Here is a 57,671-nt window from a genome sequence, read left to right as displayed (position 1 = left end):
ACCCCGTACTGCCGTGCCAGCATGCGTACGGACGGCAGCTTTTCTCCATATGCCAGCGTGCCTTGCCGTATGGCCTGGCTCAGCAGCCCGGCAATCTGCAGGTAGCGCGGTGTCGATGCATCGAATTCCATCACGCCATTCTGTACTGCCTGCATTCAAGCCATACAGCACAGATGGATCGCAGCACAACCAGTACAGAAGCGCCGCAACCCCCATCTGTACTCGTTCACATCCTGCCGCGCTGTGGCTGGTGAAATTGCCGCCTGTTTTGCACAGTCAGGGACATGCACTCAGCCCTTACCTCCCAACCCTGGAACACCTTGCCCCTGCCTGCCGCCGCACCGGTGCAGATGCTGCGTATCCGCTCCGGCCAGAGCCTCTGGCTGCAGGCGCAGAGCGGCATCGTTTGGCTGACCTGTGAAGGACAGCTGGCGGATAGCTTTCTGCACCCCGGCCAGTCGCTGCGCCTTACCGGGCCTGCCACGTTGTACCTGGGTGCCCAGGGATCGCAAAACTCTCAGGACGCCAGCCTGCGCTGGCGCGATGTCGCGTCGTCACCGGCCGTTGCGGCAGCTGCGGCATCGGCCTTGGCCTGAAAATCGCCCACAAAAAAGGCCCGGCTGCACCGGGCCTCTGACAGGAACGCCACGTGCCTCAGCGACGGTACTGGGGCGGCGGCGCGTACTGGCGGCCATCGGCCGGGAAAGCGCTGGGATCACCCTGCTCCACCTCCGGCGCACGACGGCGGGGCAAATCAGGGGTGTGCTCATCCACTCGCACCTCGAACAGGGCCGAACCGATCACACCCACATTGCGCGCATCGCCGGCCGGCGCGTTGGCCGCATAGGCACGTTCCTTGGCCGCAAAACGGAAGGCCGCGACCTCGCGCCGGCTCTTGCGGAAGCCGTCGATGCGCAGGGTCTGGCCGGGGCGCAGCAGATAGCCGGCGTTGCGCACGCTGCCGGCCTGGCCGGTGAGCACGTCCAGGCCATCCACCGTGGCCACGATCTCGTAGTGGCGCTGGCTGCGGTTGGTGTAGACCAGCTCGTAGCGCTCGCCGTTGCGGCCCGCCAGCTGATAGCTCCGGCCGCCGCGCGTGCTGAAGATGGGCAGCGGTCTGCCCTGGCCGTCCTCCACCGCCCATTCCACATCGCCCTCGGCCAGCAGCACATTGAGCTGCCGGTCGCCGTCGCTGCCCAGCGCACGGCGGATACTGGCTTCATCGGAATACTGCAGCTGCGAGACCGCCTGCGGGCGCTCGGGGCTCAGGCGCGTGGCTTCCACGGTCTGGACGGCCGACTCCCGCCCCTCCCCCCATTGCGTGCCCAGCGTGGATTCGGCCTTGGCCGCCATCGGGGCCGGGGCCGCTGCCTCCTGGGAGCGGGACGTTCCCTGAGGTGCTCCACAGCCGGTCAGGCCCGCAGCCAGCAACAGCCCCCACAGCATTTGCCAGCAACGCAGGCGCCGGAATGTCATGGCTTGATTCATCTTCATGCTCCCTTTTTTAGCTTTTGAACGATCGCTGCAGCGCAGCTGCCCGAGTGTCGCGGCAAATCCCGGTTTGGCGACGCCATGAAACACCTGGAGATGATTTGCCGCAAGCCATGCGCCACCGCCTTGCGGCCACAAAAAAGCCGTGGCCTGTCCACGGCTTTTTCGGAGCACCAGGGCGCTGCTTACTTCAGCCGCATCTCGGCGGCACGCGCATGGCCTTGCAGGCCTTCGCCATAGGCCAGCACGGCAGCGGTCTTGCCCAGGGTCTGGGCACCGGCTTCGCTGACTTCGATGATGGAGCTGCGCTTCTGGAAGTCATACACCCCCAGCGGCGAGCTGAAACGCGCCGTGCCGCTGGTGGGCAGCACATGGTTGGGGCCGGCGCAGTAGTCGCCCAGGCTTTCGCTGGTGTAGGCCCCCAGGAAGATGGCGCCCGCATGCCTGAGCAGGGGTTCCCACTTGTGCGGATCGCGGCTGGAGACCTCGAGGTGCTCGGGCGCGATGCGGTTGGAGATGGCGCAGGCCTCTTCCATGTCCTTGGTGAGGATCAGCGCGCCGCGGTCCGTCAGACTCTTGGCGATGATGGCCTGGCGCGGCATCTCGGGCAGCAGGCGGTCGATTTCGCGCTGCACGGCGGCGATGTAGTCCGCGTCGGGGCACAGCAGAATGGACTGGGCCAGTTCGTCATGTTCGGCCTGGCTGAACAGGTCCATGGCCACCCATTCGGGCGGGGTCGTGCCGTCGGCCAGCACCAGGATTTCGCTGGGGCCGGCAATCATGTCTATGCCCACGATGCCGAACACGCGCTTCTTGGCGCTGGCCACATAGGCATTACCGGGGCCCGTGATCTTGTCCACCTTGGGCACGGTGGCCGTGCCGTAGGCCAGGGCCGCCACGGCCTGGGCGCCACCGATGGTGAAGGCCCGGTGCACGCCGGCCACATAGGCAGCGGCCAGCACCAGGGCGTTCTTCTCGCCCTTGGGCGTGGGCACGACCATGATGATGTCCTGCACACCGGCCACATGGGCGGGAATGGCGTTCATCAGCACACTGGACGGATAGGCCGCCTTGCCGCCGGGCACGTAAATGCCCACGCGGTCCAGCGGCGTGACCTTCTGGCCCAGCAGTGTGCCGTCTTCGTCGCGGTAGCTCCAGCTCTCGCCGTTGGCCTTCTTCTGCGCCTCGTGGTAGCTGCGCACGCGGCGCGCGGCGGATTCCAGGGCCTCGCGCTGTTCGGCAGGCAGGCTGTCGAAGGCAGCCTTGAGTTCGTCCTGCTTGAGCTCCAGCGCCGCCATGTCGGCGGCCTGGAGGCTATCGAAGCGGGCCGTGTACTCGAGCACGGCCGCATCGCCGCGCTGCTGCACATCGGCCAGGATGTCGGCCACGCGCTGTTCGATGGCCGCGTCCGTGTCCGCCGACCAATGCAGACGCTGAGCAAAATCATGCTCGAATAAAGCATCAGCGGTTGACAGACGGGCGGGAGCAGCTACGAATTCCATAGTAATCACCAAGGGGCTAGGAAAAAGAAAACTCAGTTGTTCTTGGCAGCGACCGCTGCGGCAAACGCATCGATGATGTGGCGCAGCGGCTCCTGCTTGAGCTTGAGCGAGGCCTGGTTGACCACCAGACGCGAGCTGATGTCCATGATGGGCTCGACCTCGACCAGATCGTTGGCCTTGAGCGTGTTGCCGGTGGACACCAGGTCGACGATGGCATCGGCCATGCCGGTCAGCGGTGCCAGTTCCATGGAGCCGTAGAGTTTGACCATGTCCACGTGCACGCCCTTCTTGGCGAAGAAGTTGCGCGCGATCTCGGGGTACTTGGTGGCGATGCGCAGGCGCGCGCCCTGCTTGACCGCCAGCTGGTAGTCAAAGCCGTTGCGCACGGCCACGCTGACGCGGCACTTGGCGATCTGCAGGTCCAGCGGCTGGTACAGGCCCTGGCCGCCATGCTCGATCAGCGAGTCCAGGCCCGACACGCCCAGGTCCGCGCCGCCGTACTGCACGTACACCGGCACGTCCGAGGCGCGCACCAGCACCACGCGCACATCGCTCTGATTGGTTTCGAAAATCAGCTTGCGCGACTTTTCCACATCCTCCGTGACGGCAATGCCGGCCGCCGCCAGCAGGGGCACGGTCTCTTCGAAAATGCGGCCCTTGGACAGGGCAATGGTGATCGTCATTGCGAAACTCTTTCGATCTCGGCACCCAGGGCGCGCAGTTTGTCTTCCATGCGGTCGTAGCCACGGTCCAGGTGGTAGATGCGGTCGACCAGGGTCTCGCCCTCGGCCACCAGGCCCGCGATGACCAGGCTGGCCGAGGCGCGCAGGTCCGTCGCCATCACCGTGGCGCCGGTCAGGCGCTTGCCGCCTTCGATGGTCGCGACCCGGCCGTCGGTGATGATGGCGGCGCCCAGGCGCCGCATCTCGTTGACATGCATGAAGCGGTTTTCAAAAATCGTCTCGGTCACCACGCTGGCGCCTTCGGCAACCAGGTTCAACGCCATGAACTGGGCCTGCATATCGGTGGGAAAGCCCGGATATTCGGTGGTGCGGAAGCTCTGGGCCTTGAGCTTGCCGCTGGCGCTGACCTTGAGGCCGCCGTCCACGCACTCCACGTTCACGCCGGCTTCCTTGAGCTTGTCGATGACGGCGCCCAGATGGTCGGCGCGCGCATGGTGCAGCAGGGCTTCACCACCCGTGGCCGCCACGGCGCAGAGGAAGGTACCGGCCTCGATGCGGTCGGCCACCACCTGATGCGTGCAGCCATGCAGCCTGTCCACGCCCTGGATCACGATGCGGCTGGTGCCGTGGCCGGAAATCTTGGCGCCCATCTTGATGAGCATCTCGGCCAGATCGGGGATTTCGGGCTCCATGGCCGCGTTTTCGAGCACGGTCTCGCCCTCGGCCAGTGCCGCGGCCATGAGGAAGTTCTCGGTGCCCGTCACGGTGACCATGTCGGTGGTGATGCGCGCGCCCTTGAGGCGCTTCCAGCCCTCGGGCAGGCTGGCGTGCATATAGCCGTTTTCCACGGTAATGATGGCACCCATGGCCTGCAGGCCCTTGATGTGCTGGTCCACGGGGCGCGAGCCGATGGCGCAGCCGCCGGGCAGGGACACCTTGGCGCGGCCGAAGCGGGCCAGCAGCGGCCCCAGGGCCAGCACCGAGGCGCGCATGGTCTTGACCAGCTCGTAAGGCGCTTCGGGCATCAGGCTGTCGGGCGCCACAAAGCTCATGCCGCCGCGCTCGCCATGGGTCTCGGTCTGCACCCCCATGTTGTCCAGCAGGCGGCGCATGGTGGCCACATCGTGCAAGCGCGGCACATTGTGCAGATGCACGGGCTCGCTGGTGAGCAATGCCGCGCACATCTCGGGCAGCGCGGCGTTCTTGGCGCCGGAAATCATCACTTCGCCCTGGAGAGGACGACCACCGTGGATCTTGAGTTTGTCCATGGCTTCAAGCCTTGAATCTGTTATGGATAGAAAAATGACCGAAAACGCTTATCCATCAAGCGCTGACAGCTATCAAATAAGGGTTGCCGAGCCGTATCAGGCCTGGGCCGCCGCCCATTCTGCCGGGGTGAAGGTCTTCATGGACAGAGCATGGACTTCATCGGTCGCCATGCGGTTGCCCAGCGTGGCATAGACCATGCGCTGGCGCCCCAGCAGGCGCTGGCCGTCGAAGCGGGTGGAGACTATGGTGGCAAACCAGTGCCGGCCATCGCCCTCCAGCTCGATATGCTCGCAGGGCAGGCCGGCGGTGATCAGGTCTTTGAGTTGGTCTGCAGTCATGAATAGCCTTTTGGCGCAAAGCTTGCGAAACCGGTCATTGTCTCGCAAGCCGCAGCGCGTGAATCCGGAAATCAGTTACGAATCTTGTAGCCTATGCGCAGCAGGTGCACGGCCAGCGCGCTCACCGCCAGCCAGGCCGCACCCACGATGGCCAGGCTCAACCAGGGCGAGACATCGCTCTGGCCGAAGAAACCGTAGCGGAAGCCGTCGATCATGTAGAAGAAAGGGTTGACGCGGCTGACCGCCTGCCAGAAGCCCGGCAGCGAATGCACGGAATAGAACACGCCGGACAGAAAGGTCAGCGGCATGATCAGAAAGTTCTGGAAGGCCGCCATCTGGTCGAATTTCTCGGCCCACAGGCCCGCGATCAGGCCCAGCGTGCCCATCAGCGCGCAGCCCAGGACGCCGAAGACCAGAATCCACAGCGGCGCGGCAAAGTCGGGCACGGCGAAGAACAGGGTGACGATGAAGACGCCCAGCCCCACCAGCAGGCCGCGCAGGATGGAAGCCCCCACATAGGCGCTGAACCATGCCCAGTGCGACAGCGGGGTGAGCAGCACGAAGATCATATTGCCCATGATCTTGCTCTGCACCAGGCTGGACGAGCTGTTGGCGAAAGCGTTCTGCAGCATGCTCATCATCACCAGACCGGGGATGAGGAAGGCGGTATAGGGGATGCGGTCATAGACCATGACCCGGCCTTCAAGCACATGGCCGAACACCAGCAGATACAGCACGGCCGTGAGCACGGGCGCGGCAATGGTCTGAAAGCTCACCTTCCAGAAGCGCAGCACTTCCTTCTTGAGCAGGGTCTGCCAGCCGTTCATGCCACACCTCCTGCGCTTTTGGCTTCCTGGTTCATGATGTGGATGAACACGTCTTCCAGATCGGCGCGGCGGATCTCCACGTCCTCGGGCGTCACGCCGCCCTCGCGCAGCGCCGCCAGCAGCTGCTCCACGTCACCCGCATTGGCCGCGGGAATCTGCACGATGCGACCCGTGACACGCGCGCGATCGGCCACAGGCTTTGGCAGAGCGCTATCGGTCTTGAACTGCAGCACATTGCTGGAGGCCGATTTGAGCAGATCGCTCATGGCCGAGAGGCGCACGATCTCGCCATGCTTGAGCATGGCCACGCGGCTGCACAAGGCCTCGGCCTCTTCCAGGTAATGGGTGGTCAACAGCACCGTGTGGCCCTGCTTGTTGAGCTTGGCGATGAAGTGCCACAGCGTCTGGCGCAGCTCCACGTCCACGCCGGCCGTGGGCTCGTCGAGCACGATGATGGGCGGCTTGTGCACCAGGGCCTGGGCCACCAGCACCCGGCGCTTCATGCCGCCCGAGAGCTGGCGCATATTGTTGTGCGCCTTGTCGGCCAGACCCAGGCTGTCCAGCAGCTCGTCGATCCAGGCCTCGTTGTTCTTGACGCCGAAATAGCCGGACTGGAACTGCAGCGCCTCGCGCACCGTGAAGAACGGGTCGAACACCAGTTCCTGCGGCACGATGCCCAGCTTGCGGCGCGCGTCGGCGTAATTGGCCTGCACATCGCTGCCCTGCACCAGCACGCGCCCGCCGGAGGCCTTGGACAGGCCCGCCAGAATGCTGATCAGCGTGGTCTTGCCCGCGCCGTTGGGCCCGAGCAGACCGAAGAATTCGCCTTCCTCAATATCCAGGCTCACCGATTTGAGGGCCTGGAACTCCCCCTTGGGGGTGTGGTAGGTCTTGGAGACGGATTGGAATGAAACTGCGGACATGGAGCCCCTGATTCTAGGGCTTGGCCATAGCTTGCGCCGCAGCGGGGCTTAGGCGTCCCGGGAACGGTTCCCGCCGGCCTCGTCCTGACGCGCCGATGCACCCGCCTCGGACGCTGCCGCGGGCAGCAGCAGGCCATCCACCCCATACAGGGCGGCCATGGACTGCAGCCCCTTGGGCAGGCCGCTGACGACCAGCTGTTTGCCAGCCTCCTGCGCCGCACGGCGGCAGGCCAGCAGCACGGCCAGGGCCGAGGAGTCGAACACCTTGACCGCGCTGGCATCCACCGGCACCTGCTGGGCGCTGTGGCCTGCAACCAGGGGGCGCAGACGCAGCAGGCACTCGCGCGCCTGCCGGTAGGTCAACTCCCTGGGCAGCTGCAGAGGATTGGACTGGGATGGAGCCATGACTTGAAGCCGTAAGGAGTGAGTACTACTTGTTGGCTGCCGCGGCCGGCATGGAGCTGCGCGAAGCCAGGGTCTTGATCAGGCCGTCGATACCGTTGGCATTGATTTCCTGCGCGAACTGGTTGCGGTAGGTCTCGACCAGCCACACGCCCAGCACGTTGAAGTTGTAGAGCTTCCAGCCGCCATCGGACTGCTTTTCAAGGCGGAAATCCAGCTGCACCGGGTCGCCGCGGCCGTTGACCTGGGTGCGCACCAGCACATCGGTGTCACCCGCGGCCATGCGCAGGGGCTTGACGGTAATAGTCTGGTCCACCACCTGGGCCAGCGCGCCCGCATAGGTGCGCACCAGCAGGCCCTTGAACTCGTCCTGCAGACGCTGGCGCTGATCGGGCGTGGCCTGGCGCCAGGCCGGACCCACGGCCGCCGAGGTCATGCGGCGGAAGTCCACATAGGGCATGACTTTCTCATTGACCAGGGCATTGATCTTGGTGGTGTCGCCGCCGCGCAGCGAGGCGTCCTTCTTGATGGTTTCCAGCACGTCCGTCGAGACGCGCTTGACCAGGGCATCGGGTGCCTCTTCGGCGGCCTGCGCCGCGGGCAGACCCAGATTCAGGGCCAGCACCGCACCGACGGCCATGCCCCACATACGACGATTGATATTCATTGATTTCTCCATGGCCCGCCAGTGTCATTGACTCCGGCCGGGCCGTGCATATTCTTTGTAACCAGCTACTTTATTTGCCGCTCTCGGGCGGCAGCTTGCCTGCGTCGTCGTCATCATAGTTTTCCAGACGACCATCTCCGCCAGACACGGCGCCGCCGATGCGTGAGCGCAAATACACATCGCGGGTCAGGCTGTATTTGTCCAGGGCCACCTCATCCAGGGTTTCGCTGGCCTTCAGATAATTGGCCCGGATGTTGACGAAGCGCAACGCATACAGGCTGTTGCGCACGGAAACATCATCGACCTTGGTCACGGGATAGCCATAGGCATCCACCACTAGGCCTGCCGTGTCACGCACCGTGGACGGCCCCCAGAAGGGCACAACCAGGTAAGGGCCGGTAGGCACACCCCAGCGGCCCAGGGTCTGGCCGAAGTCCTGCTTGCGGCGCTCGATGCCGGCCTCGCTGGCCACGTCGAACAGGCCGCCGATGCCGAACACCGAGTTGACCGTGAAGCGCACCATGGAGTTGTAAGCGCCTTCGCCCTGGCCTTGCAGCAGATTGTTCACGAACGACCAGGCATCGCCCAGGTTGTCGAAGAAGTTGGTCACGCCTTCACGGGCCACGCGCGGCGTCACGGTCTGGTAGGCCGTGGCCACGGGCTTGAAGACCGCCTTGTCCACGCCCTCATTGAAGGAATAGATGCTGCGGTTGAAGGACTCGTAGGGGTCGGCCGGATTGGCGGCGCCGGCAGAGCCGCCTGCCGTCGTGGCGCAGCCCGAAAGCAGGGCCGCTGCCGCAACGCCGGCAAGCAGCGCGCCGCCGCGCAGCAGCCGCGTCTTGGCGCCGGCCTGCGCTGCCGGCTGTTGTGTGTATGGGCGTGTTGTCATGATCATTCTTTGCCTCCAGCATCAGGAGCTGCACCGCTGCCGCCCTGCTCGGCCTTGCCGTACAGGAACTGGCCAATCAGATTTTCCAACACTACGGCCGATTGTGTCGCGGTCACGCGATCGCCGGCCTTGAGATTTTGCTCGCTGGCGCCGGCTTCGATGCCTATGTACTGGTCGCCCAGCAGGCCGCTGGTCAGAATCTTGAGCGAGCTGTCTTTGGGGAAGGCATAGCGGGTTTCCATGTTCAGCACCACATCGGCCTGAAAGGTCTGGTCGTTGAAATTGATGGATTCCACGCGCCCCACGACCACGCCCGCGCTCTTGACCGCGGCCTTGGGCTTCAGACCGCCGATATTGTCGAAACGTGCCGTCACCGTATAGGTCTTCTGGAAGCTCAGGCTCAGCAGATTTGCCGACTGCAAGGCCAGGAACACCAGGGCCAGCACACCGATCAGCACAAACATGCCGACCCACACATCACTTTTGTTTTGCTGCATTTTTTACCTCTTGTCTGCTGTGCAGCCTCAAATGCTGAACATGGTTGCGGTGAGCAAAAAGTCCAGGCCCAGCACCGTGAGCGACGCCACCACCACCGTGCGCGTCGTCGCGCGGGAAACCCCTTCGGGCGTGGGCTTGGCCGTGTAGCCTTCGAGCAGGGCCACGAAGGTGACGGCCAGGCCGAACACAAAGCTCTTGATCACGCCATTGCCCAGGTCACTCCACCAGTCCACGCCCTGCTGCATCTGCCCCCAGAAGGCGCCGCTGTCGACGCCGATCATCACCACGCCGACCAGCCAGCCGCCCAGCACGCCCACGGCGCTGAACACCGCGGCCAGCAGCGGCATGGTGATCAGGCCGGCCCAGAAACGCGGCGCCAGAATCCGCTTGACGGGATCGACGGCCATCATTTCCATGGCGGACAGCTGCTCGCCGGCCTTCATCAGGCCGATTTCGGCGGTCAGCGCCGTACCCGCGCGCCCCGCGAACAGCAAGGCCGTGACCACGGGCCCGAGCTCGCGCAGCAGGCTCAGTGCCACCATCATGCCCAGCGACTCGGCCGAGCCGTAGCGCTGCAGGATGTAATAGCCCTGCAGGCCCAGCACAAAGCCCACGAACAGGCCCGAGACGCCGATGATGGCCAGCGAGTAATTGCCGAGAAAATGGATCTGGTCGCCGATCAGGCGCGGGCGCCTGAGCGCCGGCCCCATCAGCTTGAGCAACTGCCACAGCAGGCGCGCGCCCAGGCCCATGCCCATGAGCTGCTTGCGCACGACAGCGCCTATATATGCGGGATGCAAGGGATTCATGCGCGCCTCCGGCTTTCGGCCGCGACGCCAAAATCCTCTGCGGCGCTGGGGCCGGGATAGTGGAAAGGCACGGGCCCCGTGGGACGGGCATTGATGAATTGCTGCACCAGCGGATCGCTGCTGGCGCGCACTTCCGCGGGCGAGCCCTGGGCCGCGACCGTGCCGCCGCCCAGAATCACCACATGGTCGGCCACATGGAAAGTCTCTTCCACATCGTGCGAGACCAGGATGGAAGTCAGGCCCATGGCGTCGTTGAGCTGGCGGATCAGCTGGGCCGCCGTTCCCAGGGAAATCGGGTCCAGGCCCGCGAACGGCTCGTCATACATGATGAGTTCGGGATCCAGCGCCACCGCGCGCGCCAGGGCCACGCGCCGTGCCATGCCTCCCGAGACCTCGGCCGGCATGAGCTGGCGCGCACCGCGCAGGCCCACGGCATGCAGCTTCATGAGCACGATGTCGCGGATCAGCTCTTCGGGAAGATCGGTGTGCTCGCGCAGCGGAAAAGCCACGTTGTCGAACACATTCATGTCGGTGAACAGGGCGCCGAACTGGAACAGCATGCCCATGCGCCGACGGGCCGCATACAGCTGCTGCGCATCCAGATGGGTGACGTCCTGGCCGTCGAACAGCACCTCGCCCTTCTGGGCGCGGTTCTGGCCGCCGATCAGGCGCAGCACCGTGGTCTTGCCACCACCCGAGGCTCCCATGAGCGCCGTGACCTTGCCGCGCGGCACCTGCAGCGAGAGGTCATGCAAGATGACACGGTCACCATAGCCGAAGGTGACGTTGCGCAACTCCACAAAGGAAGCGTTGGAAGACATGCGATTGAGGACGAGACGGATTGAGGATCGAGCGCGTATTGTGCCGAGTCGTCGGCCGAATTGCCGGGGCTAGCCCGAAAAGAAACATACATTCATGAATGTTTCTTCAAAATGTAACATTGTACGCAATTCCCGCAATCTCGATTCAGGAGCGCAAAGCCCGCTCCGATGGCGGGCTTTGACGGGATTTCGAGGGCGTCGCACCAGACAGAATGCAGCGCTTGGCTACAACATATTCTGCAAGAATGCCTTGGTCCGTTCCTGTTGCGGCGCCGCAAAAAACGACTCGGCAGGCCCCTGCTCCACGATATGGCCGCCGTCCATGAAGACCACCCGGTTGGCCACTTCACGCGCAAAGCCCATTTCATGGGTCACGACCAGCATGGTCATATGTTCCTCGGCCAGCTCCCGCATGGTGCGCAGCACCTCGCCGGTGAGTTCGGGGTCCAGCGCCGAGGTCGGCTCGTCGAACAGCAGGATGTCGGGCTCCATGGCCAGGGCCCGCGCAATGGCCACGCGCTGCTTCTGCCCGCCCGAGAGATGGTTGGGATAGGCATCACGCTTGGCGGCCAGGCCGACCTTGGCCAGCAGGGCCTCGGCCTTGGGGATGATGGCTTCGCGCTTCAGCCCCTTGACGATGACCGGGGCCTCAATGATGTTTTCCAGCACCGTCAGATGCGGAAACAGATTGAAGGACTGGAACACCATGCCCATCTTGCGGCCGATCTTGCGGATTTCCGCATCGCCCACATACTGGGCCTTGGCCTCGCCTTCGGAGCTGGCCAGCACCTCGCCCTCGATGGTGATGTTGCCGCGGTCAATGGTTTCGAGGTGATTGAGGCAGCGCAGAAACGTGCTCTTGCCCGAACCCGAGGGACCGATGATGGCCACCACCTCGCCGCGCGCGAGCTCGAGCGAGACGCCGCGCAGCACCGAAACATGGCCGAAGCTCTTGTGAATGCCTTGTGCGGAAATCATGACCTCGGCGGAAGTCGGCACGGAATCAGGCTTCGTATTTGGCATGGCGTTTTTCGAGAGATTGGAAGACCCAGGTCAGCAGCAGCGTCATCAGCAGATAGAAGCCACCGGCCACGATGAACGGGGTGAAGGTGAAGTCACGCTGAACCACGCCGCGCGCCACGCGCAGCAGATCGTTCAGAGCCAGCACGTAGATCAGCGAAGTGTCCTTGACCAGGGTGATGGTCTCGTTGCTCACCGGCGGCAGAATCCGGGCCCACATCTGGGGCAGGACGATGCGGCGCATGGTCTGGGCATAGCTCATGCCCAGCACCTTGGCGCCCTCGTACTGGCCGCGGTCTATGGACTTGATGCCGGCGCGGAAGATCTCGGCGAAATAGGCCGCGTAATTGAGCGCGAAGGCCACCACGGCGGCCGGGAAGTCCGGCAGGCGCACGCCGATCACCGGCACGAACGGCAAGGCGTAGTAGACAAACAGCAGCTGCAGCATCAGCGGCGTGCCGCGCATCAGCCAGATATAGGCACCCACGGCCGAACTCAGCGGCTTGATGCGCGAGATGCGCATAAGCGCCAGCGCCAGTCCCAGGGGAATGGAGAGCGCCAGCGTGATGACGAACAGCTTGAGGGTGACCAGGGCCCCGCCCATCATGGGCCCCAAGAGCGAGATTACATATTCCATCGGATGGCCTTCGGTGTGGCGCCTCGGCTTTCAAAGCCCGCCACAGGCACGGGCGCGCGGCAGAAACAAAGTGGCTGCCCGCACGCATTTTCGTTGCAAAGCAAAAAAAACCGGCAATGCATGGCATTGCCGGTGCTGCACCAGCTCAAAAAGCTCAGTGCTTGATCACGTCGGCGCCGAACCACTTCTGAGCGATCTCGGCAGCCTTGCCGTCCTTCTTCATGGCGGTCAGCACATCGTTGATCTTGTTGCGCGTGGCTTCATCGTCCTTGCGGAAGCCCACGCCATAGTCCTCGGTGCCGAAGTCATCGGCCAGCACCACATAGTTCTCGGGCTTCTTGTTGACGTAGTAGCGGCCCACGACTTCGTCCACCACCACCACATCCAGGCGGCCGGCCTCCAGATCCATCAGGGCCGCGATGTTGTCACCATAGAGCTTGGTTTCCTTGAACTTCGAGGACAGTTCCTTGTCCTTGGTCAGGGCGGTCACGGCGCTGGAGCCTTCCTGGGCGCCCACGACCTTGCCCACCATGTCGGCCTTGCCCTTGATGGGAGAGCCGGCCTTCACGATGATGATCTGCTTGTTCACCATATAGGGATCGGAGAACAGAATCTTTTCCTTACGCTCTTCCAGAATGGTCAGGCCGTTCCACAGAGCGTCCACGCGCTTGCCCAGCAGCTCGGCTTCCTTGGCATTCCAGTCGATGGGCTTGAATTCCACTTCGATATTGGCGCGCTTGGCGGCCTCGCGGGCCATGTCGATGTCGAAGCCGATCAGTTCGTTCTTCTCGTCACGGAAACCCATGGGCGGGAAGTTGTCGTCCAGACCCACCACCAGCTTGGTGGCGGCTGCCGGGGCGGGAGCCGGTGCAGACGCTGCAGCCGTGCTGGATGCGGGCTCGTTCTTGCCGCAGGCAGCCAAAATTGCAGTCAGGGCCACCGTGGCCAGCAGGGTACGTTTTTTCATGGCGTCAGAATTTGAAGTGGAAAAAGCGGGCGGCCGGGACGGGAAACCCGTCTTGCCCGGCAGACGTAGACCCCATGGAACGGGGCGGCTGCCAGTGCCGAATCCTCTATTGTCGCGCAGACAGCCACTGGCGTCACCAAGCTGTATGCAAAACCATGAACTTGTTCGGAGCATGGGCCGTGCTGAAGCAAGCCATTCCGGCCGGGCCTGGCGTGGCTACTGCAGCATGAAGGTCTTGTATTCCAGCCGATCCAGCTCGCGCGTCAGCAAGAACAGCCCCGTACACAGGGTTGCCAGCATCGCCAGACAGAAGCCATAGCCGTAGAAGGCCGCCCCCAGCGCCAGGGAAACACCGGTAAAGACGATGTTCAGCACCACCATCAGCGCACAGAGCAGGAGCACGATGCGCCGCTCGTCGAGATAGAAGAACACATTGAGCACGGCCATCACGCCCACCTGCAGGCCGGCGCCGACCACCTGCACATGCAGCAGCGGCAGGTATAGCTGCGATATGCCCAGCAGCTGCAGCACGGCCGGACCGGTGACAAAGGTCACGAGAACCGCCAGGGTCTGCACCTTGGCGATCTCGCCCAGGCCGGCCTGTATCGCATACGCCATCTCGTTGCGCATGGACTGTATGTAGTTCAGGGAGCCGCCGCCGCGCACCGCATCGAAGAACTTGTCGTAGTACTCGACGAAATCGGTCTCTATGCGCACCAGGAACACCGCCATGCCCGGAATGATGGACAGATAGGACAGGAAGACCGGCAGGTCGTAGATCAGCGAAGCCCTGAGTCCGCCGATGATCTGCTGCGAGGTCGGCGGGAAGTACCAGAACATGAACTTGTCGACCCAGATGCCCAGGTTGTAGAGCAGGCCGACGGCGATCAGCACCGGAAAGATCAGCGAGCGCTGCATGAAATCGAAGGCGATCCAGCGCCTTCTGATCGGGAAGGCGCGCAGCACGATGCCCCACATGCCTGCTACCAGCACGATATTGCCGAACACAAAGCTGCTCAACAGTCCTTCCAGCCCCCAGCGGCGCAGAGGCAGCGACAGCAGGACGATGAGCGCATAGCTGACCCCGAACAGCGCGGTGATGGCCTTGTAATGCTTGAGGCCGGACAGCAGAACGGTCAGCATCCAGACCACGCACATCAGCGTGAAGCCGGCCAGCATCAGCATCCGGTACAACAGGCTCTGGCCCGGCAGCACCAGAAACAGGGCCAGCGTACCCATGAAGCTGGCGGCGGCCACGATCAGCAGCAGCAGCCCGTGCAGATTGGGCAATACGGTTTCATCCTGCTTGAGAAACAGCCGATCCGAAATAAAGCGCGTGAACATCAGCTGCGCCGCGCCGGTCAGTATCAGGCTGCAGGCCACCAGATAGGTCACCGAGGTCTGGAACTGGGTCACCAGCAGCGGCGGAGCCACGACGCTGAGGCTGAACACCCCGACCAGCAAAATGCCGATGATGGAGAACACCCAGGGACCCGAGCCGATCACGCCCGCATAGGCATAGGCCTGGAGCATGCTGGTCAGCGTGTTTTTGCGCAGCAGGTGGCGCAGTTCAAAGCCAATGCCGGCCATCAGTGATGTTCCTCGGAATGTTGCAGGGCCCGGTCATAGACCTGGCGGTAGCGGTCGAACAGCAGGTGATCGGAGTAATAGCGCTCCACGCGTGCAATCCCCGCGGCGCTCGCGGCCTGCCAGGCCTCGGGCGATTTCAGCAGTTCCAGGGCCGCATCGGCCAGGGCCGCAGGGTCGGCGATGCCGACGACGCGGCCGCAGGTGCCCAGCGCCCGGTCCTCGGGCTCCAGCCCCTCGATGAGCTGGCGGCAGGACCCTACGTCGGTGCTGACCACGGGCACGCCTGCGGCCTGCGCCTCCAGCACCACCAGTGGCAGGGCCTCGCTGATGGACGAGAGCACCACCAGGCCGACGCGCGGCAGCAGCTCGTCGATCTTCTGCATGCCCAGAAAGTGCACCTGGGCCTGCAGACCCAGGCTGTCCACGAGGTTGCGGCACTCCTGGACATAGACCGGGTCCTCGGCCGTGGGGCCGGCAATCAAGGCCTGGGCTTCGGGCAGATGGTTGACCACGCGGCGCATGGCACGGATGAAGGTCTTGATGTCCTTGATCGGTACCACGCGGCCTATGAGGCACAGCACGGGCGGCGTCACGGCCGGACGCAGGGCGCGCAGCGGCGCGAAGCGCTCCACGCTGATGCCGTTGGGGATATTGCCGGTGCGCGCCGGCAGAGCGCCGTCGGTCACCTGACGCAGGCGGTTGGCCTCGAACAGCGCGATGATGGGATCGGCGGCCTCGTAGCAAAAACGCCCCATCAGCTCGAAGAACTGGATCCACATCTGCCGGAAAAAGGAGACCTCCATGGGATCGCGCTGGAAGACGTTGCGGTTGTCGCGTATCCACCGGCTCTGGAGCAGATCGATCTGCCGCTCCTTGGTATAGATGCCGTGTTCGGACAGCACCAGCGGCAGTCCGCGCAGATGGTGCAGCATGCCGCCCAGAAAGCCCGCATAGCCCGTGGAGACCGTGTGCAGCACACGCACCGGGATCAGCTCCCGGGCGATGCGTGCCAGCAGCCACAGCGGCTGCAGCATGATGCGCACCGTCCAGAAGAAATCGACGAAGGACGGGTCGGTGCAGTGGCGCCGGTAGCTGTCCTGTATCAGCTCCCACACATATTCGCTGTGCAGAAAATCCTCCTGCGGCAACTGCCCGCCCGGCAGCAGCTCCATGGCGACGGCGCGCATGGTGGCCAGCACCTCCGCCCTGCCGGCGGGACTGCCATCCTGCCGCTCGAGCGCCTGCAGCAATTGCCGCAGCTTGGACATGGCTTCGGGCTGGCCCCGGCGCGGCGCGGGCCGCGATCTGCCCGCCTTGTGGCCATAGAGGAAATGCTCTTCGAAATGCACCACATTGGGCGGCAGCTCGTAGCGGAAATCGCCGTAGTCCTCGCGCCGGCTGCCGATGAAGACGATGGCAAAAGTATGCTGCGGGTAGGCTTTGAGGATCTGGTTGACCCAGCTCGACACACCGCCGCTGACATAGGGGAAAGTGCCCTCGAGCAGCAAGGCGATATCGGCCCGCGCGGCCTTGGGAAGAGAACTCATGGGGCACTCCAGTACTGGATGCAGGGACGCAGGCGGGGCAGGACCTGCTGGTCCTCGAGCCTGCGCATCAGCTCCTGCACCTTGGCGAACTCACGCTGCTCGAACAGCAGTTCGGCCTGATAGGGAATGACGCGCGCCGCCGGCAGGCCCAGATCCAGCGCCTGCCGATAGCAAGACTGAGCGCCGTCGCCGTCGGCCAGCAGATGCAGCAAGCGCCCTTTGCGCAGCAGCAGCAGCGCGGAATCCGGGCGCTGGGTCAGCACCTGGTTGCAGTAGTGCAGCGACTGCTTGATGGCGTGGTCGCGCACATCGCCCTGGGCCGAGCCCTGGTAAATCAGCTCCCAGTAGAGATCGGAAAGCGCCCAGGCGGCCTGCAGACCGCGGGGGCCGGCTTCATTCCCCTCGAGCGCCCGCGCGCGTTCCAGCGCCTGCAGCTCCTGGTGAATGGACTGGCTGAGCTGGCGCTCCTGGGCATCCAGCATGCTGTAGGCCAGCAATCGCAAATCATCGCTGGAGTCGCTCAGCGCCATGCGCAGCATGGGCGAGGCAATACGCCCGGGCACATGACCCAGGGCCGCCAGGGAGCGCATGCGCAAAGGCACGGGGACCGCCTGATTGGCCAGAAAGGACTGCAGGCCCACCTGCCGCCGCCCGCCGCTCGCCTGCTGGTGTGGATCGAACTCCGGCAGCGGCAGCGAAGAGAATTTCTTGCGGGCCGCGGAACCGCGCCGCCGGTGCAGCACAACCGTGGCAATCACCGAGCCGACAAAGCCGACCACCGGCACGGCATAGGAAAGCAGGGCCATCAGCGCAGTCAGCGGCAGGCGCTGCTGCCGGGAACTGGCCGCGGCCATCAGGAACGGGGACAGGCACAGCGCCAGCAGCACGCTGGCCAGCGCATGCGCGGCCAGGTAGCTGAGCAGCGCCGCATCCGAGTGATTGTGCAGCAGCCACAGACTGCTCCAGGAGGCGATCTCCGCCAGCAGAGCGGACAGTGCCAGCTTGACATTAATCATGGGTCATCCTGTCGAGCTGCTCCAGCACGCTCAGGGCCGAGCAGCGATCCAACAAGACGGTGTGCGGAAAAATGCCGGCCGCCCCCAGAGAATCCATGCCGCGCTGGCCCAGCCAGTCCTCGATGCGGTTCAGATACCCCTCGGCCGTGGCGCTGGTCCCGAGCGGCATGAGGATGGCCAGCCACTGCCTGCTCCGGCCTTCGATCAGCCAGGAGCGGTCCAGCATGCGCTCCAGACGCATCAGTTGCTGAGCCATCCGCTTCTGCACCGCCTGCGGCGAAAGCTCGAGCACCACGACCACGCTGCTCAGGCGGGCGCTGCGGTTCACATGCTCCATGCGCTGCAGCTCGGACGCGAACGGCCGCGGGCACTGGGGATAGGCCTGCAGCAGCGGCTGGGCCAGGCGATTGGCCGCCACGCTGTCCGTGTAATAGCCCAGCAGCAGATTGATGGTCTGCAGCGTTTCCTCCTGCAGCGCGAAGAACGGCATTTCCTCCACCAGCAGCAGGCCATAGATCTCGCCACCCAGATCCAGCATCGGCGCCACCACCAGGTAGCGGCTCTGCTGCGCATCCCTCAGGCCCTGGGAGACATGGGTCAGCACACGGGCTTCCAGCGCCTGGCGCAGCAACGGATCCTGGGGCCTGATCTCGTGGGCACCGCCCAGCTGCGCAATCGGCTGGGGCTCGAGCAGGTCGTCGCGCACCGCTACCAGGCTGGCCACGCTGATCTGGCAGAACTGCGCCAGCATATTGAGCAGGCTTTGCGCATCGCCGGGCGCGCCGCTGAGCCCGCTGAGCACGCTGATCGCATCGCGCATCGACACCGGGCGACCGATCAATTCCTGCTCCAGCTGGTCATGCGACAGGCGCAGCAGATAGTGCTGGCGTATGAGCTGTTCGGTGCGCTGGTCCATGTAGTACTGCGCGGTGCGCGCCCGCCGGATGCGGGCCCGCCACAGACTGGAAATCTCGCCCACGATCATCACGACCATCAAGCCGCCCAGAAAGTACTGCTGGGGAAAGCCGCTCAGGTCCTCGCGGTTGAATCCCAGCCAGCCCAGCAGCAGCACGCCGGCCGCCGACAGGCCCGCGACAGGCCCGTAGCGCAGGGCCACGATCATGGGCGCCAGCCAGGACCAGGGAAACTCGGCATACACCCACAGCGGATCGCTGCGGCTGAAAACATGGCCTATCAGCAATGCCAGCAGGGGCAGCAGCAAGGTCTCGGCCACCACTACCCCGGGGCGCTCGCTGGTTTGCACAAGCAGTCCCAGGGGCGAGCTTCTGAATTCCGCGGCGATGCCTGTACGGCGCACGGAGTCCGGCATGGCTGTGGGGGTCGTGGCGTGATCTTGCATGGCTGGAAATCCTGTTCAGTGCTTATCGGGTGCCGGCCAGACCCGTGCCCAGCAGTTTGCGAATCAGCTTCTGCCCGACGGCCGACAGGGCCTCGCGGCTCCATCCGCTTTGGCCGCCGGCACCGCTCCAGACGGTCGCGCCGCTGTCCACATCGACGATTTCCAGCGCCACGCCGACGGCAGGTTCGCCGTCCACGCCGACCTTGTAGCGCCATTCGTCGACCGCCCCCAGCAAGGCATAGCGCACGCCCTCGCTTCGTGCCCAGGCCAGCGCATCTTCGCGACGCTTGGCGTCGCGGCCGTCGAAGAGCGTCTCCTGCTGGGCCTCGCCCGTATAGCGCTTGACGGAACCTATGCCGCGGCTGCTCAACAAGGCCGTGGCAATGCTTTCGGCCCGGCTGCCGGCCATGGGCGTTTCCGTGTGGTTCTCGAACGGCAGCACCGCCCAGCTGGCGTTCTTCTCCAGGGCCGGGGACTGGCCCTGGTCCAGCGTGGAACATGCTGCGAGCAGCGCCAGCAGGGCTGCGCCCGCGAGCAGGCGGATGCGGGAGGCGGAAAAAATGCGGTGAGTCATGGGAGTGCTCCTTGAAGTCATCAGTAATGGAGGCGGTAGGCGAGTTGCAACTCACGGGTGGTGCCGGTGGTGTTAACCCCCGATTTGGAGAAATTCAGGCCCAGCAGCAGGTGATCCGCCCCCAGCACACTGGTGGCCAGACCAAAGCTCAGGTCGTAACCCGCGCCGTTGATGCTGTGGTGGGTCAGCGCCAGGCTGGCGAACGGCCGCAGCGCGCGCGAGTACTCCTGCGCATAAGGCATATTGGTCGAGACCTGCACCCCCGAGAAACGGAAATTGCCGGGCAGCAGATAGTCGATGCCGGCGTCATTGCCCGGCGGCAGATAGCGCAGCACCGCGGCATCCCGGCCGTTCAGCCCCTCGGGGTTGTTGCGGCTGTAGCGGTGCCAGGAGGTGAAGGCACCGAACTGGAGCATGGGCGCTTCGCTGCGATAGCTATGGGTGTATTGCAGCGTGGTCTGGTTGCCCAGGCCCACGCGCGCACCGGTCTGCACGTGGAAGCGCTCATGGGCGTACTCCAGGCTGAGCTCGTCCAGCCGCGACAGCCTATAGGTCGCCCCCAGGGCCGCGCGATCCTTCATCCCGCCCATGCGCATGGGCAGCGTTTCCTGCGTCGGCAGATTACGGCCCAGCGAGGCCTGCAGGCTCAGGCGGCTGTCCAGGGTCTGGGTGTGCGAGATCTGCATGGGCATATAGCTGTCCAGGCTCTGGCGCTGCCCCAGCATGAACTCGCTGCTCGACCCCTGAGTCTTGCGCGTCAGGCGCAGGCCCACGCCATGCTCGGACGAGGGAGCCGCCACGAAACCGCGGCCGTTCAAGCTGCGGCGCGTGTGATCGGCATCGATGTCCAGAGCCCAGCGCGGGTTCAGCGCCAGATGCCAGCTCAGGCGCTGCGCCCTCTCGTCTATGCCGTCCAGCCGCCGGCTGTGCAGCTGCAGGCCTGCATGGTCGCTGAAGGCCAGCAGCTGCTCGGTGAGAGCGAGATGCAGGCTGTCGTCGTCGGGCTGGTCGTGCTGCGTCTCGAAGGCCGCCGACTGCGCCAGCCGGCCGTCGCCCGTCAGGGCTGCGGCATTGATGCGGTCGTAGCGTGACAGGCTGGCATCGTATTGCTCCAGCAGCTGGCCGACCTGGGCATGATCCTTTTCGGCCAGGGCCACGGTGATTTCGGCCCACAGCGGCCGATTCGCGCGCTTGCTGCGGCCGAGCGCGTACTGCTGCCACAGATAGCCCCGCTCGGTCGAGTACTCGCCCTTGTCCTGCAGCCAGGCAATGGCCAGCTCCACGGCCGCCGCAGAGAGCTCGCGGCCCGCCTCGTGATCCATGCGCATGAGCTCGCGCAGCAGGGCCAGCTCGTCATCGCCATGCGCTTGCGAAAGCATCAGCCGGTTGCGGGCCTGGCGCTGCACCGCGTCCAGGTCCTCGGGACTCAGCCAGCGACGCAGCTTGCCGCCTCGGGCGCTGCCTGCCCCTGCATCCAGCGTCTGGCGGGCTTGCTTGAGCCACAGCTCGCGCCGCAGCCGCCAGGCCAGATCGACCTGCTGGTTCTGCTCCAGCGCATCGGCATAGCTCATCATCCACAGGAAATCGTCACCGTTCTCCTGCAGATGGGGACGCAAATAGCGCTGCAGGGCCACGGCCGGGCGGGACAGCGCCATATAGGCGGCCGCCAGCGCATCGTGCATCTCCGGGTCCTGGGCCCAGGTCGGCTCGGCCTGGGCCAGCAAGGGTGCGAGCAACGCGGCATTTTGCGTGTCTATCAGCAGCCACAGCAGCGACTGGCGCATCAGGGTCGAGCCGCTGTCCAGAGCCAGGCCTTTTTGCAGCAGCTCCAGGGCTTTCTTCCCCTGGCCCACATGCTGGTAGTAAAGCGCTGCAGCATGTAGAAAGGCCGGCTGCTGCAGCAGCAAACCTGCCGTCTTGGGATCGGCCAGGGCCGGATCGATCTGCCGACCCGCATGGCTCCACTCGCCCAGGTCTTCCAGCATATAGAGCGCCTGGGACAGGTGGCGCGGATCGTGGAACTGCTGCCAGGCGCGCAGCGACACCTGAGCCGCCTCGCCGCGATTGCTGCGCATCAGCAGGTTGATGACCTCGTCGAAATCGCGCCCCGTGGCATCCGGCATCTCCAGCAAACGCCTGAAGGCCCCCAGTGCCAGGGCTTCATGCTGCTGTTTCTGCGCCATGTCGCCCAGCAGGCGCCAGTATTCGGCCTCGGCTTCGCCCCCCATACCGGCCGGCACCCGCGCCTGGGCATCGTCCAGCCAGCCCAGGCCAAGCTCCCGCTCACCTTGCAGAAATGCCAGCACCGCTGCCGGCATGACATTGGCCGGAGCGCGCTGCGCCGGATCGCTGAGCAGACGTTTCCAGGCCTTGAGCGCCACCGCGGGCTGGCCTGCGCGCTCGGCCAGCTGCGCCAGCAGAATCTGCGCCTGCGGCGTGCTCCCATGGGCTTGCAAATAGTCGATCGCCGGCTGCGGTTCGGCCTGGCGCTCGTAGGCCTGCACCAGCGCCAGCTGCAGCGCCGCATCGCCGGGGCGACGGCCCAGCTCATGCTTGATGCCTGCCACCAACGCGCGGTCGTCGAACAGGCCAGGCGCCAGCCGCATCACGGACTGCCAGGCGGCCTCGCGCTGCGTGGCCTGGGCAATGGCCAGCCAGTTGTCGAGGGCCATCTGCTGGCGCCCGCTCCACTCGGCCACCTGGGCCAGACGCTCGCGCCACACCATATTGCCCGGGGCCTGGTGCACGGCGGCCGCGGCCACGCGCCAGGCATCCTCGAGATTGCGGTTCTCGAGGAATACCTGGTAGCCCAGCTCATAAGTCTTGTCGTCGAACGGCAGTCCGGGCGCCTGGCTCTTGGCCGGGGCGGCCGTGTGCACCAGCGTCCAGCCCGGCGCATTCCAGAGCACGGGGCGCAGCGCCCAGGCGCCATCGTCGGCCCCACTGCCCATATCGGCCACGGCCGTGGCCTGCCATTGCTGCAGCAGCGACAGCTTGAGCAGCTGCTTGGCATAGCGCTCGGCCTCGGCCGTATCGCCGGCCGCGCGCGCCAGGCCGATCAGCCGGCGCAGCGTCTCGGGATCGCCGCCCAGCAGCTCCTGCTGCTCGCGCGCCAGAGCCAGCGCATCCTTGCTGCGGTTGCCGGCCTGCAGCACCTGCAAAGCCTGCCACATATAGTCGCGCGATTGCTGCACCTCCTGCGCCGCGGCGCTGGCCTCGCGCCACAACCGGGAGGACTGCTGGTACATGGACAGCCCCAGCGTCTGGCGTGCCGCGGCCTCGTACACCCGCGCCTTCCGGGCGGGAGAAACCTGTTTGCGGACCAGCTCCTCGTAGATTTCGAGGGCCTGCGGCTCATCGTTCAGCACCAGCGCCGAAGAGGCCAGATAAAGGGATTGCTCCTGGCTCAGTTCGTTGCGCGGCACGGCCTTGAGCGCCTGGATCGCTGCGGGCGCCAGCTGCTTGGCCTGGCCGGCTGATCCATGGCCCTGCTGTTTGGCCTCCAGATAGCGCTGATACAGCGTCTGCCAACGATCCCAGGCCTGGGCCGCGGCGCTGGGCAAGGCCTGCTTGCGCGCCTCCTCCGCGGTCTGTCGCATGGCTTCCAGCCGCTGCTGCTTGGCTTTGAGCAAGCCCTGCAGGCGTTCGTTGCCCGGGTCGCTCTTGAGCAGATTGCTCAGATAGTTGAGCGACAGCTCGGAGTCGTCCGCCGTATCGGCGAGCCGGCGCTCCAGCGCCTGCTTGGGGAACAGCATCCACAAGGCTCCGCCGATCAGCACTGCCAGCAGTGCGATCAGCCAGGGAGGAACCGTGGTCGGGCGCTCAGAGCGCACGGCATTGCGCTTGGAGTTGGGCACTGTGGTTAGCACTTCTGAAGGAACGGATGGCAGAGCGGTCCGCAGCGGAAACCGCGCTGATGGAGGAGCTGGCAGTGGCTGAGCTCAGCGAGCAGCCGGGAGGCAGATACATGCGCAGCTCCAGCGGCACATGGCCTTCCAGCGTGAAGCGCAGGCTGCCGTCGGCCTGGGTCTGCCAGTCCTTGAGACGGGCGTTGGCATCCACCAGATAGGGAATAGATGCGGCTGGCACGGCCTCTGCGCGCGCCACCATCCGGGCCGCGCCGCTGGCCAGGTGCAGATAGCTGCCGTCCACTCCCGGCACATAGCCGGCAACGCCCGTGCTTTCGGCCACGACAGGCGTGCCCAGACCCGGCGGCAGGCGCAGCGTGCGCAGCTGCCCGGGACCGCGCAGTCGCCAGCCCTCGCCGTCCCGGCCGATGGCGAACTCGTAGAAATCCTCGACCTTGCGTATGTATTCCGAGCCGTAGATCGGGTGCAGCTTGTGGCTCAGCGCCCATTGATAGGCCTTGTGCAAGGCCTTGAGGCTGGCCTGCTTGCTGGCCGAGTAGGAGTGGTAATAGATGTCCACGGCCTTGAGGCGTCGCGGCGCATCGGTCATCTCGAAGGTTTCGATGACGCGCTCGAAGCCGTAGAACGGACCGTGCCACAGATTGGTATAGATGTTCTCGTTGGTGACGGGCGCATAGATCTGCAGATGCCCGCCCTTGTGTATGCCCCAGCTCTTGACCTCGGTGATGGACGGATTGCTGCGCGTGATCGAGGTATCTCCGCCATTCATGTTCAGCAGGCCCGCGGCATCGGAGATGGCCAGCGCATCGGCGCCGGGCGCCGTATCGCCGGTCCACAGAAACACCTTGACCGGCTTGCCCGCGGGAGCCAGGCGCTGGCTGATGTAGTCGACCGAGCCCACGATCTCGCGGCGCAGATCCATTTCATAGCCGGGAATGTTGAGGTTCAGGCTGGCCTCCTTGCTTTCGGCAAACAAGCCATGGCTTACGGAGCGGTCCCAGAGGTAGGGATGCGAATAGGAGTGGCTGGCGATCTCCACATACGGCATGGCGAAGATGCGCTTGGCAATGCCCTCGAGCTGATCGGACCACTGCGGGTACAGGCCCTTGGGCGAGACCTCGGCCTCGATCACGGACACCGTGTGCGGGATGCGGTAGCGCTCAAGGATCTCGCGGCGCAGCATCTCGCCGGCGAAGGGGGCGCCGGGCGCTTCGGCCTTGGACGGGAAACCGTCTCCATCCACATGGGCCAGCAGCAGGCGGCGGCCGTTCTCGGTGGTCACGTCGGGGACCGGAATGTCGCTGAGCCGCAATGCCTGCTTGAGCAGGGCGAAAGGATCGACCACCCAGCGCGACTGCTCCGTGCCCGGCACGTCCGTCAACACATAGGGCGTCATCACAAAGCCGCCCCAGGGGGTGATGGCCGCGGAGACGAAGCGCCGGCCCCTGGCATCGTCAAAGGAAAGCAGTTGCCGGCTTTGCTGCTGCAGCTGCGACGTCAGCAGCCAGCCCGAATAGTCATGGGCCGGCAGTCCGGGCTCGGTCTCGAACCCCATGGGAGCCGCCTGCTCGGCCTTCTTCAGCGGAAAGGCCGGCACGGTTTCCATGCCGCGCACGCCCAGCGTGGTCGCGAGCGTGCGGTCCAGGGACACGCCGGGCGCCTCCATCATCAGCAGCGGCATGCCCTGCTGGACCTGGCGCACCATCCAGCTGCGCACATCCTTGAAGCGCGTGTCGGGAATGGCGCCGCCAAACCAGCTCACCACACCCGCGTAGCGATCCCGCCCCACGTCGGTGGGCAGTGCCGAGCGCACATCGGCATAGTCGACCATATAGCCCATGTAGTTGATGGGCATCTCGAGGAAACGATGGGCCGATGCGTAATCGAGCGCAGGATCGTCCGCGCCGTTGTAGAGCACCAGAATCCGGCGCGCCACGGCCTCGACCCGACCCACGCCCAGGGTCTGCAGGCCGGCATCGCTCACCCAGGCAATGATGCCCAGCTGCGCAATGCGCTGTGCGGTTGCACGCGTGGTGTCACGGTCATGCGGGGCCACGTAGTCGATGGCCAGCACCGGCAGCTTGTCGCGCTCGCGTATGGTCTGCAGCTGCTGCAGCAGCCATTCGCGGTCCTTGGCCGGAATTTCCACATAGCGCTTGAGATTGGCGTCCCAGCCTCGATACAACGACTCCGCCGCCACCATCTGTATCTTGTCGCGCACCCGCGGCACGATCTCGAAGCCACGGTTCAGGATCAGCTTGATGCCGGGAAAGCGGCTATGCAAGGTCTCGATGACGCGGACCAGGCCGTCCTGCTGCGCCGCCTCGTCGAAGTGCTCGGCCAGGCGGTAGGAATCCAGCGTGTCCAGGAAAAAACCTCTGAAGCCCTTGTCCCAGAGCGGAGCGATGACCTGCTGGGCAAAGAACTCCGGCCACTGAGCGGGGGTCTGGTCGATCACGATGGAACGCCAGGCTCCGTTACGCGCCATCTTCCATTCGGCCGGCAGCTTCTTGAAATAGGCCCGCTCCGGCAGCACTTCGGCCACCGAGGCATAGGCATAGAGCTCGCTGCCGGGCGCCTGCGCGCGAAAACGCCGCGGGTCGTAGCCATGGTCGGGCTCGACGACGGCGATGTCGTAAAGACTGAGTTCGCTCAGCGAAGCCTTGGCCCCGTAGTAGACGGCAACTGCCGGCTCCGCAGCCTGGCTGCACCAGCCATACAGCAAGGCGCAGCAGAACACGCAACTTCGCAGAAAAGCATTCACGACCAGACCCTTGAAACTATGGTTTACACGTTAATTGATAGTTATCATAAATTAATGATCGAATTTGAATTGTTAAAAACTTTATAACGTATAGATTTACTCGCCGTATTTTGCGTAAATACGTTGCCAAATACCCACTAAAAAACCTGAAAAATGCCTAAGTCGAAAGATGTAAGCAAAGGCCTACAAAGAAGTCCGCCGTGGCCAGGCCCTGCACGGGCCGCCGCTTTGCCCTGCGCCGCAGATGCGGCCCGAGCTTGCCGACAGCCGCAACAGCCCAACTTGCCAGAGGCAAAATGCGCGCTTGGTGTCGGCAAACCACCTCGAGTCGCTGCAGCGCCATCTGCACGGCCGCGCTTGCGACTTATTGCAGGTCCGGGGTTGGATGTATTTTGAATTCGCCAAGTGATGGCGCTATCACCCAGGTAAAACCACCAGCAAGAGGTCCCCATGATTCTGATTACAGGCGGCGCCGGCTTTATCGGCTCGCATACCTGCGTGGAACTGTCTGCGGCCGGCGAGCCGTATCTGATCTACGACAATTTCAGCAACAGCAGCCCCGATGTGCTGGAGCGCATGGCCCGCATCACGGGCCAGCGCCCGCTGCATGTGGAGGGCGATGTGCGCGACCGCGCAGCACTCGAGCGGGTATTCGCCGAGTACCCGATCAAGGAGGTGATCCACTTCGCAGCGCTCAAGGCCGTGGGGGAATCGGTGTCCCAGCCGCTGCGCTATTACGAGAACAATGTGGGCGGCACGGTGGCGCTGCTGCAGGCCATGCAGAAGGCCGAGGTGCGCAGCCTGGTGTTCTCCTCCTCGGCCACCGTCTATGGCGATCCGGCCAGCCTGCCCATACGCGAGGACTTCCCGCTCTCTGCCACCAACCCCTATGGCCGCAGCAAGCTGTGGATGGAGGAAATGCTGGCCGACCTGGCCCACTCCGAGCCCGGCCTGTGGCGCCTGGCCCGGCTGCGCTACTTCAACCCCGTGGGGGCCCATGCCAGCGGGCTGATCGGCGAGGATCCGCGCGACATTCCCAACAACCTCATGCCCTATGCCTCCCAGGTGGCCGTAGGCCTGCGCGAGCGGCTCAGCATCTATGGCGACGACTACCCCACGCCCGACGGCACCGGCGTGCGCGACTACATCCACGTGACCGATCTGGCACGCGGCCACCTCGCGGCACTGCGCTACCTGCGTCGGAACCCCCGGTTGCTGACCGTGAACCTGGGCACGGGCCGCCCCGTCTCGGTGCTGGAGATGGTGCGCGCCTTCGAGCGCGCCAGCGGCAAAGCCGTTCCCTACCAGATCGTGGCGCGCCGCCCTGGCGATGTGGCGCAATGCTGGGCCGATCCCTCCCTGGCCGAGCAATTGCTGGGCTGGAAGGCCGAGCTGGATGTGGATCGCATGTGCGAGGACGCCTGGCGCTGGCAGAGCTCGGCCGCCGCGCGCGGCGTCTGACGGCCATGCAGAACACGCAGCTTCCCGCGTCATTGCAGCAGGCCTACCGCCGCGCAGAATATCGCGTGCAGGGCCGGAACGGACCGGCTGGCGACTGGCGGCTGCAGGTCGGCAGACGCCAGCCCCTGCTGCTCACCCTCTATGCCGCGCATGGGGTGGAGTGCGCCAGCTTTCTCACGGCCTGCAATCCCTGGGGCGAGTTGCTGTCCGAGGCGGACAACGCCGTGCGCATGCAGCAACTGCGCCAGGCGCTGCTCACCGGCGGATGGACATTTTCCGAAGGCCTGGGCCAGGACCCGCAAGGCCAGTGGCCCGGTGAAGCCAGTGTGCTGATCTGGGGCATGGACGCCCCCACGGCCCGGGTCTGGGGCGAGCAATGGCAGCAGAACGCCGTGCTCTGGTGTGGCGCCGATGCCGTACCCCAGCTGCTGTGGCTGAGATAAAGCTTTATTGATAGCAGTTTGCGCACGCCTGCTCTGAAGATGACAGTCGAATCAGACTCAAACCCTAATTCATCAGGCGCAGACTGCTATCAGTTCAGCTGCAAATCAGCTCAGCCACCAATCAGTTCGGCCATAAAAAAGGCGCCCCTGGGGCGCCTATGAAAAACCTTGGAGAGGCCTTGACTCAACGCGGCAGCTCGCTGGCGCCCATCAGGAACTCGTCCACCGCGCGTGCGGCCTGGCGGCCTTCGCGGATGGCCCAGACCACCAACGACTGGCCGCGGCGGATGTCGCCGGCCGCAAACACCTTTTCCACATTGGTCGCATAGCCGCCCGTGAACTCGGTCGTGGCCTTGGCATTGCCGCGGGCGTCCTTGTCCACGCCAAAGGCCTCGAGCACAGTGGCGACGGGATGCACAAAACCCATGGCCAGCAGCACCAGATCGGCGGGCCAGACCTTTTCGGTCCCCTCCACTTCCACCAGCTTGCCATCGTGGGGCTTGACCTCGACGGTGCGCAGGCTCTTGACCTTGCCCTTTTCGCCCACGAACTCCTTGGTGGAAATCGCGAACTCGCGCACCACGCCTTCGTCATGGCTGGACGAGGTGCGCAGCTTGATCGGCCAGTAAGGCCAGACCAGGGGCTTGTTCTCCTGCTCGGGCGGCATGGGCATGACCTCGAACTGGGTCACGCTCTTGGCGCCGTGGCGGTTGGAGGTGCCCACGCAGTCGGAGCCCGTATCGCCGCCGCCGATGACGATCACATGCTTGCCGTCGGCACGGATCTGGCCCTTGAGCTTGTCGCCGGCATTGATCTTGTTCTGCTGGGGCAGGAACTCCATGGCAAAGTGCACGCCTTCGAGATCGCGGCCCGGCACGGGCAGGTCGCGCGACTGCTCGGAGCCGCCGGTCAGCAGCACGGCGTCGAACTCGGCCTTGAGCTGTTCGGGGCTGATGGTTTCCTTGGCCCAGTTGGTAACCTTGGAGTCCTTGCCCAGGCCGTCCTTGCCGGCGATCAGCACGCCGGTGCGGATCTTCAGGCCTTCGGCCACGAGCTGCTCGGCGCGGCGGTCGATCAGGGCCTTGTCCAGCTTGAAGTCGGGGATGCCGTAGCGCAGCAGGCCGCCGACGCGGTCGTTCTTCTCGAACAGGGTCACGTCATGGCCGGCACGCACCAGTTGCTGGGCCGCCGCCATGCCCGCAGGGCCGGCACCGACCACGGCCACCTTCTTGCCGGTCTGGTGCTTGGGCAGCAGGGGCTTGACCCAGCCCTCTTCCCAGGCGCGGTCGATGATGGCGTGCTCGATGGACTTGATGCCTATGGGTTCGATGTTGATGTTGGCCACGCAGGCCGCTTCGCAGGGTGCGGGGCAGATGCGGCCCGTGAACTCGGGGAAGTTGTTGGTGCTGTGCAGCGTGGCAATCGCGTTCTTCCAGTCGCCGCGGTACACGAGGTCGTTGAAATCCGGAATGATGTTGTTGACCGGGCAGCCGTTGTTGCAAAACGGTGTGCCGCAATCCATGCAACGTGCAGCCTGCACCTTGGCCTGCTCCGTCGTCAGGCCGATCACGAATTCCTTGTAGTGCTTGAGGCGCTCTGCAACCGGCGCATAGCCTTCCTCGACGCGTTCGTATTCCAAAAAGCCGGTGGTCTTTCCCATGATCTGTATTCCTTGAAGTCTGTGTTCGCTGGTAGTGCGGCGGCGGACTGGCCGCCACCGCTTTCAGGCCTGTTTACTTGGCCGCCACTGCTTCTCTTTGAGGAGCTGCTGGCGCTTTCACAGCTTGCTTTTCCTTTTGCTTGCGTTCATAGATCTCGCCGAGCGCACGCTGGTACTCGGTCGGGAACACCTTGACGAACTTGGCGCGTGCCGCAGCCCAGTTGTCCAGCAGGTCACGGGCGCGCTTGGAGCCGGTCCAGCGGCTGTGCGCTTCCACCAGATTGCGCAGCTGCTGATCGTCGCTCTGGCCGCGGTGCCAGATGCCGGGATCGACGCGCGAGACGAACTCGTCGTGCGGCAGCACCTTCTCCAGCTTCACCGAAGCGGTGTTGCAGCGCTCGGCAAACTTGCCGTCTTCGTCGTAGACATAGGCCACGCCGCCGCTCATGCCGGCCGCGAAGTTGCGGCCCGTCTTGCCCAGCACGACCACGGTGCCGCCGGTCATGTATTCGCAGCCGTGGTCGCCCACGCCTTCGACCACGGCCGTGGCGCCCGACAGACGCACGGCAAAGCGCTCGCCGGCCACGCCGGAGAAGAAGGCTTCGCCGCTGGTGGCGCCGAACATCACGGTGTTGCCGACGATGGTGTTGCTCACGCTGTTGCCGCGGAATTCATGGCTGGGATGCACCACCACGCGGCCGCCGGACAGGCCCTTACCCGTGTAGTCATTGGCTTCGCCGGTCAGGTTCAGCGTGATGCCCTTGCACAGGAAGGCGCCGAAGGACTGGCCGCCCGTGCCTTCGAAGTGGATGCGGATGGTGTCGTCGGGCAGACCTTCGGCATGGGCCTTGGTCACGGCACCCGAGAGCATGGCCCCCACGGAACGGTTGACGTTGCGCGCCACTTCCATGATGCGCACGCGTTCGCCATGCTGGATCGCGGGCTGGCAGCGCTCGATAAGCTTGACGTCCAGCGCCTTGTCCAGCAGGTGGTCCTGGGACTCGACGTGGTAGCGCGCCACTTCGGCCGGCACTTCGGGCTGGGCGAACAGACGGCTGAAATCCAGGCCCTGGGCCTTCCAGTGGGCAATGCCCTTGCGGGTGTCGAGCAGGTCGGAGCGACCGATCAGGTCGTCGAACTTGGCGATACCCAGCTGGGCCATGATCTGGCGCACTTCTTCGGCGATGAAGAAGAAGTAGTTCACCACATGCTCGGGCTTGCCCGTGAACTTGGCACGCAGCACGGGGTCTTGCGTGGCCACGCCCACGGGGCAGGTGTTGAGGTGGCACTTGCGCATCATGATGCAGCCTTCGACCACCAGCGGCGCCGTGGCGAAACCGAACTCGTCGGCCCCCAGCAGGGCACCGATGACCACGTCGCGGCCGGTCTTCATCTGGCCGTCGGCCTGCACGCGCACACGGCCGCGCAGACGGTTGAGCACCAGGGTCTGCTGGGTCTCGGCCAGGCCGATTTCCCAGGGGCCGCCCGCATGCTTGATGGAGGACCAGGGCGAGGCACCGGTACCGCCGTCATGGCCGGCGATCACCAGGTGATCGCTCTTGCACTTGGTCACGCCCGCGGCAATCGTGCCCACACCGACTTCGGACACCAGCTTGGTGCTGATGCTGGCGTGCGGAGCCACGTTCTTCAGATCGTGGATCAGCTGTGCCAAGTCTTCGATCGAGTAGATGTCGTGGTGGGGAGGAGGCGAAATCAGGCCCACACCCGGCACCGAGTGACGCAGTGCGCCGATGTAGTCGGAGACCTTGCCGCCGGGCAGCTGGCCGCCTTCGCCGGGCTTGGCACCCTGAGCCATCTTGATCTGGATCTGGTCCGAGGAAGCCAGGTATTCGGCAGTCACGCCGAAACGACCGGACGCGACCTGCTTGATCTTGGAGCGCAGCGAGTCGCCGTCCAGCAGCTCGATATCGGACTCGACCTTGTCGGCGCCGATGATGGAGGCCAGGGTTTCGCCCTTGCTGATGGGGATGCCCTTGAGCTCGTTGCGATAGCGCTTGGGGTCCTCGCCGCCTTCGCCGGTGTTGCTCTTGCCGCCGATGCGGTTCATGGCCACGGCCAGCGTGGCATGGGCTTCGGTGGAGATCGAGCCCAGCGACATGGCACCCGTGGCAAAGCGCTTCACGATTTCCTTGGCCGACTCGACCTGGTCCACGGGAATCGCCTTGGCGGGATCGAACTTGAACTCGAACAGGCCGCGCAGCGTCATATGGCGCTTGCTCTGATCGTTGATCAGCTGCGCGTATTCCTTGTAGGTGCTGAAGTTGTTGGCACGCGTGGAGTGCTGCAGCTTGGCGATCACGTCGGGCGTCCACATATGCTCTTCGCCGCGTGCACGCCAGGCGTATTCGCCGCCGGCATCCAGCATATCGGCCAGCACGGGATCGTCGCTGAAGGCGGCCTCGTGGTTGCGGATGGTCTCCTCGGCGATCTCGAACACGCCTATGCCTTCGACGCGGCTGGCCGTGCCCGTGAAGTACTTGTCCACGGTGTCGCTGTTCAGGCCCACGGCCTCGAAGAGCTGGGCGCCGCAGTACGACATATAGGTGGACACGCCCATCTTGGACATGATCTTGGACAGACCCTTGCCGATGGCCTTCACATAGTGGTAGATGGCCTTGTCGGCGGAGATGGGCGCCCCTTCGCGGCCGAAGATGTCGACCAGGGTTTCCATCGCCAGATAGGGATGCACGGCCTCCGCGCCATAGCCGGCCAGCACGGCGAAGTGGTGCACTTCGCGGGCCGTGCCGGTTTCCACCACCAGGCCGGCCGTGGTGCGCAGGCCTTCACGCACCAGATGCTGGTGGATGGCCGACAGCGCCAGCAGCGCGGGGATGGCCACCTGCGTGGCGCTCATGCCGCGATCGCTGATGATCAGGATGTTGGCACCGCCCTTGATCTCGTCCACGGCATGGGCGCACAGCGAAGCCAGCTTGGCTTCCACGCCCTGCTTGCCCCAGGACAGCGGGTAGGTGATGTCGATGGTCGCGCTCTTGAACTTGCCGTGCGTATGCTTTTCGATATCGCGCAGCTTGGCCATGCCTTCGAAGTCCAGCACGGGCTGCTGCAGCTCCAGGCGCATGGGCGGGTTGACCTGGTTGATGTCCAGCAGATTGGGCTTGGGGCCCACGAACGACACCAGCGACATCACGATCGCTTCGCGGATCGGGTCGATGGGCGGGTTCGTCACCTGGGCGAACATCTGGCGGAAGTAGTTGTACAGCGGCTTGTTCTTGTCGGAGAGCACGGCCAGCGGGCTGTCGTTGCCCATGGAGCCTATGCCTTCCTCGCCCTTCTCCGCCATGGGAGTCAGCAGGAACTTGATGTCTTCCTGGGTGAAGCCGAAGGCCTGCTGGCGGTCCAGCAGGGACAGCTCGGCCTTGGTCGCCGGCGCCTTGAAGTCGGCGGGGATTTCCACCTCGTCGAGCTTGATACGCAGGTTCTCGATCCACTGCTTGTAGGGCTTGGTGTTGACGACGTTGGCCTTGAGCTCCTCGTCCTCGATCATGCGACCTTGCTCCAGGTCGATCAGCAGCATCTTGCCGGGCTGCAGGCGCCATTTACGCACGATCTTGCTATCGGGCACGGGCAGCACGCCGGCCTCGGAAGCCAGGATGACCAGATCGTCGTCGGTGATGCAGTAGCGCGAGGGGCGCAGGCCGTTGCGGTCCAGCGTGGCGCCGATCTGGCGGCCGTCGGTGAAGACGATGGAGGCCGGGCCGTCCCAGGGCTCGATCATGGCCGCATGGTATTCATAGAAGGCGCGGCGGCGCTCGTCCATGGCCTCATGCTGCTCCCAGGGCTCGGGAATCATCATCATCACGGCCTGGCTGATCGGGTAGCCGGCCATGGTCAGCAGTTCCAGGCAGTTGTCGAAGGTGGCGGTGTCGGACTGGCCGGCAAAGCTGATGGGATAGAGCTTTTGCAGGTCTTCACCCAGCACGGGCGAAGCCATCACGCCTTCGCGCGCCAGCATCCAGTTGTAGTTGCCGCGCACGGTGTTGATCTCACCGTTGTGGGCCACATAGCGGTAGGGGTGGGCCAGGGGCCACTCGGGGAAGGTGTTGGTCGAGAAACGCTGGTGCACCAGGCCGATGGCCGAGACGCAGCGCTCGTCGGACAGGTCCTTGTAGTACACGCCCACCTGGTCGGCCAGCAGCAGACCCTTGTAGACCACGGTGCGGCTGCTCATGCTGGGAACGTAGTATTCCTTGCTGTGCTTGAGCTTGAGGTTCTGGATGGCGGCGCTGGCCGTCTTGCGGATCACATACAGCTTGCGCTCCAGCGCGTCCTGCACGATCACGTCGGTGCCGCGGCCGATGAAGACCTGGCGCAGTATGGGTTCCTTCTCCTGCACCGTGGGCGACATGGGCATGTCGCGGTTCACGGGCACATCGCGCCAGCCCAGCAGCACCTGGCCTTCGGCCTTGATGGCGCGCTCCATCTCCTGCTCGCAGGCCAGGCGGGATGCATGCTCCTTGGGCAGGAAGATCATGCCCACGCCGTATTCGCCGGCAGGTGGCAGCTCCACGCCCTGCTTGGCCATCTCTTCGCGGTAGAGCTGGTCGGGGATCTGGATCAATATGCCTGCGCCGTCACCCATGAGCTTGTCTGCACCCACGGCACCACGGTGGTCGATGTTCTCCAGAATCTTGAGCGCACCCTGCACGATGTCATGGCGCTTGACGCCCTTGATATGGGCGACAAAGCCCAGACCGCAGGCGTCGTGTTCATTGTTCTTGGAGTACAGACCGTGGTCCTGGAGATGTTGAATCTCTGCAGCCGTCGTCATGGGGAATCCTTAGGTTTTTATCGCAGGGACCGTAAGAGTACGACAGCACATAACCTTATGCAATAAATTTTAATTAGGGTCGGATTCTAAATAAAAACCAATAAATTCCATTGGAATTTAATTAGGGACATATTAATAAAAAAGAAAATGTCCAACAAATTCAAATGATTAGAAAATTTCAAGACAGGTGCGTGACAAGCCTTAGACGGCTTTTGGCGGCCTGCCGGCGCGCTGGCGCGTGATGCGACGCTTGGTCTTTTGTTGCAATTTTTCTATAAAGGCCTCGTCCCCCAGGGCCCAGCCACGCAGCGCCGCATGGCTGATGCGCTCCTGGACATAGCTGCCGAGGCCCGCTTCAACCGCTGCCACATAGGCCGCATCGCGCGCAAACGGCGTGTTTCCCAGCGCCCAGAACAAGGTGTGCGGCATGATCAGCGCGTCGTTGCGCAAACCCGCATTGGCCGCATAGCTGGACCAGGACCAGTCCCCAGGCTTTTGCACCAGTCCTGCCCGCACGGGATTCAGGTCCATGGAGACCATGGTCGGCACCAGCCAGTCCTCGGCCTGCAGCACGGTCCCGCGATAGCGGCCTTCCCACAGCGTGCCGCTGCGGCCATGGCGGTTGTTGAAGTAGCGCACATAGCTGCGCCCCACAGCCTGCATGAACTGCGGCAGGCCCTGATCGGAATGGGGTGTCAGCAGCAGATGAAAGTGGTTGGGCATGAGCACATAGGCGTGCACATCCACATCGAAGCGCCTGGCCATCTCGCGCAGCAGGTCCAGCATCTGCTGCCGGTCCTGGGCGTCCACGAAGATCTCCGCACCGTTGTTGCCCCGCTGGATGATGTGGTGCGGCATGTTTGCCAGGGTCAGTCGAGGAAGGCGTGCCATGGGTACGGAAGTGCGCAGACAGAAAGACTCCCCATTATCAAGCGCGGAACCCCGCTGTTGCACAGCAGCACCGGCTGTCACCATGGTGCGCTGACAGGAAGTGACCGCCGCCTAGACTGCAGCATCCCTGACCAGCAGGCCGCGCCACGACCCCGGCCCATACGGCGACCCCATATCTACTGCACAAGCTTTCATCTGCGATGCCATCCGCACCCCGTTTGGCTGCTACGGTGGCGTCCTGGCCGGCGTGCGCACCGACGACCTGGCCGCCATTCCCCTCAAGGCCTTGATGGCCCGCAATCCCGGCGTGGACTGGGCGGCCGTCAGCGATGTGCTCTACGGCTGCGCCAATCAGGCCGGCGAGGACAACCGCAACGTGGCCCATATGGCCTCGCTGCTGGCCGGTCTGCCCCTGGATGTCCCAGGTGCCACCCTCAATCGTCTCTGCGGCTCGGGCCTGGATGCCGTGGGCACGGCGGCCCGCGCCATCAAGAGCGGCGAGGCCGGATTGATGATTGCCGGTGGCGTGGAATCCATGAGCCGCGCGCCGTTTGTCATGCCCAAGGCCGACTCCGCCTTCAGCCGCAACAACGCCGTCTACGACACCACGATTGGCTGGCGCTTCGTCAACCGGCTGATGAAACAGCAATACGGCGTGGACTCCATGCCGGAAACGGCCGAGAACGTCGTCGACGACTTCGGGATCGAGCGCGAAGCCCAGGACCGCATGGCCCATGCCAGCCAGCAAAAAGCCGCGGCCGCCATTGCCGCAGGACATCTGGGCCGCGAAATCACCCCGGTCCATATCGCCCAGAAGAAAGGCGACGTCCTCGTCGTGAGCCAGGACGAGCATCCACGTGCGACCACGCTCGAAGCCCTGGGCAAGCTCAAGGGCGTGGTGCGCGATGGCGGCACGGTCACTGCGGGCAATGCCTCGGGCGTGAATGACGGCAGTTGCGCACTACTCCTGGCCAATGAGGCCGCCGCGCGGCAATACGGGCTCACGCCAAGGGCCCGCATCGTGGGCATGGCCGTCGCCGGCGTTGCCCCGCGCATCATGGGCATGGGCCCGGCGCCGGCCACGCGCAAGGTGCTGGAACTGACGGGCCTGAGCCTGGCACAGCTGGATGTGATCGAGCTCAATGAGGCCTTCGCCGCCCAGGGCCTGGCCGTGCTGCGCGACCTGGGCTTGCGTAACGACGATCCACGCGTCAACCAGTGGGGCGGCGCCATCGCTCTGGGTCACCCTCTGGGAGCCTCGGGCGCGCGCCTGGCCACCACGGCCGTGAACCAGCTGCATGCGCTGGGCGACCGCTACGCACTTTGCACCATGTGCATAGGCGTGGGTCAGGGCATTGCCGTGATTCTCGAAAAGGTTTGAAGCTCGGAAATTTGAGAGCCGTCAGCCCGTGTAGCGTTTGGCCCTCAAATTATTCTTCATCTGCTCCAACGCCGGCTGCAGAGCCGGCCCTATGCGCAAGGCCACGCAGGTGGCCAGCACATCGATGATGAGTAAATGCAGCAGGCGCGACACCATGGGGCTGTAACGGTCGTAGCCTTCGGGGTGATCGGCGGCCAGGTGGACCTGGCATGCCGCAGCCAGCGGCGAGCCGCTGGCCGTGATGGCAATCGTGGTCGCTCCGTTCTTGCGCGCAATGTCCGCAGCATCCATCAGGTCACGTGTGCGGCCGGAGTTGGAGATGATCACCACACAGTCGCCAGGCCCCAGCAGGGTGGCACTCATGACCTGCATATGGCCATCGCTGGTGGCGAGACTGGTCACGCCAAGGCGGAAAAACTTGTGCTGCGCATCCAGAGCCACGATGCCCGAATTGCCGGCACCATAAAACTCTATGCGCTTGCCGGTCTGCCAGGTCGCGGCAATGGCCTGCGCGGCCTGCTCTATTGCCACCGTGCTGGCCGCATTGCGGTACTGCAAAAAAGCCGCAACCGCGTTGTCCACCACCTTGACCATGACGTCGCTGGTCTTGTCATCGCTATCCACGCTGCGATGGATGAAGGGCACGCCTTCGCTGACGCTGCCGGCCAGCTTGAGCTTGAAGTCCGCCAGCCCGTCATAACCCATGCTGCGGCAAAAGCGCACCACCGTGGGTTTGCTGACATGAGCCCGCAGAGCCAGCTCACGCACCGGCAAATGCGCAAAAGCTCTTGGATCGCTCAATACCAGACGCGCAACACGCTGCTCTGCAGGCGCCAGAGATGGAAGAGAGGCCGTGATGCGATCAAGCATATTGTCAGCAGCTATGACAGGAGCAGTTAATAAACGCCAAACCGGCAAGCATAAGACCGAAGTGGCCCACGGCACAAAAGACTGGAACAAAACGCCGGCATTTCTGCAAATAAATCCCATGGCCGCAGCCTGTGCAAGCGGATTTTCTCCTGCACCTCGATGCCCGGCGTTGACCTGTCTCGTTCTCAGCCGCCGCGCCAAGCCCTACACTTGCTCACCAGCCTGAAACACATCAAAGGACGGACATGAATCAGTTGGAGGCGCTCAAGCAATTCACAACCGTGGTCGCGGACACCGGTGATTTTCATCAACTGGCGCAGTTTCAACCCCAGGATGCCACGACCAATCCATCGCTGATTCTCAAGGCGGTCCAAAAGCCCGAATATGCCCCGCTGATGCGCGCCACCGTGGCGCAATTCAAGGACAGGGCGCTGGACGAAATCATGGACCGCATCCTCGTGCGTTTCGGCTGCGAGATTCTGAGCCTCATTCCCGGCCGCGTCTCCACGGAGGTGGATGCACGCCTGTCCTTCGATACGCAAGCGACCGTCACCCGCGCCGAGCGCCTGATCGAGCTCTATCAGGCCGCCGGCATCCATACCGAGCGTGTACTCATCAAGATCGCCGCGACCTGGGAGGGCATTGAAGCAGCCCGTATTCTTGAGCAGCGCGGCATTCATACCAATCTGACCCTGCTGTTCTCCTTCTGCCAGGCCGTGGCCTGCGGTCAGGCCAGGGTCCAGCTGATTTCGCCTTTTGTGGGCCGCATCTACGACTGGTACAAAAAGCAGGCCGGAGCGCAATGGGACGAAGCAGCCATGGCCGGCGCCAACGACCCCGGCGTCAGCTCCGTGCGCAAGATCTACAACTACTACAAGCACTTCGATATCGCCACCGAGGTCATGGGTGCAAGCTTTCGTAACACCGGCCAGGTTCTGGCCCTGGCCGGCTGCGACCTGCTTACCATTGCGCCCGAGCTGCTGGCCCAGCTGTCCGGCCAAGACGACTCGACCAAGCCGCTGGCCCCCTCCCTGGTTCCAGCAACGGCCAAGGCTCAGAACCTAGAACGTTTGCTGTATGACCAGGCCTCGTTCCGGCTGGCACTGAACGAGGACGCCATGGCCACAGAAAAACTGGCCGAGGGTATTCGAGCCTTCGCCGCCGATACGCAAAAGCTGGAACTGCTGATGCAGCAAGCCGCCTGATCCACTGGAATTTCTTTTGACCGCTCTTTGTCATGAACTGCCTGCCTGGCAGACCCTGCAAACCCATCACGAGTCACAGATCCGGCAGCTGGATCTGCGCCAAGCCTTTGCACAGGAGCCGCAACGCCTCGAAACCTTGAGCATGCAGGCACCTCATGTGTTTGCCGATCTATCCAAAAACCTGTGGACGGCAGATACGGAGCGGCTGCTGCAGCAACTCGCGCATGAAAGCCAACTGGCCGCCAAGCGGGATGCCATGCTGGCCGGCGCGGCCATCAACAGCACCGAACAGCGCAGCGTCATGCACTGGCTGCTGCGCACTCCCCTGGATGCAGGCCAGCTTGCGGCATCGCCAGTGCTGCAAGCCTGGCAGCCTGATATGAAGACTGCCCTGCAGGAGGTTCATGACACACTGAACCAGATGCTGGCCCTGGCCGACGCAGTCAGGAATGACCGGCAGATCACCGACATCGTCAACATCGGCATAGGCGGCTCGCATCTGGGGCCCGAGGTGGTGGTCAACGCGCTCGAGGACTGGATAGACACGGGGAAGAATTTCCACTTTGTCTCCAATGTCGACGGGCACGAGCTCGGCCATGTGCTGCACCGCATCAAGCCCGAGCGCACGCTGTTTCTGGTTGCCTCCAAGTCATTCACCACCGCCGAGACCATGCTCAATGCCCGCTCGGCGCGGCAATGGTTTCTCGACCATGGCGGCAGCGAGGACCCCAGCGAGGCCTGCTCCATAGACCGGCATTTTGTGGCGCTGACCACCAACAAGGCGGCTGCGGCACAGTTCGGCATACAGCGCACTCTGGGATTCTGGGACTGGGTCGGCGGCCGCTTCTCCCTGTGGTCTGCAATAGGCCTGCCCATTGCCATTGCCATAGGTCCCATGCAATTCAGGGCCATGCTCGACGGAGCGCATGCGATGGACGCCCACTTTTTCACGGCTCCATTGGTGCAGAATCTGCCGGTACGCCTGGGCCTGCTGGATGTCTGGTATCGGGATTTCTGCCAGTTCTCGAGCCGCTGCATAGCCCCCTACAGCCACGGCCTGCGCCGTCTGGCGGCCTATCTGCAGCAGCTGGAGATGGAAAGCAACGGCAAGAGCGTCACCCGCGAAGGGCTCCCTCTGTCTGTCCCCACCGCTCCCATCATCTGGGGCGAGCCGGGCACCAACGGACAGCATGCGTTCTTCCAGATGCTGCACCAGGGCCAGGACATCATCCCCGTGGAGTTCATCGCTTTGCGCGATGGCGGCAAATACCTGGGCGAACACCATCAGAGTCTGGTCGTCAATGCCATCGCCCAGGCACAGGCATTGATGGTGGGGCGCGATGGCGAAGGTGCAGAAAAGTTCTGCCCCGGCAATCGCCCCAGCAGCTTTTTGCTGCTGCAAAGACTAGACCCGGCCTCGCTGGGGGCCTTGATCGCACTCTATGAGCATCGGATTTTTGTGTCCGGCGCCATCTGGAACATCAATAGCTTCGATCAGTGGGGAGTCGAGCTTGGCAAAAAACTCGCCAAGCAGTTGCATCAGCGCCAGGACAGCCAGGACTGGGAAGGAGTCGATGCCTCGACGCAGGGACTGATGCAGCGCCTGGCCCATAGCAATTTCTGAACCAGGCCAAGCGCCTAAACAGGCGGCCGGCAAGCTTTCAAGACTCCGACTATGTGATCAGTCCAGCAGATCGGAGTAATCGCCGCGGTCATAGCCTTCGATCCGCTTCCAGGGCTGGGCCAGCGGTCCCGGCAGCCGCGTGGCCGTGACCACAATGCGCTCGGTGCCATGGGCATCGCCACGCTCCACACGGCGCGCGAACTGGTTGGCGATGTCCCAGTCGACCACCGTGGTCTGCTCGCCGGCCACGGCCTTGTAGCGCTGCACACCGGCCTGGGGCTTGCCCACGCGCTCCATGCCCTGCAGCGCCGTGGGCGGCACGATCCAGTAAACATTCTCGAACGAGCCGCCATAGCCGACATTGCCATGATGGGCCTGGTCCACCGAGATCACGCGGCGCAGCTTGGCCAGCACGACCTCCACCGCCACCTTGCCATCCTCCGAGCGGCGCACGGACAGCGGCGCGGCGCGTGCCTCGTCGTGCGCGTGGCCCGCATGCGGGCCATTCTCGTGCTCGTGGCCATGCTCCTGGCTCTGGCGCAGCGCGGCGGGCAGTTCGCGCTCAATCCACAGCTGGCCCTTGCGGCGGTAGACACGGTTGGTATAGATGCTGCTGCGCCGCACGCCGTCGCTGCCAACACTCATGGCCTCATAAGTGATGCGCAGATCGGCCTCGGGCGTGGCCTGCACGGCAGCCGAGGTGCGAGCCGGGACATCGCTGGCCTTGGCGCTGACCAGGTTCGCGGCGGGCGTGGGCCTGGCGGTCTGCGCGAAGGCCGGCAAAGCCGTCAGGGAGCAAGCCAGCCAGGCGGCGGCAAGCCAGGCGCCAGACAGGGGACGAAGAGGAAATGCAGAAGAACTCATGGATGACAGGTGATGGAGACAGTAGATGCGCAAAAACCGGTGCCGGGCGCAAGCGCCACGGCTCCGGTTGCAGTTGGCTTCAGGCCAACCGAAATCATGGGAATTACAGGCCCGCAGCTTCCCTGACCTTGGTGAACACCTTGGTGTTGTCCATGGTGCCCTTGAAGATCTTGGCGCCCGCGCCGCTGGCAAACAGCATCACGTCGCCGCCGCCGTGGGTTTCGGAACCGGGCGTCCCCAGGTTGATGCCCACTTCCTGCAGGAAGTTGTCATCGGTGGTGTCCACGGCCGTCAGGTCGTCGCGCGCTGCGCCGCGCGCCGGTGCAATCCAGGGCTTGTTGCCATCCTCGGCATTGACCTGGCTGGACGGCGTGGCATTGGGGCGGCCGCCATTGCCGAAGACCAGTGTGGTGTAGGGCTTGCCATTGGCGTCCTTGGACAGATTGCCGCTCTGATAGTCGGCCACCTTGCCCAGAATCGGGTTGCCCAGCTTGGAGTAGCCGTTGAACACCATGTTGTGGTCGTGATCGGCGGTGACCACGATCAGCGTGTTCTTCAGGCCCGGGTCTTTTTTCTGCATATAGGCCATGGCGCTCTCTATGGCCTTGTCGAAGGCCAGAGTGTCCTCGAGCGCGCGCTTGGCATTGGTTCCGTGCAGCGCGTGGTCGATGCGACCGCCCTCCACCATCAGGAAGAAGCCCTTGTTGTTGCCGCTCAGCACATCCAGCGCCTTGGTCGTCATGTCGGCCAGGCTGGGTTCGTCCTTGTTTTGCTTGACGCGGTCCAGCTCATAGGACATCTCGCTTTGCGTGAACAGGCCCAGCAGCTTGCCGGCCTTGGTCGCGTCGAGCGCGGCCAGTTCGCTGCCCTTGCTCACAAACGAATAGCCCTTGGCCTTCATCATGTCCACCAGATTGACCTCGTCCGAACGCTTGCTGCCGGCCGTGGACTTCGGAAAGTAATTGCGCTGGCCGCCGCCCATGAGCACATCGATGCCGTCACCAAGCTTGAGGTTGTAGTTGGCGTGGCCGGGCACGGACTGCTCGGCAATGGTGTTGTAGCCGTTGCGGTTGCAGATATGGGCATAGGTCGCGGCGGGCGTAGCGTGGCCGACGCGCGTCGTCGAGACCGCACCTACCGAGCGGCCCAGGGCCTTGGAGAGCTCCAGCAGGGTCTGCGCGGGCCGGCCGTTGCCGGGCGGGCAGGTCGTGTCCTCGCCGCTGATGTACTGCTTGCCGCTGCCGTCGACGGCCGAGGTCTCCGCCGACATGGAGATGACCTCGTTGTTCATCTTCACGCCGGTCATATAGGCCGACATGGAGGGCGCGCTGTCCGTGGTCTGGCCGTCGAGCGAGAAGGTCTTGATGCGCGCGGCATAGGGCAGGGACTGCATCTGCAGCTTGGCGTATTCGCTGCTCTTGAGCGAGCCGGGCTGTGCTGCCAGCTGCTTCTCGCCCTTGTAGATGCGAGCGGCCGTGACGGTTACCGGGCCCATGCCGTCGCCCAGGAAGAAGATCACGTTCTTGGCCTCGCCGGCCGCGTGGGCGGCGGGCGCCAGCATGCTCAGCGATGCGAAGGCGGCCAGAGCGAGGGAGGTCTTGCGGAAAATCGAATGCATTTGGAATTCCTTGGATGCGGTCTTGACAAGGCGCGGCATCACAGGCCGATGCTCTTCTTGATCAGGCTGAAGACTTCGGTGTTGTCGATCACACCGGAGAAGTTTTCGGCTCCCAGGCCCTGGGCACCCAGGAACACGTCGGCACCACCATGGGTTTCGGAGGCCAGCGGCACCACGGCTTCCTGCAGATAGTCGGGGCTCTCCAGCGTGGAGCTGTCGATGGAGCCGCGTGTGGCCAGGCGCTTGGGGCCGTTACCGAAGCCGATGATGGTGTAGGGGTTGCCGTCCACGTCCTTGGAAGGCTGGCCCGTCACATAGTCCTTGACCAGACCCAGGATGCCGGGCTTGCCGGACTCGGTCTTGCCCGTGCGCTGGGCATAGCCGTTGAGGTTGAGCGTGTGGTCGTGGTCGGCGGTAACGACGATCAGCGTGTTCTTCAGGCCCGGATCGACCTTCTGCATCTTGGCCAATGCCGCCTTGATGGCGTTGTCGAAGGCCACGGTGTCCTGCAGTGCGCGACGGGCGTTGGTGGCATGCAGCGCGTGGTCGATGCGGCCGCCTTCGACCATCAGGAAAAAGCCCTTCTTCTTGGCCGTGAGCGCATCGATGGCCTTGCCCGTCATTTCGGCCAGGCTGGGTTCCTTGGATGCATCGCGATCCAGGTCGTAAGCCATATGGTCCTTGGTGAACAGGCCGGCGATCTTGCTGCCGTCCACGGGCAGCTTGTCGAAATCGGCCTTGTTGGCGGCGAAGCTGTACTTCTGCGTCTTGAATTCGGCGATCAGATTGCGCTTGTCGTTGCGCTTGCCGCCGTCTTCCTTGGGCGTGAAATAGCTGGAGCCGCCGCCGAAGACCACATCCACGCCGTCGCCAAGCTTGGCGTTGTAGCCGGAGCCGCCAGGCACCAGGGCCGCGGCAATGGTGTTCTCGGCATCGCGGTGGCAGACATGCGAATAGGTCGTGGCCGGCGTGGCATGGGTGATGCGTGCGGTGGAGACCACGCCCGTGCCATAGCCCGCGGCCTTCATCTGCTCCAGCAGCGTGGGCACGGCCTGGCCGTTGGAGGTCGGGCAGGTGCTGTCATAGTTGACCTGGTAGGGCTTGCCGTTGGCGTCCGTAGCCTTGGTCGCGGCCGTCATGGAGATGACTTCGTTGTTCATCTTCACGCCGGTCATATAGGCGGCCATGGAAGGCGCGCTGTCGGTCACCTGGGCGTCGTTCGAGAAAGTATGGACAAAGGCCGTCTCGGGCAGCTGGTCCATGGTCAGCTCGCCGTCCTCGCCCACGCTGTAGATGCGCGCCGCAGTCATGGTTGTCATGCCCATGCCGTCGCCCAGGAAGAACAGCACGTTCTTGGTCGGCGCCGCGCTCGTGGACGGGCTGTCGCTGCCACCGCAGGCACTGAGCGACAACAGGACGCCAGCCAGTGCACTGCACAACAATTTCTGCTTCATGCGGATTCCCTCATAGATCGGGGGTCTGCCGCATCCCATATGCAACATGCCTCCCGTTAGATTGATGGAGGCACTGTAAAAAACCAACGTGTCAGCGCCATGACTGCTGCATGACAGATCGAGCACCGCCGGGCGCCAACTGCTGCACGCCCTGGCCTTGCCGGCATGAAAAAAGCCCTGCCGCAATCAAGCTTGGCAGGGCCTATCAAAGCAGAGCTGCTAGCGCAGGCCAGGCCTGCATATCAGCACGAAATCAATATCAAATCATTGATCTGCAGGCGCAGGCAGCTCATTTTTTTGCGCTTCCGCCGGCAGCATGGGAAAGCGGCTGGCCTGCAGCGAGGCGATGCCGAACTCGGCCAGCAGCTGGCGCAGGCGCTGGTCTGCGCTGCGCTTCTTGTGGCCGGTGTAGCGGGCCACGATGAGCTCGTTCTTCATGCTGTGCTCCCAGCCCACCAGCTCCGTCACCGTGACCTGGTAGCCGCAGGCCTCCAGATACAGGCAGCGCAGCACATTGGTGATCTGGCTGCCCATCTCGCGCGTATGGATGGGATGGCGCCAGAGCTCGGCCAGCGGCGTGCGCGACAGGCTCAGCGCCTTGGTCTGGCGCAGGCAGGCCGCCACCTCGGCCTGGCAGCAGGGCACGAGCACCATGGCCTTGGCTTTTTTCTCCAGGCCGAAGGCGATGGCATCGTCGGTGGCGGTATCGCAGGCATGCAGGGCCGTGACCACGTCGAACTGGCCGGGCATGAAGTCCGCACGGGTGGACTCGGCCACCGACATATTGAGAAACTCCATGCGCTCGAAACCCAGCTCCGCAGCCAGCTTCTGCGAGCTTTCCACCAGCGGCGCGCGTGTCTCGATGCCGTAGATCCGGCCATGCCCCAAGGTCTTGAAATACAGGTCGTAGAGGATGAAGCCCAGATAGGACTTGCCCGCACCATGGTCGGCCAGGGTGACGGCATGCCCATCCTTGGACAGCTCGGCCAGCAGCGGCTCTATGAACTGGTAGAGGTGGTAGACCTGCTTGAGCTTGCGGCGCGAATCCTGATTGAGCTTGCCTTCGCGCGTGAGGATATGCAGGGCCTTGAGCAGCTCTATGCTCTGGCCTGGCTTGAGTTCCAGCTGCGCGGCAATATCCTGCGCTGCCGCAGCGGCCTTGCCGCCCGGCTTCTTGTCCAGCCTGGCCATCAGCTGCCCGCCTTGACCGCAGCGTGGCCGGTAACGGGGCAGCGCGGGCCCACGTCCAGGTCCAGCCAGCCCTCGATGCCGATTTTTTCCAGCGTTTCCATATTGCGCTCGTAAATCGACTCGGCCTCGGGAAAGACCTCCACGGCCTTGTCTATGCTGTCCTCGCGCAGCAGATGCAGCGTGGGATAGGGCGAGCGATTCGTGCAGTTGGTCACGTCGTTCACATCCGTGCCTTCGAACTGGAACTGCGGATGGAAGGACGCCACCTGCAGAATGCCGCCCAGATCCAGCTCCTCGACCATGGCATCGGCGACCTCGAGGAAATCGTTGAAATCCAGAAAGTCCTGCAGCGCATGGGGCAGGATCAGGAGCGTGGTGTCGCGCTTTTCCGCACTGGCCTCGGCCAGAGCCTCAAGCTCGCGGTACAGGTCTTCGGCCACGCCCTCGGCGTCCGTGGCTGCGCTGACCACGTAATGGATCTGGCCCTTGACATGCACGCCCTTGGCGAAAGGACACAGATTGAGCCCGATCACCGCCTTCTCCAGCCAGCGCACGGTGTCATCAATCACGACATCGGGGGGAAAGCCCTGGTCGGCGGTGGTGGTGGTTTCGGTCATGACAAGGCCCTCCTAAATGCAAACGGGGGCTAAGAACAGGTTCTTATCCCCCAGAGATTGCGCACTGGGCGGGAAAAATCCGGCACTGGCACACAGGTCCAGCATTCTAGCGAGCCAGCCTGGGCGCTGCTTGAGTACCGGCTAAACCACCCTCCTCCGAGCAGCTTCAGGCCGCTCCCAGCAGGCGCAGACCCGTAATACGCTCATGCTCGCGCGCGGCGTAACGATCGGTCATGCCGGCGATAAAGTCGGCCACCACGCGCGCTCTTGCGCTGACGCCATCGGCTTCCCGCGCACGCTGCACAAAGCGCGGCTTCATGCGCTCGGGCTCCACCATATAGGCCGCAAACAGGTCGCGCACCACCTGCTGCGCGCTGTCCATGGTCTGCATGACCTGACCATGGCGGTAAAGCTGCTTGAACAGGAATTGCTTGAGCACCAGGGACCTGGCCTTCATCTCTGCGCTGAAGACTATCAACACCTTGCCGCAGGCGCGCACCTCCTGCACCGAGCGCACGCCCGCCATCTGCAGCTGCGCGCGCGAGCTGTCGATCACGTCATAGACCTGGTCGCTGAGCATGCGGCGTATGCTCTCATAGAGCAGCTTGCGCTGCTCCTCGGGCAAGGTCAGGAGGGGCCAGTCGGCCAGAGTGGCTTCGTAGTAATGGGCAAACAAGGGCACTGCGTCGCACAGCTGGGCCATGGTGATCAGGCCGGAGCGCACGCCGTCATCCACGTCATGTGCGTTATAGGCTATCGCGTCGGCCAGATTGCAGAGCTGGGCCTCCAGCGAAGCCTGGGTGCCATCGAGAAAACGCTGCGCCACGCCACCGGGCTCGCGCTCCTCCAGTTGCCGAGCATTGGCAAGAGAGCAGTGCTTGAGAATGCCTTCGCGTGTTTCGAAGCTGAGATTGAGGCCGTCAAAGGCCGGATAGCGCTCTTCCAGCCTGTCGACCACACGCAGGCTCTGCAGATTGTGCTCGAAGCCGCCATGCGGCCGCATGCACTCATTGAGCGCGTCCTGCCCCGCATGGCCGAAAGGCGTATGCCCCAGATCATGAGCCAGGCTGATGGCCTCGACCAAGTCCTCATCCAGACCCAGGGAGCGGGCGATAGAGCGGCCCAGTTGCGCCACTTCCAGCGAATGCGTGAGCCGCGTGCGAAACAAATCGCCTTCGTGATTCACAAAGACCTGGGTCTTGTAGACCAGCCGCCTGAAGGCCGAGGAATGGACGATGCGGTCGCGGTCGCGCTGAAACTCGCTGCGCGTGGGCGCGGCCGGCTCGTCAAAGCGGCGCCCGCGGCTTTGCAGGGGATTGCAGGCATAAGAGGCCAGGTTCTGCATTCGGTCGCTCTCGACAACTCAACGAGAACCACTCTAACAGCTCGGCCCTAGTTCAGGCCTGCATCCCCGCAATCTCCTCAGCCGGCGCGGCCGGACACGAACCAGCCGATGTATACCCGCTTCAAGCGCAGCAGCTGTCTATGACCTCGCGCACCAGCGCATCCGGCGCCGAGCGCACCACGGCCTTGCCGGGGCCATCGATCAGCACAAAGCGGATTTCCCCGGCTTCGGATTTTTTATCGATGCACATCAATTCCAGATAGCGGCCGGCATTGTCCTGCGCATCGATCACGGCACCGCGCACCGGCAGGCCTGCCTGCTCTATGAGCTTGCGCAAACGCAGGACAAAGCTCTCATCCACCATGCCGAGACGCCTGGAAAGCTCGGCAGCCATCACCATGCCCGCAGCCACGCCTTCGCCGTGCAGCCAGTTGCCATAGCCCATGCCGGCCTCCATCGCATGGCCGAAGGTGTGGCCGAAATTGAGGATTGCGCGCAGGCCCGCTTCCTTTTCATCCTGGCCCACGACCCAAGCCTTGATCTCCACGCTGCGCTTGACCGCATGGATGAGTGCAGTGCGATCACGCTGCAGCAGGGCAGCCATGTTGTGCTCAAGCCAGGAGAAAAACTCCATGTCCGCAATCGGCCCGTATTTGATGACTTCGGCCAGGCCAGCGCTGAGCTCGCGCGCCGGCAAGGTATCCAGCGTGGCCAGGTCGCAGACCACCAACTGGGGCTGGTAGAACGCGCCTATCATGTTCTTGCCCAGAGGATGGTTGATGGCGGTCTTGCCGCCTACCGAGGAATCCACCTGGGACAGCAGCGTGGTCGGCACCTGCACAAAAGGCACGCCGCGCATATAGCTGGCGGCCGCAAACCCCGTCATGTCGCCGACCACACCTCCGCCCAAGGCAAACAGCACAGTCTTGCGGTCACAGCCGTGGCTGAGCAGGCCGTCAAAAATCAGGTTCAGCGTCTGCCAGTCCTTGTGCGCTTCCCCATCGGGCAGCACCACCTCATGGACCTGCGCGTATTTGTTGCCCAAGGCCTGCTTGAATGCGGAAAGATAGAGCGGCGCCACCACCTCATTGGTCACGATCAGCGCCGCGGCGGCCTTGGGCAGGGCCTGCCAGGTTTGGCCTTGCGCCAACAAATCCTGAGCAATCACGATGGGGTAGCTGCGCTCGCCCAAATCAATCTGCACGGTTTCCACAAATTTCCTTTTCAAAATGCGCGGCATCAAATGCCCAGGGTCTTCAAGACTAGGACTGATTTCCCAATTCCACCTGCATGGCCACGCGCTGCGCAACCTGAACCGCCGACAGACCCGCGCCGGCCACCACAAAGTCCGCCACATCCCGGTACAAGGGGTCTCGGACCGCATGCAGATCCAAAAGGCGCTGCAAGGGGTTGTCTACCTGCAGCAGCGGCCGCTGAGTGTCGCGCTGCAAGCGCCGGGCAATCTCATGAGGCGAAGCGCTCAGATAGATCACCTGGGCATGCTCTGCCAACCGGGCTCGATTCTCGGGCTTGAGCACCGCACCGCCGCCGGTGGCAATCACCATTTTCCGGGAGCTGGCCAACAAGCGGGCCAGCACCTCCTGCTCCACCTCGCGAAAGCTTGCCTCCCCCTCTCTGACAAAGAACTCGCGAATAGTGCATTTGATCTGCTCTTCAATCGCCACATCCACATCGACAAACGGCATGGACCAGCGCCTGGACAGATAGCGACCTATGGTCGACTTGCCACTGCCGGGCAGGCCGACCAGAGCGATATGCGAATTCGTCACCAAGTTCATTGCATCATCAAGCGATACGCCTGCATCCGACACCAAATCGGCAATTGTCGCAGTCTTGCAGTACCGAGCGCAAAAAAGGCCTGCACAAATCATCATGCAGGCCTTGCCCGGAATAGCGACAAAGAGCTAGCTACGCTATTTATTTGCTCGCACTGCGTACCTGGTTGAGCATCTTGGGAGTGATGAACACCAGCATTTCACGCTTGGTCGATGCCTTGGTGGTATTGCGGAATAGATGCCCCAGCACCGGCAGATCGCCGAAGAGCGGAACCTTGTTGACCTGATTGGTTTCTTCCATTTCAAAGATACCACCAATCACCACGGTTCCGCCGTTTTCGACCAACACCTGAGTCTTGATGTGCTTGGTATCAATGGCCACGCCCTGGGTCGTTGTCTCGCCGCGGCTGTCCTTGTTCACATCCAGATCCAGGATGATGTCTCCCTCTGGTGTGATCTGCGGCGTGACTTCCAGCTTCAGCACCGCTTTCTTGAAAGAAATCGTTGTGGCGCCGTTCGGGGCCGTGACGGAGTAAGGGTACTCCGTACCCTGCTCGATCAAGGCCTTGTTCTGATCGGCAGTTACCAGACGCGGATTGGAGATGATCTTGCCATCACCTTCGGCCTCCAGAGCAGATAGCTCCAGCGACAGAAAACGAGTCATGGAGCTATTGAATACCGAAAAGGCGACCTGACCGACTGTGTTGATACCTGAAACACTGGCAGGCAGATTCACAAAATTCTTGGAAAAATCGGTCTGCAGTTTACCTGAACCGTCCGTGATTGCGGTCTGATTGGCGATACCCGTGGTTAGGGATCTATTACTTCCTATCGCTCCGCCACCAAATTTCACCCCTAATGACTTACCAAAGGTATCGCGAGCTTCCACAATTCGGGCCTCGATCATCACCTGACGTACCGGTACATCCAGCGTGGCCAGCAAGGCCTTCATCTCCTCGAGTTTTGTGGGCGTGTCCGTTACAAACAGCTGATTGGTCCGCGGCTCGGAAATCGCCGAACCGCGCAAGGACAGAAAGCGTGTGCTCGCCCCGGTACCACCCGCACCACCAGACGATGTCGTGATCTGCTGCAGTATGTCAGCCGCCTTGGCATAGTTCAGCTGAAAGCCTTGAGTTCGCAGCGGCTCCAGCTTCTGGATTTCCATAGCTGCTTCATAGTCGCGCTTGGTGCGCGCGTCGATCTCGTCCTTGGGCGCAATCCAGAGCACGGTGCCGGATTTGCGCATGCCCAGGCCCTTGGCATCCATGATGATCTGCAAGGCCTGATCCCAGGGCACATCCTTGAGGCGCAAGGTCAGAGCGCCTGTCACGGTGTCAGATGTCACGATGTTGAAATTCGTGAAATCGGCAATCACCTGTAGCAAAGAGCGTACTTCAATATTCTGGAAGTTCAGCGACAGCTTTTCACCACTGTAGCCTGGACCCTGCGTCAGCTTGCTGGCATCCACTTTTTTCTGGCGCACTTCCAAGACAAACTGATTGTCGCTTTGGTAAGCGCTATGCTCCCAGTCGCCGACGGGCTCGACGCGCATGCGTACGCGATCGCCCTGCTGGCTGGTCGCGATGGTCTGCACGGGCGTGCCAAAGTCCGCCACATCGAGCTTGCGGCGCAGATTTTCAGGCAGGGCCGTGCGCAGGAAATCGACGGTCAAGCCCTTGCCTTCCTGGCGTAGATCCACTCCGACCTGGCTATTGCTCAGGCTCACGACAATGCGCCCCGAGCCATCGACGCCACGCCGGAAGTCCACACTCTGAATCGGCGCCACATCCGAGGAGGTGGATTTGCTCTCGAACACACGCGCCATGGCAGGTGCGGCTGCATTGGCCGCAGCCGCCGCAGTCGCCGGATCCAGCAGAATCAGCAGGCTCTTGCCCTGCCGCTGCAAGCGATAGGTCGTCGCGGCTTTCAGATTCAGAACGATGCGCGAGCGACCCGAGGCCTCAACGATATTGGCCGAGCGCAGATTGCCCTGATTGAAATCCAGCAGCGATTTACCGGAGGCGTTGGTGACGCCAGGAAAGTCCAGCGCAATCCGCGCAGGAGACTGGATCACAAACCCCGTCGGATCGGCAGCCAGAGACTCGGACAGCTCGACCCGAATCACCTCCGCGCCCGACTGCAAGGTGCCTGTCACGGCTTCGATGCGCGCCTCCGCCCAGGCTGCCGAGCAAAGCAAGAGTCCGCTCAGGGCCACTCCCCAACGGGCTTTCGCCAGAATGCTGTGGTTACTGCCCATCATTTGCTTCCCTCCTGCAACTCCAAAGTGCTTGTTCTCTCAATCCAGTCCCCCCCGCCATCCTGAACAATCTCACGCAGTTGGATGGAGTTCTCGGTGATCTTGGTGATTTTTCCGTAGTTTTGCCCCAGGTAATTTCCAACGCGCACCTGATAGAGCAAGGTCCCAACCCTGATCAAGGCCGTGGGCACGCCCTTCTTGTCCAGGCTGCCCACCATGGTCATAGCATCCAGCGGCTCGGCTTCCAGAGGCTCTTTTCTGCGGTTGAGCTCGGGGGCCAGCAAATTGGCACTGGTATTGGCCTGCGCAGACTCCTTGCGCAGCACCTGAATTAGCTTCAACGGATTGAACGGCTCCATACCGTCTGCCGCCGTGTAGGCCTGCGGCTTGAAAGGCTTGGGCTCTTCCAGAGGCGTGACCCTCGGCTTGGCATTTGCCCTCTCCTGCGCCATCCAGCTGCGCAGCTCATCCTCGTCAGAGGAGGCGCAGCCCGACAACAGAAACCCTGCCAGCAGCATGAGCCCGAGAGGAATCATCGTTTTTCTCATTTCTTCCCCTTTGCCGCTGCGCGCTGGGCCTGGATCTCATCGGCATCCAGATAGCGGAAGGTACGCGCCGTCGCATCCATGGTCAGGATATCGGCCTCCTTGCCCGCTGGAGCAATGGACAGATTGTTCAAGGTCACGATACGGGAAAGAAATGCCACATCCGAAGCAAAAGCGCCGATGTCGTGATAGCGGCCCGTCACCTTCAAGGTGATGGGCAGTTCGGCATAGTATTCCTTGGTCACGATGGCGCCGGGACGAAACACTTCAAACTGCAGGCTGCGCCCCAGGCCGGCCTGGTTGATATCGGAAAGCAGCGCCGCCATCTCGGCCTTGCTGGGCAGCTGCTTTTCCAGCTGCGTCACATATTGCGCCACCTGCTCGCGTTGCTTTTTCAGAGCGTCCAGGCTGGCGGCCTTGACCAGCTTCTGCTGGTAGTCCTGACGCAAGGTGACTTCCGTGTTTCTCTCCTGCTCCAACTCATCCTCATAGTCCTTGAGCATGACAAACCACAGCACCGCAGCCACAGCCAGCGCCACCACTAAATAGAGAAGCGCCTTGGGCAGCGACGGCCATACCGAGGGGTCGTTGGGATCGAGATTGCGGAACTGGCGCTGAATCTTTTCCTGCAGCGCAGAGAAATCAATGTCCAGAGATTTCTTTTTTGCCATTACTGCGCCTTCACTGGAGTGGTGGCCGAGGCCGGGCTTTTTTCCGCTTCGCTGGCCCGCGCCAGGTTGAAGCGCAGCGTGAATGCTGCCGCGCGCCGTTTATCCTTGGCCGTCACATCCACCGTCTTGGCCACGATTTCCATGAGCTCGGGCTTGGAGAACCACGGCGTGCCCTCGGTGAGATTGCGCAGCATCTCGGAGATGCGTTCATTGGACTGGGCCGTGCCTTGCATGGTGACCAGCAAACCGTCTTGCTTGATGCTGCTGATATAGACCCCATCGGGCAGCTGGCGCACCAGCTCATTGAGCATATGCACTGGCAGATTGCGGTCCGACTGCAGATCTTCCACGGCCTTCTGGCGTGCGCGCAAGGCTGTGATTTCCGCTTCCAGGCCTGCGATTTCCTTGATCTGCGCCTCCAGCACCTTGATCTCGGAGCGCAGCAAATTGTTCTTCTCCTGCTGGCCTTCGATCATGACCTGGAAATACCAGTAGACCAGACCGGCGATGAGCAGCCCCCCCAGAGCCGCCAGCACCATATTGATCTGAAACGCTTCTTTTCTGCGTTTCTTGGCTGCTTCGCGATGCGGCAATAGATTGATCGATATCACGCCGTGAACCTCCGCATTGCCAGGCCGCAGGAGGTCAGGTAGGACGGAGCTTCACGCGCCATCTTTTTCAGTCTCACGCCGCTGCCGATCTCCATGCCATCAAAGGGATTGGCCAGGCTGCAGGCGCAGCCCGTCTGCTGGCTCACTGCCTCGACCAGGCCCGGCAAAGAGGCAGAGCCTCCGGCCATCAGAATATGATCGACGCGGTTGTAGGGAGTACTGGTGAAAAAGAACTGGAGTGCGCGCGCCACCTCCTGAGTCAGGCTCTGCACGAAGGGCTTGAGCACGCCCGAGCCATAGTCGTCGGGTAGCTCGCCGCTGCGCTTCTTGGCCTCGGCCTCCTCGGGAGAAAAGCCATACTGGCGGGCGATCAGCTGCGTGAGCTGGGCACCGCCAAAAGCCTGGTCCCGCTCATAAAGCACCTCTTCGTTGCGCAGCACCTGCATGCTGGTGGTCATGGCCCCCACCTCGAACAAGGCCACGATGGCATCCTGCCCATCGTTGGGCAGACGGGACACCAGCCGCGTTGCCGCCATGCGTGCCGCATAGGGCTCGATATCGACCACCACGGGCTTGAGACCTGCGGCCTCCGCCAGCCCCTGGCGGTCCTGTACTTTTTCCTTGCGCGAGGCTGCGATCAGCACATCGACATCCCCGGAGGAAACTGCCGAGGGGCCGACCACGCAGAAGTCCAGACTCACCTCATCGAGGGAGAACGGAATGTATTGATTGGCCTCGGACTCCACCTGAACTTCCATCTCCTGCTCACTTAAGCCTGCAGGCAATGAAATCCTCTTGGTGATCACGGCCGCCGCGGGCAGCGCCATGGCCACATTCTTGGTGCGTGTGCCGCTTTTCTTTACGAGACGCCGCACGGCTTCCGCGACTTCATCGAATTTTTCGATGTTGCCGTCGGTGATCCAGCCTTTTTCAAGCGGCTCGATGGCGCAGCGCTCCAGCTGCCACTCACCGGTATTGCTTTTGCCCAGCTCCACCAGTTTCACGCTGGATGAGCTGACATCAATGCCAAGCAAAGGCGCAGGCTGACGGCTGAATAAGGAACTCAGAGCAATCAACGTGCCCCCCTTGATTTGTAAGAACAGAAACAAAAGCCCACAGTACCCGGGAATGCTAGCAGCAAGCTATAGCAGCCAGTCCTTTGCTGCAGGCAGTTTCACCACGCTCCGTGGTCAAAAAAAGACAAATTTGCGTACTATCAAATGCGAGCCTGTCTTCATCCATCCTTCCAACAGTGCTAACCCTGTGCTTTAGGATGGACCGCCAGCTCGGCACAGTCCGGGCCCCCATACCTGCTTTTTGGGGCATTTCTATAATGCCCTACCCTTTGCACGTACTGCGAAATGCCGCCATCAGAACATTCAAGCTACCAGGCCCCGCAGCCTGGCTCTCCCGCTCCTCAAAAACGCATGCACTGGCTGTTGCGCTCCATCTTCTGGTTGTTTGGTCTCGCCGTCGCAGGCGCGCTGGCCGCGCTGCTTGCGGTCGCCGTGGCCCTGGCCATGGCCTATCCCAATCTGCCGGATGTGTCGGAACTCGCGGACTACCGGCCCAAGCTGCCGCTGCGCGTCTATTCCAGCGAGGGAGCGCTCTTGGGCGAGTACGGCGAGGAGCGCCGCACGCTGACACCGATACAGGATATTCCCAAGGTCATGACCAATGCGGTTCTGGCCATTGAAGACACGCGCTTTTTCGAGCATGGCGGGGTGGACTACAAGGGCATGCTGCGCGCGGCTCTGGCCAACCTGGGCAAAGTCAAGAGCCAGGGTGCCTCCACGATCACCATGCAGGTGGCACGCAATGTGTATCTGTCTTCGGAAAAGACCTATACCCGCAAGATCTACGAAATCCTGCTGACCTTCAAGCTCGAGCATCTGCTGACCAAGGAACAGATCCTCGAGATCTACATGAACCAGATTTTCCTGGGCAACCGCGCCTATGGCTTCGCGGCGGCCTGCGAAGCCTATTTCGGCCACCCGCTCAAGGACATCACCGTGGCCGAGGCGGCCATGCTGGCCGGCCTGCCCAAGGCCCCCTCGGCCTACAACCCCATCAGCAACCCCAAGCGGGCCCGTGTGCGTCAGCTCTACATCATCGACCGCATGGAAGAGAACGGCTTCATCACGGCCGAGCAGGCCAAGCAGGCGCGCGAGGAGCCGCTCAAGCTGCGCACTGCCAGCAACTCGACGCGGGTGCATGCCGAATACGTGGCCGAAATGGCGCGCCAGCTCATTTTTGCCCAATACGGCAACGATGCCTACAGCCGCGGCCTGAATGTCTACACCACGCTCAACGCCGGTGAACAGGACGCGGCCTACAAGGCCCTGCGCGAGGGCATCATGAATTACGAGCGCCGTCAGAAATATCGCGGCCCCGAAAAATTCATCACCCTGCCCGCCACTGCCCAGGAGCAGGAAGATGCGATCGACGATGTGCTGGCCAACCATCCCGACAACGGCGATGTGATCGCCGCCGTGGTCCTGGATGCCTCGCCGCGCAAGATCGTGGCGGCGCGTGCCGATGGCGAGCATTTCGAAATCACCGGCGACGGCCTCAAGCCCGCCGAGTCGGGACTCAGCCCCAAGGCGCCGCCCAATATCAAGATCCGCCCCGGTGCGGTGATTCGCGCCATCAAGAATGCCAAGGACTCCTGGGAGATTACCCAGCTTCCCGAGGTGGAAGGGGCTTTTGTCGCCATGTCCACCCAGACCGGCGCCATCCGCGCCCTGGTGGGCGGCTTCGACTTCGAGAAGAACAAGTTCAACCATGTGACCCAGGCCTGGCGCCAGCCCGGCTCCAGCTTCAAGCCCATCATTTACTCGGCTGCGCTGGAGCATGGCTTCTCTCCGGCCACCATGATCAATGACGCGCCCATCTTCTTCAGTGCCGCGACCACCGGCGGCCAGCCCTGGGAGCCCAAGAACTACGACGGCCGCTACGACGGCCCCATGACCATGCGCACGGGCTTGAACAAGTCCAAGAACATGATTTCCATCCGTCTGTTGCAGGCCATAGGCCCCAAGACCGGCCAGGAATGGGCGACCCGCTTCGGCTTCGAGGCCGCCAAGCAGCCCGCCTATCTGACCATGGCTCTGGGTGCCGGCTCGGTGACACCGCTGCAGATGGCCGGCGCCTACTCGGTGTTTGCCAACGGCGGCCACCGCGTCAACCCCTGGCTGATTGCACGCGTCACGGACCACAAGGGCCGCATCCTGTCGGAATTCACGCCGCCACCGGTCAACGATCTGCCCCAGGTCATTCCCGCACGCAATGCCTTCATCATGGGCACCATGCTCAACGACGTGGCCCGCGTGGGTACGGCCGCCAAGGCTCAGGCCACGCTCAAGCGGCCCGACCTCTACGGCAAGACCGGCACCACCAATGATCAGGTCGATGCCTGGTTCGCGGGCTTTCAGCCGTCGCTGACAGCCATCTCATGGATGGGCTACGACACGCCGCGCAACCTCGGCTCGCGCGAAACCGGCGGCGGCCTGAGCCTGCCCATCTGGATCGGCTTCATGCAGCATGCACTCAAGGGCGTGCCCGTGGCCGAAGTCCAGGCTCCGGCCGGCGTGGTCAATGTCGGCGGCGACTGGTACTACGAAGAGAACGCCCGCAATGGCGGCGTCTCCAGCCTGGGCATGGACAGTGCCGGCGGCGACCCGAACGCCGCCGCGGGCCCGGGGGCCACGCCGCCGCCGGCCGCCGAGGAGCGCAGCCGCATCCTGGACCTGTTCCGCAACTAGGCGCAAAAAAGCCTGCCTCTCAACAAGGCAGGCTTTTTTTATGGCTCTGTCTGCGTTCAGTGTTGAACTCTCCATATTTCCCGCCAGTCCAACGTACATGTAGGACTGTCGGGAGACTTCAATGGACTCA

At 63.4% G+C, this 57,671-nt stretch carries 47 protein-coding genes and 1 pseudogene (1 of these 48 running past the window's edge); 7 read left to right on the top strand and 41 right to left on the bottom strand.

Annotated elements, in window-relative coordinates:
• Positions 1–131 (bottom strand): annotated as a pseudogene (locus AB6724_RS03240) (aminotransferase-like domain-containing protein); it reaches 1,302 nt to the left of the window's first position.
• 189 nt (positions 132–320) lie between these two features.
• Here AB6724_RS03240 and AB6724_RS03235 point away from each other — a divergent pair.
• Positions 321–596 carry a DUF2917 domain-containing protein gene (locus AB6724_RS03235; protein ID WP_369337072.1) on the top strand — a complete coding sequence of 92 codons (276 nt, stop codon included), beginning with the start codon at positions 321–323 and terminating at the stop codon, positions 594–596.
• Between the two features lie 58 nt (positions 597–654).
• On the opposite strand, the gene AB6724_RS03230 is transcribed toward AB6724_RS03235, so the two are convergent.
• The 23 genes from AB6724_RS03230 to AB6724_RS03120 form a co-directional block, all read right to left on the bottom strand.
• Positions 655–1,494 (bottom strand): hypothetical protein, encoded by an 840-nt coding sequence (locus tag AB6724_RS03230; protein ID WP_369337071.1) that lies wholly within the window; start codon positions 1,492–1,494, stop codon positions 655–657.
• Between the two features lie 182 nt (positions 1,495–1,676).
• Positions 1,677–2,993, bottom strand: coding sequence for a histidinol dehydrogenase (gene hisD, locus AB6724_RS03225; protein WP_369337070.1), 1,317 nt, complete (start codon positions 2,991–2,993; stop codon positions 1,677–1,679).
• 32 nt (positions 2,994–3,025) lie between these two features.
• Complete coding sequence (gene hisG, locus AB6724_RS03220) at positions 3,026–3,676, bottom strand: ATP phosphoribosyltransferase (RefSeq protein ID WP_369337069.1); 651 nt, start codon at positions 3,674–3,676, stop codon at positions 3,026–3,028.
• A complete protein-coding gene (gene murA / locus AB6724_RS03215; protein WP_369337068.1) occupies positions 3,673–4,944 on the bottom strand; it encodes a UDP-N-acetylglucosamine 1-carboxyvinyltransferase in 1,272 nt (423 codons plus the stop codon). The genes hisG and murA overlap by 4 nt, the downstream gene beginning before the upstream one ends.
• Before the next feature lie 96 nt (positions 4,945–5,040).
• Positions 5,041–5,283 (bottom strand): BolA family protein, encoded by a 243-nt coding sequence (locus AB6724_RS03210; protein ID WP_369337067.1) that lies wholly within the window; start codon positions 5,281–5,283, stop codon positions 5,041–5,043.
• A 71-nt stretch (positions 5,284–5,354) separates the two neighbouring features.
• Complete coding sequence (locus tag AB6724_RS03205; protein ID WP_369337066.1) at positions 5,355–6,110, bottom strand: ABC transporter permease; 756 nt, start codon at positions 6,108–6,110, stop codon at positions 5,355–5,357.
• Positions 6,107–7,033 (bottom strand): ABC transporter ATP-binding protein, encoded by a 927-nt coding sequence (locus AB6724_RS03200; protein ID WP_369337065.1) that lies wholly within the window; start codon positions 7,031–7,033, stop codon positions 6,107–6,109. Before AB6724_RS03200 ends, AB6724_RS03205 begins: the two co-directional genes overlap by 4 nt.
• Before the next feature lie 48 nt (positions 7,034–7,081).
• On the bottom strand, positions 7,082–7,438 hold the full coding sequence (locus tag AB6724_RS03195) for an STAS domain-containing protein (protein WP_369337064.1): 357 nt from the start codon (positions 7,436–7,438) through the stop codon (positions 7,082–7,084).
• Positions 7,439–7,463: 25 nt separating this feature from the next.
• A complete protein-coding gene (locus AB6724_RS03190; RefSeq protein ID WP_369337063.1) occupies positions 7,464–8,102 on the bottom strand; it encodes an MlaC/ttg2D family ABC transporter substrate-binding protein in 639 nt (212 codons plus the stop codon).
• A gap of 70 nt (positions 8,103–8,172) precedes the next feature.
• Positions 8,173–8,997 carry an MlaA family lipoprotein gene (locus AB6724_RS03185; protein ID WP_369337062.1) on the bottom strand — a complete coding sequence of 275 codons (825 nt, stop codon included), beginning with the start codon at positions 8,995–8,997 and terminating at the stop codon, positions 8,173–8,175.
• A complete protein-coding gene (gene mlaD, locus AB6724_RS03180; protein WP_369337061.1) occupies positions 8,994–9,488 on the bottom strand; it encodes an outer membrane lipid asymmetry maintenance protein MlaD in 495 nt (164 codons plus the stop codon). The genes AB6724_RS03185 and mlaD overlap by 4 nt, the downstream gene beginning before the upstream one ends.
• A gap of 27 nt (positions 9,489–9,515) precedes the next feature.
• Positions 9,516–10,298 (bottom strand): lipid asymmetry maintenance ABC transporter permease subunit MlaE, encoded by a 783-nt coding sequence (gene mlaE / locus AB6724_RS03175; protein ID WP_369337060.1) that lies wholly within the window; start codon positions 10,296–10,298, stop codon positions 9,516–9,518.
• Positions 10,295–11,119 (bottom strand): ABC transporter ATP-binding protein, encoded by an 825-nt coding sequence (locus tag AB6724_RS03170; protein WP_369337059.1) that lies wholly within the window; start codon positions 11,117–11,119, stop codon positions 10,295–10,297. The genes mlaE and AB6724_RS03170 overlap by 4 nt, the downstream gene beginning before the upstream one ends.
• Before the next feature lie 225 nt (positions 11,120–11,344).
• Positions 11,345–12,142, bottom strand: coding sequence for an amino acid ABC transporter ATP-binding protein (locus tag AB6724_RS03165; protein WP_439329821.1), 798 nt, complete (start codon positions 12,140–12,142; stop codon positions 11,345–11,347).
• Entirely contained in the window at positions 12,123–12,776 is a 654-nt protein-coding gene (locus AB6724_RS03160) for an amino acid ABC transporter permease (protein WP_369337058.1), read from the bottom strand. The genes AB6724_RS03165 and AB6724_RS03160 overlap by 20 nt, the downstream gene beginning before the upstream one ends.
• A gap of 154 nt (positions 12,777–12,930) precedes the next feature.
• On the bottom strand, positions 12,931–13,743 hold the full coding sequence (locus tag AB6724_RS03155) for an amino acid ABC transporter substrate-binding protein (RefSeq protein ID WP_369337057.1): 813 nt from the start codon (positions 13,741–13,743) through the stop codon (positions 12,931–12,933).
• Between the two features lie 216 nt (positions 13,744–13,959).
• A complete protein-coding gene (gene pelG / locus AB6724_RS03150; protein ID WP_369337056.1) occupies positions 13,960–15,333 on the bottom strand; it encodes an exopolysaccharide Pel transporter PelG in 1,374 nt (457 codons plus the stop codon).
• Positions 15,333–16,880 (bottom strand): GT4 family glycosyltransferase PelF, encoded by a 1,548-nt coding sequence (gene pelF, locus AB6724_RS03145; protein WP_369337055.1) that lies wholly within the window; start codon positions 16,878–16,880, stop codon positions 15,333–15,335. Before pelF ends, pelG begins: the two co-directional genes overlap by 1 nt.
• Complete coding sequence (locus tag AB6724_RS03140) at positions 16,877–17,896, bottom strand: hypothetical protein (RefSeq protein WP_369337054.1); 1,020 nt, start codon at positions 17,894–17,896, stop codon at positions 16,877–16,879. Before AB6724_RS03140 ends, pelF begins: the two co-directional genes overlap by 4 nt.
• Positions 17,889–19,256, bottom strand: a complete 1,368-nt coding sequence (locus tag AB6724_RS03135) for a PelD GGDEF domain-containing protein (protein ID WP_369337053.1) — start codon at positions 19,254–19,256, stop codon at positions 17,889–17,891. The genes AB6724_RS03140 and AB6724_RS03135 overlap by 8 nt, the downstream gene beginning before the upstream one ends.
• A gap of 22 nt (positions 19,257–19,278) precedes the next feature.
• Positions 19,279–19,830 (bottom strand): penicillin-binding protein activator LpoB, encoded by a 552-nt coding sequence (locus AB6724_RS03130; RefSeq protein ID WP_369337052.1) that lies wholly within the window; start codon positions 19,828–19,830, stop codon positions 19,279–19,281.
• 20 nt (positions 19,831–19,850) lie between these two features.
• On the bottom strand, positions 19,851–23,687 hold the full coding sequence (locus AB6724_RS03125) for a tetratricopeptide repeat protein (protein ID WP_369337051.1): 3,837 nt from the start codon (positions 23,685–23,687) through the stop codon (positions 19,851–19,853).
• On the bottom strand, positions 23,653–26,463 hold the full coding sequence (locus tag AB6724_RS03120) for a bifunctional glycoside hydrolase/polysaccharide deacetylase family protein (protein WP_369337050.1): 2,811 nt from the start codon (positions 26,461–26,463) through the stop codon (positions 23,653–23,655). Before AB6724_RS03120 ends, AB6724_RS03125 begins: the two co-directional genes overlap by 35 nt.
• 450 nt (positions 26,464–26,913) lie before the next feature.
• On the opposite strand from AB6724_RS03120, the gene galE reads away from it, so the two are divergent.
• Positions 26,914–27,924 (top strand): UDP-glucose 4-epimerase GalE, encoded by a 1,011-nt coding sequence (galE, locus tag AB6724_RS03115; RefSeq protein WP_369337049.1) that lies wholly within the window; start codon positions 26,914–26,916, stop codon positions 27,922–27,924.
• A gap of 5 nt (positions 27,925–27,929) precedes the next feature.
• Positions 27,930–28,367 carry a DUF3293 domain-containing protein gene (locus AB6724_RS03110; protein WP_369337048.1) on the top strand — a complete coding sequence of 146 codons (438 nt, stop codon included), beginning with the start codon at positions 27,930–27,932 and terminating at the stop codon, positions 28,365–28,367.
• Positions 28,368–28,551: 184 nt separating this feature from the next.
• Here AB6724_RS03110 and AB6724_RS03105 read toward each other — a convergent pair whose 3' ends face one another.
• The 3 genes from AB6724_RS03105 to AB6724_RS03095 form a co-directional block, all read right to left on the bottom strand.
• The gene (locus AB6724_RS03105; protein WP_369337047.1) at positions 28,552–30,027 is read right to left on the bottom strand and encodes a glutamate synthase subunit beta; all 1,476 of its coding nucleotides are present in this window, start codon (positions 30,025–30,027) and stop codon (positions 28,552–28,554) included.
• Between the two features lie 73 nt (positions 30,028–30,100).
• Positions 30,101–34,837 carry a glutamate synthase-related protein gene (locus AB6724_RS03100; protein ID WP_369337046.1) on the bottom strand — a complete coding sequence of 1,579 codons (4,737 nt, stop codon included), beginning with the start codon at positions 34,835–34,837 and terminating at the stop codon, positions 30,101–30,103.
• Between the two features lie 201 nt (positions 34,838–35,038).
• Complete coding sequence (locus AB6724_RS03095; protein ID WP_369337045.1) at positions 35,039–35,728, bottom strand: transposase; 690 nt, start codon at positions 35,726–35,728, stop codon at positions 35,039–35,041.
• Between the two features lie 172 nt (positions 35,729–35,900).
• Here AB6724_RS03095 and pcaF point away from each other — a divergent pair, with 172 nt between their 5' ends.
• Entirely contained in the window at positions 35,901–37,109 is a 1,209-nt protein-coding gene (pcaF, locus tag AB6724_RS03090; protein ID WP_369337261.1) for a 3-oxoadipyl-CoA thiolase, read from the top strand.
• A 21-nt stretch (positions 37,110–37,130) separates the two neighbouring features.
• On the opposite strand, the gene AB6724_RS03085 is transcribed toward pcaF, so the two are convergent.
• Positions 37,131–37,979, bottom strand: a complete 849-nt coding sequence (locus tag AB6724_RS03085) for a MurR/RpiR family transcriptional regulator (protein ID WP_369337044.1) — start codon at positions 37,977–37,979, stop codon at positions 37,131–37,133.
• A 245-nt stretch (positions 37,980–38,224) separates the two neighbouring features.
• On the opposite strand from AB6724_RS03085, the gene tal reads away from it, so the two are divergent.
• Together tal and pgi are read left to right on the top strand one after the other, a co-directional pair.
• Positions 38,225–39,184 (top strand): transaldolase, encoded by a 960-nt coding sequence (gene tal / locus AB6724_RS03080; RefSeq protein WP_369337043.1) that lies wholly within the window; start codon positions 38,225–38,227, stop codon positions 39,182–39,184.
• A gap of 16 nt (positions 39,185–39,200) precedes the next feature.
• On the top strand, positions 39,201–40,808 hold the full coding sequence (gene pgi / locus AB6724_RS03075; protein ID WP_369337042.1) for a glucose-6-phosphate isomerase: 1,608 nt from the start codon (positions 39,201–39,203) through the stop codon (positions 40,806–40,808).
• A 57-nt stretch (positions 40,809–40,865) separates the two neighbouring features.
• Here pgi and AB6724_RS03070 read toward each other — a convergent pair whose 3' ends face one another.
• The 13 genes from AB6724_RS03070 to AB6724_RS03010 all read right to left on the bottom strand — a co-directional run bounded on the left by AB6724_RS03070 (position 40,866) and on the right by AB6724_RS03010 (position 54,853).
• Complete coding sequence (locus AB6724_RS03070; RefSeq protein ID WP_369337041.1) at positions 40,866–41,672, bottom strand: hypothetical protein; 807 nt, start codon at positions 41,670–41,672, stop codon at positions 40,866–40,868.
• Between the two features lie 103 nt (positions 41,673–41,775).
• A complete protein-coding gene (locus AB6724_RS03065; RefSeq protein WP_369337040.1) occupies positions 41,776–43,290 on the bottom strand; it encodes an alkaline phosphatase in 1,515 nt (504 codons plus the stop codon).
• Between the two features lie 38 nt (positions 43,291–43,328).
• Complete coding sequence (locus AB6724_RS03060) at positions 43,329–44,744, bottom strand: alkaline phosphatase (RefSeq protein ID WP_369337039.1); 1,416 nt, start codon at positions 44,742–44,744, stop codon at positions 43,329–43,331.
• A 264-nt stretch (positions 44,745–45,008) separates the two neighbouring features.
• Positions 45,009–45,935 (bottom strand): class I SAM-dependent methyltransferase, encoded by a 927-nt coding sequence (locus tag AB6724_RS03055; RefSeq protein WP_369337038.1) that lies wholly within the window; start codon positions 45,933–45,935, stop codon positions 45,009–45,011.
• Entirely contained in the window at positions 45,935–46,552 is a 618-nt protein-coding gene (locus AB6724_RS03050) for a DUF1415 domain-containing protein (protein WP_369337037.1), read from the bottom strand. The genes AB6724_RS03055 and AB6724_RS03050 overlap by 1 nt, the downstream gene beginning before the upstream one ends.
• Before the next feature lie 166 nt (positions 46,553–46,718).
• Positions 46,719–47,897, bottom strand: coding sequence for a deoxyguanosinetriphosphate triphosphohydrolase (locus AB6724_RS03045; protein ID WP_369337036.1), 1,179 nt, complete (start codon positions 47,895–47,897; stop codon positions 46,719–46,721).
• Positions 47,898–48,018: 121 nt separating this feature from the next.
• The gene (gene aroB, locus AB6724_RS03040; RefSeq protein WP_369337035.1) at positions 48,019–49,137 is read right to left on the bottom strand and encodes a 3-dehydroquinate synthase; all 1,119 of its coding nucleotides are present in this window, start codon (positions 49,135–49,137) and stop codon (positions 48,019–48,021) included.
• A gap of 22 nt (positions 49,138–49,159) precedes the next feature.
• A complete protein-coding gene (locus AB6724_RS03035; protein ID WP_369337034.1) occupies positions 49,160–49,696 on the bottom strand; it encodes a shikimate kinase in 537 nt (178 codons plus the stop codon).
• Positions 49,697–49,835: 139 nt separating this feature from the next.
• Entirely contained in the window at positions 49,836–51,953 is a 2,118-nt protein-coding gene (locus tag AB6724_RS03030) for a type IV pilus secretin PilQ (RefSeq protein ID WP_369337033.1), read from the bottom strand.
• Positions 51,950–52,498, bottom strand: coding sequence for a pilus assembly protein PilP (locus AB6724_RS03025; protein WP_369337032.1), 549 nt, complete (start codon positions 52,496–52,498; stop codon positions 51,950–51,952). The genes AB6724_RS03030 and AB6724_RS03025 overlap by 4 nt, the downstream gene beginning before the upstream one ends.
• On the bottom strand, positions 52,495–53,166 hold the full coding sequence (locus AB6724_RS03020; protein WP_369337031.1) for a type IV pilus inner membrane component PilO: 672 nt from the start codon (positions 53,164–53,166) through the stop codon (positions 52,495–52,497). The genes AB6724_RS03025 and AB6724_RS03020 overlap by 4 nt, the downstream gene beginning before the upstream one ends.
• Positions 53,166–53,777 carry a PilN domain-containing protein gene (locus AB6724_RS03015; RefSeq protein ID WP_369337030.1) on the bottom strand — a complete coding sequence of 204 codons (612 nt, stop codon included), beginning with the start codon at positions 53,775–53,777 and terminating at the stop codon, positions 53,166–53,168. Before AB6724_RS03015 ends, AB6724_RS03020 begins: the two co-directional genes overlap by 1 nt.
• Positions 53,774–54,853, bottom strand: coding sequence for a pilus assembly protein PilM (locus AB6724_RS03010; RefSeq protein ID WP_369337029.1), 1,080 nt, complete (start codon positions 54,851–54,853; stop codon positions 53,774–53,776). The genes AB6724_RS03015 and AB6724_RS03010 overlap by 4 nt, the downstream gene beginning before the upstream one ends.
• Positions 54,854–55,204: 351 nt before the next feature.
• On the opposite strand from AB6724_RS03010, the gene AB6724_RS03005 reads away from it, so the two are divergent.
• Entirely contained in the window at positions 55,205–57,541 is a 2,337-nt protein-coding gene (locus AB6724_RS03005) for a penicillin-binding protein 1A (RefSeq protein ID WP_369337028.1), read from the top strand.
• Positions 57,542–57,671: the final 130 nt, after the last annotated feature.

This window comes from Comamonas guangdongensis (assembly GCF_041079535.1).
Taxonomy (GTDB): Bacteria; Pseudomonadota; Gammaproteobacteria; order Burkholderiales; family Burkholderiaceae_C; genus Comamonas; species Comamonas guangdongensis.
The sequence above is the reverse complement of the archived record's forward strand: the minus strand, read 5'-3'. Positions and strand labels throughout refer to the sequence as shown.

Coding starts and splice junctions, on each gene's coding strand:
- AB6724_RS03230 (WP_369337071.1), bottom strand. CDS start 1,494: ATGAAGATGAATCAAGCCATGACATTCCGGCGCCTGCGTTGCTGGCAA.
- hisD (WP_369337070.1), bottom strand. CDS start 2,993: ATGGAATTCGTAGCTGCTCCCGCCCGTCTGTCAACCGCTGATGCTTTA.
- hisG (WP_369337069.1), bottom strand. CDS start 3,676: ATGACGATCACCATTGCCCTGTCCAAGGGCCGCATTTTCGAAGAGACC.
- murA (WP_369337068.1), bottom strand. CDS start 4,944: ATGGACAAACTCAAGATCCACGGTGGTCGTCCTCTCCAGGGCGAAGTG.
- AB6724_RS03210 (WP_369337067.1), bottom strand. CDS start 5,283: ATGACTGCAGACCAACTCAAAGACCTGATCACCGCCGGCCTGCCCTGC.
- AB6724_RS03205 (WP_369337066.1), bottom strand. CDS start 6,110: ATGAACGGCTGGCAGACCCTGCTCAAGAAGGAAGTGCTGCGCTTCTGG.
- AB6724_RS03200 (WP_369337065.1), bottom strand. CDS start 7,033: ATGTCCGCAGTTTCATTCCAATCCGTCTCCAAGACCTACCACACCCCC.
- AB6724_RS03195 (WP_369337064.1), bottom strand. CDS start 7,438: ATGGCTCCATCCCAGTCCAATCCTCTGCAGCTGCCCAGGGAGTTGACC.
- AB6724_RS03190 (WP_369337063.1), bottom strand. CDS start 8,102: ATGAATATCAATCGTCGTATGTGGGGCATGGCCGTCGGTGCGGTGCTG.
- AB6724_RS03185 (WP_369337062.1), bottom strand. CDS start 8,997: ATGATCATGACAACACGCCCATACACACAACAGCCGGCAGCGCAGGCC.
- mlaD (WP_369337061.1), bottom strand. CDS start 9,488: ATGCAGCAAAACAAAAGTGATGTGTGGGTCGGCATGTTTGTGCTGATC.
- mlaE (WP_369337060.1), bottom strand. CDS start 10,298: ATGAATCCCTTGCATCCCGCATATATAGGCGCTGTCGTGCGCAAGCAG.
- AB6724_RS03170 (WP_369337059.1), bottom strand. CDS start 11,119: ATGTCTTCCAACGCTTCCTTTGTGGAGTTGCGCAACGTCACCTTCGGC.
- AB6724_RS03165 (WP_439329821.1), bottom strand. CDS start 12,142: ATGCCAAATACGAAGCCTGATTCCGTGCCGACTTCCGCCGAGGTCATG.
- AB6724_RS03160 (WP_369337058.1), bottom strand. CDS start 12,776: ATGGAATATGTAATCTCGCTCTTGGGGCCCATGATGGGCGGGGCCCTG.
- AB6724_RS03155 (WP_369337057.1), bottom strand. CDS start 13,743: ATGAAAAAACGTACCCTGCTGGCCACGGTGGCCCTGACTGCAATTTTG.
- pelG (WP_369337056.1), bottom strand. CDS start 15,333: ATGGCCGGCATTGGCTTTGAACTGCGCCACCTGCTGCGCAAAAACACG.
- pelF (WP_369337055.1), bottom strand. CDS start 16,880: ATGAGTTCTCTTCCCAAGGCCGCGCGGGCCGATATCGCCTTGCTGCTC.
- AB6724_RS03140 (WP_369337054.1), bottom strand. CDS start 17,896: ATGATTAATGTCAAGCTGGCACTGTCCGCTCTGCTGGCGGAGATCGCC.
- AB6724_RS03135 (WP_369337053.1), bottom strand. CDS start 19,256: ATGCAAGATCACGCCACGACCCCCACAGCCATGCCGGACTCCGTGCGC.
- AB6724_RS03130 (WP_369337052.1), bottom strand. CDS start 19,830: ATGACTCACCGCATTTTTTCCGCCTCCCGCATCCGCCTGCTCGCGGGC.
- galE (WP_369337049.1), top strand. CDS start 26,914: ATGATTCTGATTACAGGCGGCGCCGGCTTTATCGGCTCGCATACCTGC.
- AB6724_RS03110 (WP_369337048.1), top strand. CDS start 27,930: ATGCAGAACACGCAGCTTCCCGCGTCATTGCAGCAGGCCTACCGCCGC.
- AB6724_RS03105 (WP_369337047.1), bottom strand. CDS start 30,027: ATGGGAAAGACCACCGGCTTTTTGGAATACGAACGCGTCGAGGAAGGC.
- AB6724_RS03100 (WP_369337046.1), bottom strand. CDS start 34,837: ATGACGACGGCTGCAGAGATTCAACATCTCCAGGACCACGGTCTGTAC.
- AB6724_RS03095 (WP_369337045.1), bottom strand. CDS start 35,728: ATGGCACGCCTTCCTCGACTGACCCTGGCAAACATGCCGCACCACATC.
- AB6724_RS03085 (WP_369337044.1), bottom strand. CDS start 37,979: ATGCTTGATCGCATCACGGCCTCTCTTCCATCTCTGGCGCCTGCAGAG.
- tal (WP_369337043.1), top strand. CDS start 38,225: ATGAATCAGTTGGAGGCGCTCAAGCAATTCACAACCGTGGTCGCGGAC.
- AB6724_RS03070 (WP_369337041.1), bottom strand. CDS start 41,672: ATGAGTTCTTCTGCATTTCCTCTTCGTCCCCTGTCTGGCGCCTGGCTT.
- AB6724_RS03065 (WP_369337040.1), bottom strand. CDS start 43,290: ATGCATTCGATTTTCCGCAAGACCTCCCTCGCTCTGGCCGCCTTCGCA.
- AB6724_RS03060 (WP_369337039.1), bottom strand. CDS start 44,744: ATGAAGCAGAAATTGTTGTGCAGTGCACTGGCTGGCGTCCTGTTGTCG.
- AB6724_RS03055 (WP_369337038.1), bottom strand. CDS start 45,935: ATGGCCAGGCTGGACAAGAAGCCGGGCGGCAAGGCCGCTGCGGCAGCG.
- AB6724_RS03050 (WP_369337037.1), bottom strand. CDS start 46,552: ATGACCGAAACCACCACCACCGCCGACCAGGGCTTTCCCCCCGATGTC.
- AB6724_RS03045 (WP_369337036.1), bottom strand. CDS start 47,897: ATGCAGAACCTGGCCTCTTATGCCTGCAATCCCCTGCAAAGCCGCGGG.
- aroB (WP_369337035.1), bottom strand. CDS start 49,137: ATGCCGCGCATTTTGAAAAGGAAATTTGTGGAAACCGTGCAGATTGAT.
- AB6724_RS03035 (WP_369337034.1), bottom strand. CDS start 49,696: ATGAACTTGGTGACGAATTCGCATATCGCTCTGGTCGGCCTGCCCGGC.
- AB6724_RS03030 (WP_369337033.1), bottom strand. CDS start 51,953: ATGATGGGCAGTAACCACAGCATTCTGGCGAAAGCCCGTTGGGGAGTG.
- AB6724_RS03025 (WP_369337032.1), bottom strand. CDS start 52,498: ATGAGAAAAACGATGATTCCTCTCGGGCTCATGCTGCTGGCAGGGTTT.
- AB6724_RS03020 (WP_369337031.1), bottom strand. CDS start 53,166: ATGGCAAAAAAGAAATCTCTGGACATTGATTTCTCTGCGCTGCAGGAA.
- AB6724_RS03005 (WP_369337028.1), top strand. CDS start 55,205: ATGCACTGGCTGTTGCGCTCCATCTTCTGGTTGTTTGGTCTCGCCGTC.